The organism is Pseudovibrio sp. JE062 (genome assembly GCF_000156235.1).
In the GTDB taxonomy this organism is placed as follows: domain Bacteria; phylum Pseudomonadota; class Alphaproteobacteria; order Rhizobiales; family Stappiaceae; genus Pseudovibrio.
In genome coordinates this window covers 17,635-75,305 of sequence record NZ_DS996813.1, presented here as the reverse complement: position 1 = coordinate 75,305, position 57,671 = coordinate 17,635, and the positions used below count along the sequence as shown (strand labels likewise).

51 protein-coding genes and 1 pseudogene are annotated in these 57,671 nt (G+C 52.1%); 27 read left to right on the top strand and 25 right to left on the bottom strand.

What is annotated here, in order from left to right:
- Positions 1-29 precede the first annotated feature (29 nt).
- A complete protein-coding gene (gene der / locus PJE062_RS20895; protein ID WP_008551808.1) occupies positions 30-1,436 on the top strand; it encodes a ribosome biogenesis GTPase Der in 1,407 nt (468 codons plus the stop codon).
- Positions 1,437-2,225: 789 nt separating this feature from the next.
- Entirely contained in the window at positions 2,226-3,008 is a 783-nt protein-coding gene (locus PJE062_RS20890; protein WP_008552032.1) for an inositol monophosphatase family protein, read from the top strand.
- A gap of 186 nt (positions 3,009-3,194) precedes the next feature.
- On the opposite strand, the gene PJE062_RS20885 is transcribed toward PJE062_RS20890, so the two are convergent.
- The 9 genes from PJE062_RS20885 to rpsF form a co-directional block, all read right to left on the bottom strand.
- Positions 3,195-3,941, bottom strand: coding sequence for an SDR family NAD(P)-dependent oxidoreductase (locus PJE062_RS20885; RefSeq protein WP_008551929.1), 747 nt, complete (start codon positions 3,939-3,941; stop codon positions 3,195-3,197).
- Between the two features lie 5 nt (positions 3,942-3,946).
- The gene (gene purF / locus PJE062_RS20880; protein ID WP_008552038.1) at positions 3,947-5,440 is read right to left on the bottom strand and encodes an amidophosphoribosyltransferase; all 1,494 of its coding nucleotides are present in this window, start codon (positions 5,438-5,440) and stop codon (positions 3,947-3,949) included.
- A 47-nt stretch (positions 5,441-5,487) separates the two neighbouring features.
- Positions 5,488-6,114, bottom strand: a complete 627-nt coding sequence (locus PJE062_RS20875; protein ID WP_037037874.1) for a CvpA family protein — start codon at positions 6,112-6,114, stop codon at positions 5,488-5,490.
- Between the two features lie 81 nt (positions 6,115-6,195).
- The gene (gene radA, locus PJE062_RS20870; protein WP_008551956.1) at positions 6,196-7,599 is read right to left on the bottom strand and encodes a DNA repair protein RadA; all 1,404 of its coding nucleotides are present in this window, start codon (positions 7,597-7,599) and stop codon (positions 6,196-6,198) included.
- 32 nt (positions 7,600-7,631) lie between these two features.
- Positions 7,632-8,783 (bottom strand): alanine racemase, encoded by a 1,152-nt coding sequence (alr, locus tag PJE062_RS20865; protein ID WP_008552009.1) that lies wholly within the window; start codon positions 8,781-8,783, stop codon positions 7,632-7,634.
- Between the two features lie 135 nt (positions 8,784-8,918).
- Complete coding sequence (locus PJE062_RS20860) at positions 8,919-10,406, bottom strand: replicative DNA helicase (RefSeq protein WP_014285321.1); 1,488 nt, start codon at positions 10,404-10,406, stop codon at positions 8,919-8,921.
- Between the two features lie 336 nt (positions 10,407-10,742).
- On the bottom strand, positions 10,743-11,348 hold the full coding sequence (rplI, locus tag PJE062_RS20855; protein WP_008551838.1) for a 50S ribosomal protein L9: 606 nt from the start codon (positions 11,346-11,348) through the stop codon (positions 10,743-10,745).
- A 150-nt stretch (positions 11,349-11,498) separates the two neighbouring features.
- Positions 11,499-11,744, bottom strand: coding sequence for a 30S ribosomal protein S18 (rpsR, locus tag PJE062_RS20850; protein ID WP_008552033.1), 246 nt, complete (start codon positions 11,742-11,744; stop codon positions 11,499-11,501).
- Positions 11,745-11,750: 6 nt separating this feature from the next.
- The gene (gene rpsF / locus PJE062_RS20845; RefSeq protein WP_008551844.1) at positions 11,751-12,173 is read right to left on the bottom strand and encodes a 30S ribosomal protein S6; all 423 of its coding nucleotides are present in this window, start codon (positions 12,171-12,173) and stop codon (positions 11,751-11,753) included.
- Between the two features lie 514 nt (positions 12,174-12,687).
- Here rpsF and fabD point away from each other — a divergent pair.
- From fabD to PJE062_RS20805, 8 genes are all read left to right on the top strand, one after another.
- Positions 12,688-13,641 (top strand): ACP S-malonyltransferase, encoded by a 954-nt coding sequence (gene fabD / locus PJE062_RS20840; protein ID WP_008551946.1) that lies wholly within the window; start codon positions 12,688-12,690, stop codon positions 13,639-13,641.
- A 115-nt stretch (positions 13,642-13,756) separates the two neighbouring features.
- A complete protein-coding gene (fabG, locus tag PJE062_RS20835) occupies positions 13,757-14,494 on the top strand; it encodes a 3-oxoacyl-[acyl-carrier-protein] reductase (RefSeq protein ID WP_008551880.1) in 738 nt (245 codons plus the stop codon).
- A 274-nt stretch (positions 14,495-14,768) separates the two neighbouring features.
- On the top strand, positions 14,769-15,005 hold the full coding sequence (locus PJE062_RS20830; protein ID WP_008551920.1) for an acyl carrier protein: 237 nt from the start codon (positions 14,769-14,771) through the stop codon (positions 15,003-15,005).
- A gap of 153 nt (positions 15,006-15,158) precedes the next feature.
- Positions 15,159-16,424, top strand: a complete 1,266-nt coding sequence (gene fabF, locus PJE062_RS20825; RefSeq protein WP_037037870.1) for a beta-ketoacyl-ACP synthase II — start codon at positions 15,159-15,161, stop codon at positions 16,422-16,424.
- Between the two features lie 192 nt (positions 16,425-16,616).
- Positions 16,617-17,792 (top strand): endolytic transglycosylase MltG, encoded by a 1,176-nt coding sequence (mltG, locus tag PJE062_RS20820; RefSeq protein WP_008551878.1) that lies wholly within the window; start codon positions 16,617-16,619, stop codon positions 17,790-17,792.
- Positions 17,793-18,012: 220 nt separating this feature from the next.
- The gene (locus PJE062_RS20815) at positions 18,013-18,903 is read left to right on the top strand and encodes a YicC/YloC family endoribonuclease (protein WP_008551935.1); all 891 of its coding nucleotides are present in this window, start codon (positions 18,013-18,015) and stop codon (positions 18,901-18,903) included.
- A gap of 47 nt (positions 18,904-18,950) precedes the next feature.
- On the top strand, positions 18,951-19,643 hold the full coding sequence (gmk, locus tag PJE062_RS20810; protein ID WP_008551826.1) for a guanylate kinase: 693 nt from the start codon (positions 18,951-18,953) through the stop codon (positions 19,641-19,643).
- 206 nt (positions 19,644-19,849) lie between these two features.
- On the top strand, positions 19,850-21,229 hold the full coding sequence (locus PJE062_RS20805) for a multicopper oxidase family protein (protein ID WP_008551939.1): 1,380 nt from the start codon (positions 19,850-19,852) through the stop codon (positions 21,227-21,229).
- Positions 21,230-21,303: 74 nt separating this feature from the next.
- Here the strand turns inward: PJE062_RS20805 and PJE062_RS20800 are convergent, their stop codons facing one another.
- The 7 genes and pseudogenes from PJE062_RS20800 to lptF form a co-directional block, all read right to left on the bottom strand.
- Positions 21,304-23,691, bottom strand: a complete 2,388-nt coding sequence (locus tag PJE062_RS20800; RefSeq protein WP_008551775.1) for a S8 family peptidase — start codon at positions 23,689-23,691, stop codon at positions 21,304-21,306.
- A gap of 564 nt (positions 23,692-24,255) precedes the next feature.
- A complete protein-coding gene (gene rsmA, locus PJE062_RS20795; protein WP_008551965.1) occupies positions 24,256-25,095 on the bottom strand; it encodes a 16S rRNA (adenine(1518)-N(6)/adenine(1519)-N(6))-dimethyltransferase RsmA in 840 nt (279 codons plus the stop codon).
- A pseudogene (gene pdxA / locus PJE062_RS20790) lies at positions 25,095-26,110 on the bottom strand (4-hydroxythreonine-4-phosphate dehydrogenase PdxA). The gene rsmA and the pseudogene pdxA overlap by 1 nt, the downstream one beginning before the upstream one ends.
- A gap of 34 nt (positions 26,111-26,144) precedes the next feature.
- Positions 26,145-27,086: a SurA N-terminal domain-containing protein gene (locus PJE062_RS20785; protein WP_008551993.1), complete on the bottom strand. Its 942-nt coding sequence runs from the start codon at positions 27,084-27,086 to the stop codon at positions 26,145-26,147.
- 208 nt (positions 27,087-27,294) lie between these two features.
- Positions 27,295-29,697 (bottom strand): LPS-assembly protein LptD, encoded by a 2,403-nt coding sequence (locus PJE062_RS20780; RefSeq protein WP_008551856.1) that lies wholly within the window; start codon positions 29,695-29,697, stop codon positions 27,295-27,297.
- Positions 29,697-30,788 (bottom strand): LPS export ABC transporter permease LptG, encoded by a 1,092-nt coding sequence (gene lptG, locus PJE062_RS20775; protein ID WP_008551755.1) that lies wholly within the window; start codon positions 30,786-30,788, stop codon positions 29,697-29,699. The genes PJE062_RS20780 and lptG overlap by 1 nt, the downstream gene beginning before the upstream one ends.
- The gene (gene lptF / locus PJE062_RS20770; RefSeq protein WP_037037937.1) at positions 30,788-31,981 is read right to left on the bottom strand and encodes an LPS export ABC transporter permease LptF; all 1,194 of its coding nucleotides are present in this window, start codon (positions 31,979-31,981) and stop codon (positions 30,788-30,790) included. The genes lptG and lptF overlap by 1 nt, the downstream gene beginning before the upstream one ends.
- Positions 31,982-32,265: 284 nt before the next feature.
- Between lptF and PJE062_RS20765 the strand changes: the two genes are divergently transcribed.
- The 4 genes from PJE062_RS20765 (at position 32,266) to PJE062_RS20750 (ending at position 36,631) form a co-directional block, all read left to right on the top strand.
- On the top strand, positions 32,266-33,756 hold the full coding sequence (locus PJE062_RS20765) for a leucyl aminopeptidase (RefSeq protein WP_008552014.1): 1,491 nt from the start codon (positions 32,266-32,268) through the stop codon (positions 33,754-33,756).
- A 720-nt stretch (positions 33,757-34,476) separates the two neighbouring features.
- Positions 34,477-34,926 carry a DNA polymerase III subunit chi gene (locus tag PJE062_RS20760; protein WP_008551831.1) on the top strand — a complete coding sequence of 150 codons (450 nt, stop codon included), beginning with the start codon at positions 34,477-34,479 and terminating at the stop codon, positions 34,924-34,926.
- Positions 34,923-35,615: a bifunctional 2-polyprenyl-6-hydroxyphenol methylase/3-demethylubiquinol 3-O-methyltransferase UbiG gene (locus PJE062_RS20755; protein WP_008551983.1), complete on the top strand. Its 693-nt coding sequence runs from the start codon at positions 34,923-34,925 to the stop codon at positions 35,613-35,615. Before PJE062_RS20760 ends, PJE062_RS20755 begins: the two co-directional genes overlap by 4 nt.
- 290 nt (positions 35,616-35,905) lie before the next feature.
- Entirely contained in the window at positions 35,906-36,631 is a 726-nt protein-coding gene (locus PJE062_RS20750; RefSeq protein ID WP_008552050.1) for a hypothetical protein, read from the top strand.
- A gap of 28 nt (positions 36,632-36,659) precedes the next feature.
- Here PJE062_RS20750 and PJE062_RS20745 read toward each other — a convergent pair whose 3' ends face one another.
- The 5 genes from PJE062_RS20745 to PJE062_RS20725 form a co-directional block, all read right to left on the bottom strand.
- Positions 36,660-37,022, bottom strand: a complete 363-nt coding sequence (locus PJE062_RS20745) for a hypothetical protein (protein ID WP_008551899.1) — start codon at positions 37,020-37,022, stop codon at positions 36,660-36,662.
- A 91-nt stretch (positions 37,023-37,113) separates the two neighbouring features.
- Positions 37,114-39,006 (bottom strand): ABC-F family ATP-binding cassette domain-containing protein, encoded by a 1,893-nt coding sequence (locus PJE062_RS20740; RefSeq protein WP_037037932.1) that lies wholly within the window; start codon positions 39,004-39,006, stop codon positions 37,114-37,116.
- Between the two features lie 132 nt (positions 39,007-39,138).
- A complete protein-coding gene (locus PJE062_RS20735) occupies positions 39,139-40,029 on the bottom strand; it encodes a DMT family transporter (protein ID WP_008551944.1) in 891 nt (296 codons plus the stop codon).
- A gap of 172 nt (positions 40,030-40,201) precedes the next feature.
- Positions 40,202-41,236, bottom strand: coding sequence for a GTP pyrophosphokinase family protein (locus PJE062_RS20730; protein ID WP_008551804.1), 1,035 nt, complete (start codon positions 41,234-41,236; stop codon positions 40,202-40,204).
- Between the two features lie 49 nt (positions 41,237-41,285).
- Entirely contained in the window at positions 41,286-41,720 is a 435-nt protein-coding gene (locus PJE062_RS20725; RefSeq protein WP_008551823.1) for a DUF1801 domain-containing protein, read from the bottom strand.
- A 146-nt stretch (positions 41,721-41,866) separates the two neighbouring features.
- Between PJE062_RS20725 and PJE062_RS20720 the strand changes: the two genes are divergently transcribed.
- A complete protein-coding gene (locus PJE062_RS20720; RefSeq protein WP_008552044.1) occupies positions 41,867-43,270 on the top strand; it encodes a YfcC family protein in 1,404 nt (467 codons plus the stop codon).
- 108 nt (positions 43,271-43,378) lie between these two features.
- Here the strand turns inward: PJE062_RS20720 and PJE062_RS20715 are convergent, their stop codons facing one another.
- Positions 43,379-43,912 (bottom strand): DinB family protein, encoded by a 534-nt coding sequence (locus PJE062_RS20715; RefSeq protein ID WP_008551799.1) that lies wholly within the window; start codon positions 43,910-43,912, stop codon positions 43,379-43,381.
- Between the two features lie 513 nt (positions 43,913-44,425).
- Between PJE062_RS20715 and ndk the strand changes: the two genes are divergently transcribed.
- Both ndk and PJE062_RS20705 read left to right on the top strand, forming a co-directional pair.
- The gene (gene ndk, locus PJE062_RS20710; RefSeq protein WP_008551976.1) at positions 44,426-44,848 is read left to right on the top strand and encodes a nucleoside-diphosphate kinase; all 423 of its coding nucleotides are present in this window, start codon (positions 44,426-44,428) and stop codon (positions 44,846-44,848) included.
- 222 nt (positions 44,849-45,070) lie between these two features.
- Positions 45,071-45,544, top strand: coding sequence for a heme-binding protein (locus PJE062_RS20705; RefSeq protein WP_008551922.1), 474 nt, complete (start codon positions 45,071-45,073; stop codon positions 45,542-45,544).
- 76 nt (positions 45,545-45,620) lie between these two features.
- On the opposite strand, the gene PJE062_RS20700 is transcribed toward PJE062_RS20705, so the two are convergent.
- Entirely contained in the window at positions 45,621-46,058 is a 438-nt protein-coding gene (locus tag PJE062_RS20700) for a hypothetical protein (protein WP_008551978.1), read from the bottom strand.
- A 161-nt stretch (positions 46,059-46,219) separates the two neighbouring features.
- Here PJE062_RS20700 and PJE062_RS20695 point away from each other — a divergent pair, with 161 nt between their 5' ends.
- The 8 genes from PJE062_RS20695 to PJE062_RS20660 all read left to right on the top strand — a co-directional run bounded on the left by PJE062_RS20695 (position 46,220) and on the right by PJE062_RS20660 (position 54,643).
- A complete protein-coding gene (locus PJE062_RS20695) occupies positions 46,220-48,217 on the top strand; it encodes an inositol phosphate phosphatase SopB (RefSeq protein ID WP_008552020.1) in 1,998 nt (665 codons plus the stop codon).
- 380 nt (positions 48,218-48,597) lie between these two features.
- Complete coding sequence (locus PJE062_RS20690) at positions 48,598-49,170, top strand: TetR/AcrR family transcriptional regulator (RefSeq protein ID WP_008551788.1); 573 nt, start codon at positions 48,598-48,600, stop codon at positions 49,168-49,170.
- Positions 49,171-49,408: 238 nt separating this feature from the next.
- On the top strand, positions 49,409-50,017 hold the full coding sequence (locus PJE062_RS20685) for a TetR/AcrR family transcriptional regulator (RefSeq protein WP_008551914.1): 609 nt from the start codon (positions 49,409-49,411) through the stop codon (positions 50,015-50,017).
- Positions 50,018-50,524: 507 nt separating this feature from the next.
- On the top strand, positions 50,525-51,139 hold the full coding sequence (locus tag PJE062_RS20680) for a TetR/AcrR family transcriptional regulator (RefSeq protein WP_008551754.1): 615 nt from the start codon (positions 50,525-50,527) through the stop codon (positions 51,137-51,139).
- A 216-nt stretch (positions 51,140-51,355) separates the two neighbouring features.
- Complete coding sequence (locus tag PJE062_RS20675; protein ID WP_050773967.1) at positions 51,356-51,961, top strand: TetR/AcrR family transcriptional regulator; 606 nt, start codon at positions 51,356-51,358, stop codon at positions 51,959-51,961.
- 499 nt (positions 51,962-52,460) lie between these two features.
- Positions 52,461-53,093: a TetR/AcrR family transcriptional regulator gene (locus PJE062_RS20670; protein ID WP_008551892.1), complete on the top strand. Its 633-nt coding sequence runs from the start codon at positions 52,461-52,463 to the stop codon at positions 53,091-53,093.
- A 117-nt stretch (positions 53,094-53,210) separates the two neighbouring features.
- Positions 53,211-53,843: a TetR/AcrR family transcriptional regulator gene (locus tag PJE062_RS20665; RefSeq protein ID WP_008551876.1), complete on the top strand. Its 633-nt coding sequence runs from the start codon at positions 53,211-53,213 to the stop codon at positions 53,841-53,843.
- 209 nt (positions 53,844-54,052) lie between these two features.
- Positions 54,053-54,643 carry a TetR/AcrR family transcriptional regulator gene (locus tag PJE062_RS20660; RefSeq protein ID WP_037037926.1) on the top strand — a complete coding sequence of 197 codons (591 nt, stop codon included), beginning with the start codon at positions 54,053-54,055 and terminating at the stop codon, positions 54,641-54,643.
- A 53-nt stretch (positions 54,644-54,696) separates the two neighbouring features.
- Here PJE062_RS20660 and PJE062_RS20655 read toward each other — a convergent pair whose 3' ends face one another.
- Entirely contained in the window at positions 54,697-55,095 is a 399-nt protein-coding gene (locus PJE062_RS20655) for a nuclear transport factor 2 family protein (RefSeq protein ID WP_008551937.1), read from the bottom strand.
- A 78-nt stretch (positions 55,096-55,173) separates the two neighbouring features.
- Here PJE062_RS20655 and PJE062_RS20650 point away from each other — a divergent pair, with 78 nt between their 5' ends.
- On the top strand, positions 55,174-55,737 hold the full coding sequence (locus PJE062_RS20650) for a TetR/AcrR family transcriptional regulator (RefSeq protein WP_008551902.1): 564 nt from the start codon (positions 55,174-55,176) through the stop codon (positions 55,735-55,737).
- 9 nt (positions 55,738-55,746) lie between these two features.
- Here PJE062_RS20650 and PJE062_RS20645 read toward each other — a convergent pair whose 3' ends face one another.
- Positions 55,747-56,364 carry an HAD family hydrolase gene (locus PJE062_RS20645; RefSeq protein ID WP_008551997.1) on the bottom strand — a complete coding sequence of 206 codons (618 nt, stop codon included), beginning with the start codon at positions 56,362-56,364 and terminating at the stop codon, positions 55,747-55,749.
- Positions 56,365-56,588: 224 nt separating this feature from the next.
- Here PJE062_RS20645 and PJE062_RS20640 point away from each other — a divergent pair.
- The coding region (locus PJE062_RS20640) for a molybdopterin-dependent oxidoreductase (RefSeq protein WP_037037863.1) at positions 56,589-57,671 on the top strand (1,083 nt) is incomplete at its 3' end.

Here is a 57,671-nt window from a genome sequence, read left to right as displayed (position 1 = left end):
GTGCTGTAGACCAGACGAGGAGTATTCGCGTGACTGCGACAGTCGCCATTATTGGCAGACCTAATGTTGGCAAGTCGACGCTCTTCAATCGCCTTGTGGGCAAGCGCCTCGCGCTTGTCGATGATACCCCAGGTGTGACCCGTGACCGTCGGTCCGGTGATGCGCGCTTGGGCGATCTGCGATTCAGGATCGTTGATACTGCCGGCTTGGAAGAAGCAGAGGCATCTAGCCTCGAAGGGCGTATGCGCGCTCAAACAGAAGAAGCAATCCGGGAAGCGGATGCATGCTTGTTCCTTATTGATGCACGCGCAGGCTTGATGCCGCTCGATGAACATTTTGCAAACCTGCTGCGCCGCAATAGCACCCCTGTGATCCTTTGTGCCAACAAGGCAGAAGGCAAGGCCGGTGATGTTGGGCTCTATGACGCGTTCACACTCGGCTTTGGCGATCCGATCGCGCTGTCGGCTGAACACGGTGAAGGTCTCTCTGAGCTCTATGACATGCTGCGTCCAATCGTGGATGAAGCTGACGAGCTGGAAGCTTCTCAGGAGTTTACCGAAGCGCGCACAGACGTTGACGTAGAAGACGAAGAGATCGACGAGCCAGTCGGTACGCGTGAGCGTCCGCTGCGCATGGCGATTGTTGGTCGTCCAAATGCAGGTAAATCCACTCTCATCAATCAGATGCTGGGTGAAGAGCGCCTGCTGACCGGCCCTGAGGCTGGCATCACCCGCGACAGTATCTCTGTCGAGTGGGAATGGCAGGACCATCACGTCAAAGTCTTCGACACGGCAGGTATCCGTAAAAAAGCACGCGTTCAGGAGAAGCTTGAAAAGCTCTCCGTTGCAGATGCTCTGCGCGCTGTGAAGTTTGCGGAAGTTGTTGTTGTCACACTTGATGCGACCATCTCCTTTGAAAAACAGGATCTGCAGATCATTGATCTGTGTGCCCGCGAAGGCCGCGCGATCGTAATCGCGGTCAACAAGTGGGATCTGATCGAAGATCGTGAAGATGCCTGGGGCCACATCAAGGATTCTCAGGAACGTTATCTGAACCAGCTGCGCGGTGTTGAGATTGTCACCATGTCCGGTATCAACGGGCAGGGCCTTGATAAGCTTATGCAGGCCGTGTTCCGCGCCTATGAGATGTGGAACAAGCGCATTGGCACCTCCAGCCTCAACCGCTGGCTGGAAGGCGTTCTGATCCACCATCCGCCGCCAGCGGTGTCTGGTCGCCGTGTTCGTCTGCGTTTCATGACGCAGCCTAAAACACGTCCACCGCATTTCGTGGTGTTCAGCTCCAAGCCGGACAATCTGCCGGAGAGCTACACCCGCTACCTTGTGAACGGTATTCGCGAGCGCTTTGATATCAAAGGCACGCCAGTTCGTCTGTCTTACAGAAAAGGCGAAAACCCGTACCACAAGAAGAGAAACTGATTTCAGTTTCCCATCAGTTTGAAAGGGCAGCACCGCGCTGCCCTTTTTTATTTGCCTAAATCGTAGAGAGCCGGAAACTGTGACGGGGCAGGCCACTAGAGATTTTGCAGGCTCAGTTTTACTCACAAACAATCTCTTTCTCATTTAGGAGAAGGAAACACCAAAAGCACCGTATGGCTTTCCATGCAGTGTTGAAGTCAGAAACCCCGATGACCGGGATGAGCAAGGCGAACAGGCAATGCCTGCGCATTTAGTAGGTAGTAATTTCTTCGGCATCAGCTACTCGCCTTGCCCGGGCGTTTTTGCAGGAGGCTAAGGCCAGGGTCCAGAAGACACTTTGAAGACCCAAGGCCGTTGGAAAGCCTCAAGCCTCAAGCCTCAAGTCTCAGTGCTGGTGCCCTCTGGTCTGGCCGGACATCCGCTATCCCTCAACACTGTTGGTGAAAGGGGAACCTCCACGGACCTGCTGCGAAATACGTTACCTTCCGCAGTAGCCCCGCCCAGTTCACACCAGTCTGAGGGACGTTCCCCCAAACCACTCGTTTGCATGAACATGAAACCTAGTATGAGACGGCTTTCGGGGAGGGGGATAAGTTTTGCACCACCATCACATGCTATGATCGTCTCTCGCACAAGCAAAGCGCTCTGTAGAAACAATAGCCCCACCTGTCACCCACTTGAAATTTTCTCTAGAAATATCAGCGAGTGCCGCTAAGAAGTTGCAATTCGTCCTGAATCTGCTTTTAATCGCGCTCGTTTCCAGCACTCCGTACTTTAAATAGGAATCTCATGTCACAAGACCGTTTTACGTTTGCCAACGCACTGGTTAAGCGCGCTGGCGCTTTTGCGCACGAATACTATACGCGTTTGGAAACTCTCAACATCGAGAGCAAAGGTCATCAGGACATGGTTTCTGAGGCTGATCGCGATACTGAAATACTGGTTAGAAATGCAATTGCTAAAAGCTTTCCAGATGACACCATTGTGGGGGAAGAGGGCGATCCAAAGCAGGGCACCTCTGAATACACATGGATCATTGACCCAATCGATGGCACTGCAAACTTTGTCTCCAGCATCCCGCAGTGGTGCGTGGTCATCGCATGCGTGAAGAACGGCGAGAAGTACATTGGTGTAACCTACGACCCATGTGCAGACGAACTGTTTGCTGCTGAAAAGGGCAAAGGCGCAACATTGAATGGTGAGCCAATCAGCGTGTCCAAAAGCGCATCCCTGTCCAACGGTTCTCTTGGCCTTGGCTTCAGCGCACGTGGCCGCAATCAGGCTGTAAAAGACACCGTGAACACACTGCTTGATGAAGGTGGCATTTTCTTCCGCAATGGATCTGGTGGTCTGATGCTGGCCTATGCCGCTTCTGGTCGTCTCATCGGTTACATCGAAGAGCACATGAACTCATGGGACTGCATGGCTGGACTGCTGCTCGTGGAAGAAGCGGGCGGCATCTGTCAGGAGATCAACGTTCAGGATGCTGTCATGAACGGCTGTAAGGTCGTGACAGCAGGTCCGGACGTGTTCAATCAGGTCAAGGCCCTCACAGACAAATGCTTCATCTGATAGGCGTTTAGAGCGCGTTCCGTTTGATTGGATTCAATCAAACGACAAGAATTCGCTCAAAGTAAAGATGTTCGAGCGTGAGGCGTGAATGTGAATGAGCGCAACATGCTCTAAAGCTCATATCAAGACGCAATAAAAAAGCCCCGGCAATGACCGGGGCTTTTCGTTTCCTGAAACAGGAATGGATTAGCTTGTCAGCTGCACAAAGTCGCGCAGTTCCTTGCTAGGGAAATCATAGAGGCGACCGTTCTCTTCGTTTTCTGGCAGGCAGAAACGAACGATGTCCTCTGAGATCTCAGAAGGATGCGGCAGCGTCTTTGGATCTTCGCCCGGCATAGCCTTCGCACGCATACCAGTGCGCATTGGGCCTGGGTTGATCAGCATGGACTTCACGTTGGTCTTGCGTGTCTCGTTCACATACGTGCGTACAAGAGCCTCCAGAGCCGCTTTAGACATGGAGTATGGTCCCCAATAGGCACGGCACTTGTGTGGCGCTCCTGAGGTCAGGAAGACCGTACGGCCCGCATCAGACTGACGCAGAAGCGGATCGAGAGAGCGGATCAGACGCCAGTTGGCAGTCACGTTGATCTGCATAACCTCATCGAACTTCTTTGGAGCCACGTGACCCAGCGGAGACGTTGGGCCAAGAATACCTGCGTTGCCGACCAGAATGTCGAGCTTTTTCCAGCGTTCAAAGATCGCAGCGCCCAGACGGTCAATCGCATCAAAGTCTGTCAGGTCAAGCGGAACAAGGGTAGCAGAGCTGCCCAACTGCTGGATTTCATCATCCAGTTCTTCAAGGCCACCAACGGTGCGGGCAACAGCAATAATGTGCGCACCTTCTTCAGCAAGCTTTTTTGCAGCAAAATAGCCAATGCCACGGGATGCACCCGTGACAACAGCAACACGACCTTCAAGTCTTTTCGAACTCATTGAACTTAACCAGTTTCTACAAGGCGAGGAGCCTGACGTGTGTCTACATCGTCAGACAGATCTGTAAGCGGGGTTGGATAGTCCCCGGTAAAGCAGTGATCAGTGAACTGCGGGTTCTCGTTGTCGCGGCCATTTTCATGGCCCATCGCACGGTAGACGCCATCAATGCTCAGGAAGGCCAGAGTGTCTGCGCCGATGTAGTTGCGCATACCTTCCAGATCATATTTGGCAGCCAGCAGTTTTTCACGCACTGGCGTATCGATACCGTAGTAATCGGAGAACTTGATTGGAGGTGAGGCCAGACGGAAGTGAACTTCCTTCGCGCCAGCATCTCTGATCATCTGCACGATTTTCAGGCTGGTTGTTCCGCGCACAAGGCTGTCATCCACCAGTACCACGCGCTTGCCTTCAATCTGCGCTCTGTTGGCAGAGTGCTTCAGCTTCACACCAAGCGTACGGATTTGCTGTGTCGGCTCAATAAAGGTACGGCCAACATAGTGGTTGCGGATAATGCCCAGCTCAAACGGAACACCGCTCTCAGCAGCAAAGCCAAGCGCAGCCGGAACACCGGAATCAGGCACCGGAACAATCACGTCCGCTTCAACAGCGCTTTCCTGTGCCAGCACACGGCCAAAACGCTTGCGAACGTCATAAACGGAATGACCATTCAGAACACTGTCTGGACGGGAGAAGTAGATGTACTCAAAGATGTCCGGACGGGCAGGGCGCTTGCCAAACGGGAAGTAGCTCTCGATACCACCCGGAGTACAAACAACAACCTCACCGTTCTCAACTTCACGAATGAACTTCGCGCCAATGATGTCCAGCGCGCAAGTTTCACTCGCAAAGATCGGAGCACCGTTCAGATCACCCAGAACCAGAGGACGAATGCCATAAGGATCACGCGCGCCAATCAGCTTTTTGCGGGTCAGCGCCACCAGAGAGTAAGCACCTTCCATCTGGCTGATCGCCTCGATGAAGCGGTCCACGATCTTCTTCTCGCGCGAACGGGCAACCAGCTGCAGAACCACCTCACTGTCAGACGTGGACTGACAGATCGCACCATCCCTGATCAGCTGACGGCGCAAAGTCAGCGCGTTAGTGAAGTTGCCGTTGTGACAGATCGCAATTCCACCACCGTCAAGCTCAGCAAACAATGGCTGAACGTTCCGCAGCGCTGCTTCACCAGTGGTGGAGTAGCGTACGTGACCGATCGCGTAAGGACCCTTCAGATTGTCAATGGTCTCTTGCTGGGTGAAATGATCTCCCACAAGGCCCATATGGCGTTCTGAGCGGAACTGATCGCCATCAAATGTCACAATGCCCGCTGCTTCCTGTCCGCGGTGCTGAAGCGCATGAAGCCCCAGAGCGGTCAGTGCTGCTGCATCGTCATGTCCAAGAATGCCAAAAACACCGCATTCTTCGTGCAGGGTATCGCCGTCAAAATCTGCTCTCAACTCTCTCAAGTCGGCAGAATTGTTTGATACACCACTGCTCATGGCATCACTCCTTGGTTCTTCCTTAGGCCAATTCTCAAAATATCAGCTTAGTTCCGGCCATCGCCAGAGGCCGTCAGCTGGTCCAGTCCGCGCCGCTCACTTGGGGAGTAGCGGGCTTCTTCATCACTGGACGCTCCGTTCGTAGAGCCGGTTGAACCGCCCTGTTTACGGATCTGATCCATAATAGCACGCTCAGGATCTTCCGGCAGCGCCGCCACAAGGCTCTGGCCGCTGGTCACCAGCAGGTGACGGGATTTTGCATCCATGATCCAGTTTGGCTGGCGTGGTTCTGGTACAAACCAGTTAAAGAACAGCAGCGCAACAACAACAAGCAGGAAGCCGCGGGCAGCGCCAAATACAAAACCGAGTGTACGGTCGAGCGCGCCAATCCGGCTGTCCAGCACGAAGTCTGAAATGCGCATGGTGATGTAGCTCACCACAATCAATGTCACGAGGAAAACAGCACCTGCTGCGATCGCAGTTGCAAGTGTGTCATTGGCGACGTGTTGCAGCACAAATGGTTTCAGACTTCCGTAGAATAAATAGGCGGCGACTGCTGCTGCGACCCAGGATGCTATGGAGAGCACCTCACGAACGAACCCGCGAATCATCGCAAGAACGCCAGAGATCAGCATGATAACCAGTAGAATTCCGTCTAAGAGTGTGATCGGCATCTGTCGACACATGTCCCTTGTTTGACTGGCAGGCAAACCAACAAAAATGCCTGCCGGTTAAAATCAGCCTAGGTTAAACCCTTAAGCGTTTTCCATTTTCTGCGCACTGGCGGCAATATTTGCTACCAGATCTCCAAGCTCCTCAAGTCCTTTGACATGACCGAGAGCGTTGGAGCCTTCCTTCATATTCCCGTCAGGGATTACCGCCTGACCAAATCCAAGCTTCTGCGCCTCCTTCAATCGGGAAGCAGCCTGGGCCACTGGTCGAACTGCACCAGACAGACTGATTTCGCCGAAATAGACGCATTCGAGGGGAAGAGCAACCCCACTAAGCGATGAGATTAAAGCTGCCGCAACGGCGAGGTCAGCTCCTGGCTCATTAATTCTTAGGCCACCAGCAACGTTCAGATAAACGTCATGCTGAGCGAACTTAACACCGCAGCGCGCTTCAAGCACGGCCAAAATCATGGAGAGGCGCGCGCTGTCCCACCCGATCACCGCCCGGCGCGGTGTGCCAAGCGGCGAAGGGGCCACAAGCGCTTGCATTTCCACCAGCAATGGCCGCGTACCTTCTATACCGGCAAACACGGCTGAACCTGGAGCAGTTGCGCTACGTTCACTCAGGAACATAGCACTGGGATTCTTTACTTCCCGTAGCCCCATATCCGACATCTCAAAGACGCCGATTTCATCCGTAGGACCAAAGCGGTTCTTCACCGCACGCAAAATGCGGTACTGGTGAGCATTATCGCCCTCAAAGTAGAGCACCGCATCAACCATATGCTCCACCACGCGCGGACCGGCAATCTGACCATCCTTGGTCACATGGCCGACAATCACAACGGTAGTCCCGGTCTTCTTGGCAAAGCGCACAAGCGCCTGAGCAGAAGCGCGAACCTGTGTCACTGTTCCCGGAGGAGAATCGGCCATCTCGGTCCAGAGGGTTTGGATACTGTCGATGATCACAAGGTGAGGGCGCTCGTCCCCCTTCTTGTCTTCCAGTGTTGTCAGAATATCTTCAACGCTGGTCTCTGCTGCCAGCTGAACCGGCGCATCGCGAAGTCCGAGCCGTTCAGCACGTAGCCGCACCTGATCCACCGCTTCCTCGCCAGAGATGTAAACGATGTTGTGTCCCTGAAACGCCAGATGCGCACTGGCTTGAGTGAGAAGGGTGGATTTACCGATTCCAGGATCACCGCCAACCAGCAGTGCAGAGCCCTTAACGAAGCCGCCACCGGTCACGCGATCCAGCTCGGCCACACCGGTGATGATACGGGGAGCTTCTTTGGTCTCTCCAGACAATCCAACCAGCGGCACGACCCGGCCTTTAGCTCTTGAAGCCGTTTTAGGGCCAGCACCAATGCCACCGGCCTGCTGTTCTTCCTGAATTGTGTTCCATTCGCCGCAAGATTCGCAGCGGCCTGCCCATTTTAGTGTGGTTGCCCCACAGGACTGACAGACAAATGAAAGGGAGCGTTTCGCCATATCGAATTCAGGTTCCTGCCAGTGTTCTCTCGCTAGCGTTTATAGTGGCGTGTATAGCGTGCTCCAAGGCTACACAGCAATTCATATGGGATGGTTTGCGCAAATTCTGCCAGTTCATCCACGTTTACATGCGCCCCCATAATCTCAACAGGGGCACCGCGTGACAGATGCTCCTCAGGGATGTCCGTCACATCAACTGCAATCATGTCCATGGAGACGCGGCCAAAGATTGGCGCAAAGTGCCCACCAATGTAAACCCGCGCACCATTGGGCTGGTCATCAGAGCTTCCAACCAGCCGGTGCAGACCATCCGCATATCCGGCATTTATGGTTGCAATTCGGCTTTTTCGCGGTGTTACGCGGGAAGCCCCATAACCCACAGGATCACCATGTGGAACCTCGCGCAAACTGATGATCTCTGCCTGCACATGCGCCACCGGAAGCATCGGGTTGGTCTCGTCTGGTACCGGATTACCTCCATAAAGCGCAATGCCTGGGCGAACCATGTCGAAATGATAATCATCACCTAGGAAGATACCGGCTGAGTTGCTCAAAGACTTTCGCGCCTCAGGGAACAGTTCGCACACGCGCTGGAAACGATTGAGCTGCTTCTCATTGAGCCCATGATCCGGCGTATCCGCACAGGCCAGATGGCTCATGACCAGATCAATCCGGATGCTTTTTAGAAGATGAGCCGACTCACCAATCTGTAGGGCGTCACCGATGGACATGCCCAGCCGGTGCATCCCGGTGTCAAAGTGAAGCGCAGCTGGCAACTCCTCTTGCAGGCTTTGTGCAAAAGAGGACCATTCAGCAACTTCTTCAAGGCTGTTGAGCACGGGCTTTAGATCAAAATCGTAATAGAACTTTTCGCGATGACGGAACAAACCGTTGAGCACGTAGATTTCGGCGTGCGGCAGTTCTTTGCGCAGCTCAATACCTTCTTCCGGAAGAGCAACGAAAAAGACGCGGGCACCGGCGTGATAAAGTGTTTTGCCAACTTCCGCTGCACCTGTTCCGTAGCCATTGGCTTTCAGAACCACTGCGCAGGTACAACCGTCTCCAACCTTGCCGTTCAAATAGCACCAGTTGGAGCGTAGAGCAGTAAGGTCAATGGTTAGTTTTGCAGCGCCGCCAGCAGAAACTGCAGGGCGGTCAGATGTAGGAGCGGCAGAATGTGTCACGCGAATGCCTTCAGATTCTTTGAATGCCCAGTAACCTACAAAAAATCAGAGCAATAAAAAAGCAAGACCCGGAGCACTGCACAACTGATGCGCGTAACTCCGGGTCAATCGCTAATTCAGTAGGATGATCCTGCCTTACTCCATAATTCTGTCAGGAATATGGGCGTCATCTGCCAGATCAGAGAAGCGGGTGAACTCACCCTGGAACTGCAGGTCCACAATACCGGTCGGACCGTGACGCTGCTTGGCGATGATCACTTCCGCCTTGCCGCGCAGCTGTTCCATCTTGGCGTTCCACTCTTCGTACTCAGGCGTACCTTCAGGCGGTTCTTTTTTGCCCATATAGTACTCTTCGCGATACACGAACATGATCACGTCCGCATCCTGCTCGATCGAACCGGATTCACGAAGGTCAGACATCTGAGGACGTTTGTCATCACGGTTTTCAACCTGACGGGAGAGCTGGGAGAGGGCGATAATCGGAACATTGAGTTCCTTCGCCAACGCCTTAAGACCCGTGGTGATCTCTGTGATTTCCTGAACGCGGTTGCCCTGGTTCTTGGAAGAACCAGTCAGAAGCTGGATATAGTCCACCACGATCATGTCCAGGCCCTTCTGTCTCTTCAGGCGGCGTGCCTTGGAGACGAGGGAGGCGATGGAGATACCACCGGTCTGGTCCACGTGCAGTGGAACGTGCTGCATGTGCTGAGTCGCAGCCACAAGCTTCTCAAATTCAATCTCGTTGATGTCGCCGCGGCGAATCTTGGAAGAAGAAATTTCGGTCTGCTCGGAGATAATACGAGTCGCCAGCTGTTCGGCGCTCATCTCCAGAGAGAAAAAGCCAACAACGCCGCCATTTACAGTCCGTACAGTGCCGTCAGGCATCTCTTCGGTCTGATAATTCTCGGCAATGTTATAAGCGATGTTTGTAACCAGCGATGTTTTACCCATCGCAGGACGACCAGCCAGTACGATCAAATCTGAAGACTGCAAGCCACCCATGAGCTTGTCCAGATCGCGCAAGCCCGTGGAAACACCGGAAAGCGCACCTTCACGCTGGAATGCAGCTGCCGCCATCTCAATGGTTTCAGTCAGCGCGCTGCCAAAGTCCTGAAAACCGCCGTCAGAACGACCGGTTTCCGCCAGTTCAAACAAACGACGCTCTGCATCATCAATCTGAGAGGAAGGTGGCATATCGATCGGCGCGTCATAAGCGATGTTCACCATGTCTTCGCCAATGGTGATCAGGTTACGGCGAGTCGCCAGATCGTAAATGGTCTTGCCGTAGTCTTCCGCGTTGATCACGGAAGTCGCATCACCTGCAAGACGCAGCAGATACTGAGTTGCAGACAGGTCTGCGATCTTCTCATCTGCCGGGAAAAACGTTTTGAGCGTAATAGGCGAGGCAATCTTGCCAGCCTTAATAAGTGCCCCGCACTTGTCGTAGATATCCTTGTGGGGTGCCAGGAAAAAATGCCGAGCTTCCAGGAACTCCGAGACACGATAATAGGTCTCGTTGTTCACCATGATGGCGCCAAGAAGCTGACGCTCCGCTTCGGCGTTATGTGGGACCACACGCATGGTCTCACTAGCCTTTTCTAATTTTTGGACTGTGCCCTTCATTCCGCCCCTCGTGCCGCTTGGCACCCTGAGTACAGCCATTCGTTGAACAGGAAAAGAGGCTCTGAACACCTTAAGCCCAGTTCTTTAACAAAATTAAATCAGCGGGGAAAATTGCAGGTTGCCAATTGACAGTCGACACTCTCCAAACGCGAGAAAAGCTTAGATTTTTTGTTTAAAATCAGCTGTATTCAGGGATTTTCGCCCCAACTACAATTATTAACAAACTCTTTTTTGAGGAACAGAATCAGAGGAGTTTTTGCCGATTCTGTCAGGTGTAAGGCATCAAAAAAGGCGGAGTCAGAGACCCCGCCTTTTTCATAGAGGAATGAAGAAAAATTATTCTTCAGTTTCTTCTTCTTCGCCTTCACCAGCTTCTTCAGAAGCTGCTTCTTCGCCTTCTTCGAGATCTTCATCTTCATCAAGATCTTCGTCGAATTCAAAAGCGTCGTCGTCCTGTACGGTGAGGTCTTCACCTGCTGCCTGACGTTCAGCTTCGTCTTCAGAACGAGCAACGTTAACAGAGATTTCAACTTCAACTTCAGGGTGAAGAACGATGGATACTTCGTGCAGACCAATGGTCTTGATTGGCGCGCGCAGGGAAACCTGGGAGCGAACAACGGTGAAGCCTGCTTCGGTCAGCTGACCTGCGATGTCGCGGGTAGCAACAGAACCGTAGAGCTGACCGGTTTCGCCAGCAGCGCGGATAACAACGATGCTTTCGCCAGCCAGCTTTGCGCCAACTGCTTCAGCTTCGGTCTTGCGCTCAAGGTTACGAGCTTCCAGCTGGGCGCGTTCGTTTTCGAAACGCTCAAGGTTTGCTTTGTTAGCGCGCAGAGCTTTTGCCTGTGGCAGAAGGTAGTTACGAGCGTAACCGTCTTTAACAGTTACAGTGTCGCCCATCTGGCCAAGTTTAGCCACACGCTCAAGAAGGATAACTTTCATGGAATTTCTCCTTTGCTGTCCTGCGGAAAGAGTGTTCCGCAGTTAGAGAGAGGCGTCGCGATCGCGATCAGTCTCTCAACCGTGATTCCGGCGGGGCCGAAATCATGAAAAAGGTCAGGATGCAAAGCACCCTGACCCAATAATCAAGACTTACTTGATTACGAAAGGCAGCAGGCCGAGGAAACGAGCGCGTTTGATGGCACGAGCCAGCTCACGCTGTTTCTTTGCAGACACTGCGGTAATACGGGAAGGAACGATCTTGCCGCGCTCAGAGATGTAGCGCTGCAGAAGACGGATGTCCTTGTAGTCAATCTTCGGAGCGTTCGCACCGGAGAATGGGCAGGTCTTACGACGACGGAAGAATGGACGACGTCCTGCGGATGAAGATTCAGCCATTTTCAATTACTCCGCTGCAGGTGCTTCAGGGCGACGATCTGGGCGAGGACCACGATCTGGACGTGGGCCACGATCATTACGATCGCCACGACGACGATCATCGCGATCACGCTTCTGCATCATAGCGGACTGTTCTTCGTCCAGCTCTTCTACGCGAATGGTCATGAAGCGAAGGATGTCTTCGTTCAGGCCCTGCTGACGTTCCATCTCAGCAACAGCCGCGTGAGGTGCATCTACGTTCATCAGAATGTAGTGAGCCTTGCGGTTCTTGTTGATGCGGTAGGTCAGGGTGCGCAGACCCCAGGATTCGATCTTGCCGACTTTGCCGCCGTTTTCTTCGAGAACAGTTTTGAACTGCTCAACGAGGGCTTCAACCTGCTGGGTAGAAATGTCCTGGCGTGCCAGGAACACGTGCTCATAGAGCGCCATGTGATTGCCTTTCTGAGTTTAACAATCCCGGTATCGGCGCAAAGCCCCTTCGAATGGCCCTCAGAAAAAGGCCGCAAGAAGATGTTTCACAAGAGCGGAGACACGGGAAGCCGGAAATCCTTCGATTCCTACAGTCCTTATAAGGGCTGCCTTCCTTTAAGCCTCCGGCCAAATACCGGAAACGAGAGGGGCTTTATAGCCAATCCCCTGTAAAAGACAAGTCCTGTCGGGGAAAAATGCCTTTTTTCCAGATGCAGCCTTGACATTGCGCTTGCAAGACGGCTCATGTCGCCCCGATGAATACGCAGGCAACCAAGGTTTCCCCTAGGTTTCTTGAAGGTGCAGGCAGCTGACCTATAGGGCATCTGGACTGCTACTTATTTTGGCGGCGGTCATAATTTGCACGTATTTGCTGAATTTATAGCCGCCCCATCTTGGAATACAAAGTGGGACACCCACATTTGAGGCGATTGGCCCACATTGACGCAATAAAGTGCGACGGAGCTATTTATAAATGACTATTGCATTTACATTTCCCGGACAGGGTAGCCAGACGGTTGGAATGGGTAAGGAACTTGCCGACACGTTCCCGGAAGCGCGCGCTGTATTTGAGGAAGTTGATGCAGCTCTCGGTCAGTCTCTGACCAAGATCATGTGGGAAGGTCCGGCAGACGAGCTGACCCTCACTGCAAACACCCAGCCAGCTCTGATGGCTGTCAGCCTCGCCACCATGCGTGTGCTTGAGGCAAAAGGTGTTGACCTGTCCAAAGCTGCAAGCTTCGTTGCTGGTCACTCTCTTGGTGAATACTCTGCACTGGCAGCAGCTGGCTCCCTGAGCATTGCTGACGCTGCCCGCCTGCTGCGCATCCGCGGCGATGCAATGCAGAAGGCAGTTCCAGTAGGTGAGGGCGCAATGGCAGCTCTCCTTGGTCTGGACTTCGATCAGGCCATGGAAGTGGCGCAGGAAGCTGCGCAAGGCGAGGTCTGTCAGGCAGCTAACGACAACGCGACCGGTCAGGTTGTTGTGTCCGGCCATAAGGCAGCTGTAGAGCGCGCCTGTGAAATCGCAAAGGGCAAAGGCGCACGCCGCGCTGTTCTTCTTCCTGTATCCGCACCATTCCATTGTTCCCTGATGCAGCCTGCAGCAGACGCAATGGCAAAGGCGCTGGCTGAAGTAGAAATCAAAGCACCGGCAGTTCCACTCGTTGCAAACGTTCTGGCTGCTCCAATCACCGATCCGGAAGAAATCCGCACCCGTCTGGTTGAGCAGGTCACAGGTACCGTGCGCTGGCGCGAATCTGTAAGCTGGATGGCAGACAACGGTGTGACCACTCTTGTTGAGATCGGCACCGGCAAAGTGCTGACCGGCATGGTGCGCCGCATCGTGAAGTCTCTGGAAGGTGTTGCAGTCAACACAGCAGAAGACATTGATGCACTCGTTGCGCGTCTTGAAGGCGCTGAGAGCTAATACACAGATTTTGAAGGCTCATAGGCGCCGCATTTTGCCGCGCGTGTAGACGGAACCCATAGTTCCTCCCTATGAGCTTTCTTTAAACGGATTTAAAGCCGAGGAGACCAACGGCATGTTCAATTTAGAAGGTAAAAGCGCACTTGTAACCGGCGCGACCGGTGGCATTGGTGAAGCGATTGCACGCGCACTTCACGCGCAGGGCGCAACCGTGACCCTGTCCGGTACCCGCGAAGCAAAGCTGGAAGCGCTGGCATCTGATCTGGGCGATCGCGTTCACATCAAGGCAGCGAACCTGTCTGATCGTGAGAGCGTAGACGCGCTTGTCCCAGCTGCAGAAGAAATGATGGGCGGCCTCGACATCCTCGTGAACAACGCAGGCATCACCCGCGACAACATCTTCATGCGCATGAAGGACGAAGAGTGGGATCAGGTTCTTGAAGTGAACCTTTCCGCTACTTTCCGCATCTGCCGCGCAGCAATCAAAGGCATGATGAAGCGACGTCAGGGCCGCATTATCGGTATCACTTCTGTTGTTGGCGTCACCGGCAACGCAGGTCAGGTGAACTACTCCGCAGCAAAAGCTGGCATGATCGGCATGTCCAAGTCTTTGGCGCAGGAAGTGGCTTCCCGTAAGATCACCGTAAACACAATTGCTCCAGGTTTCATCTCTACTGCGATGACCGACGAGCTGAACGAAAAGCAGCGCGAATCGATCCTGGGCAACGTTCCAGCGGGTCGTTTGGGCACTGCTGATGAAATCGCAGGTGCAGCTGTTTATCTCGCAAGTGATGAAGCAGCGTACGTTACCGGTCAGACACTGCACGTGAATGGCGGTATGGCGATGATTTAACGAAGAAATACGCAGCCGGTCCGTCCCTTGTACAAATGGGGCAATCACTACTGGCGGCTGGTAAACCAGTGCTAATTGTGCTAGGAACCCGCCGATTAGAAGTGACCTCTTGGAAAGAGGAACGGAAAAGCTGCGGTTTTCTTTGGAAGCGGCTTAACATATAGGCCGTTGCGTCTTTTCAAAAGAACCAGAGTGTGCAACACGGGTGCCGAGTGAAATAAGGCCCCGCGAAGCGGACCGAAACACTACCTTGAAAACCAATTGAGGACTTAAAATGAGCAATGTTGCAGAACAGGTAAAGAAGATCGTTGTCGAGCACCTCGGCGTAGAGGCTGACAAGGTCGTCGAATCTGCAAGCTTCATCGACGATCTGGGCGCAGACAGCCTGGACACTGTTGAACTGGTAATGGCTTTCGAAGAAGCATTCGGTGTTGAAATTCCAGACGATGCTGCTGAAACCATTCAGTCTGTTGGCGATGCTGTAAAGTTCATCGAATCCAAGCAGGGCTAATCCTGTTTAAAAAGCTAGGCACGCGGTGGGTCATTAGCGCTCGCCGCGCCTGTTTTCTTTTAAGCTGCATGCCCGTCGCAGCGAGAGACACTTTGTCCTCCAAAAAGCGACAGATGAGGCTGGCAGCGCCATTCTAATTAAAGTGCAGGAAATATGCGTCGAGTCGTTATCACAGGCATTGGCATGGTCAGCCCGCTTGGCAACGGGGCTGAAGTTTCATGGCAGCGGATTCTTGAAGGCAAAAGCGGTGCAGGTCGCATCGAAAACTTCGAGACCGAAGATCTTCAAACCAAGATTGCTTGTCAGGTCCCGCGCGGTGATGGCACCGATGGCACATTCAATCCAGATGACTACATGGCTCCGAAAGAGCAGCGCAAGGTAGACCCATTCATCGTCTACGCGATTGCAGCTGCCGATCAAGCCATTGAAGATGCAGACTGGAAGCCTGAAACCGAAGAAGACAAGTGCCGCACTGGTACGCTCATCGGTTCTGGTATTGGCGGCCTTCAGGGGATCGCTGACACAGCTCTTATGATGGAACAAAAAGGCCCGCGCCGCGTAAGCCCGTTCTTTATCCCAGGTCGTCTGATCAACCTGGCAAGCGGCTACGTTTCCATCAAACACGGCCTTAAAGGTCCAAACCACTCTGTTGTAACAGCTTGCTCCACCGGTGCTCACGCAATCGGTGATGCTGCACGCCTTGTTGCACTTGGTGACGCGGATGTCATGGTTGCAGGTGGTGCAGAAGGCACTGTTTGCCGCATCGGCATCGCAGGCTTCAACGCCTGTAAAGCTCTGTCCACCGGCTACAACGATGAGCCTGAAAAAGGTTCCCGTCCATACGACAAAGACCGTGACGGCTTTGTGATGGGTGAGGGCGCAGGTATCGTTGTTCTGGAAGAATACGAGCACGCAAAAGCACGTGGTGCGAAAATCTACGCTGAAGTTGTTGGCTACGGTCTGTCCGGCGATGCATACCACATCACCGCACCAGCATCCGATGGTGACGGCGGCTACCGCTGCATGGAAGCTGCACTGAAGCGTGCTGGCATCTCTCTCGGTGATGTTGATTACGTCAACGCACACGGCACCTCCACCCCACTGGGTGATGAGATTGAGCTGGGTGCTGTTGAGCGTCTTGCAGGTGAAGACGCTGGTTCTCTGACCATGTCTTCCACCAAATCTGCAATCGGTCACCTCTTGGGTGCAGCTGGTGCAGTGGAAGCGATCTTCACCGCTTTGGCGATCCGTGATCAGATTGCTCCACCAACCATCAACCTTGATAATCCATCAGTTGAAACTAAGATCGACTTGGTCCCTAATAAAGCCAAGAAGATGGAGATTAACTACGCTCTGTCTAACTCATTTGGCTTTGGCGGCACAAACGCGTCTCTGGTTCTCAAAAAAGTCGAAGCATAAATCGCTTTTTTGATAATGGAAAAAAGGGCCAGACTCCGTACGGCGGAATCTGGCCTTTTATATTGCGGCTCCCGAATGGGTTAGGCTCTGTAATGAGTATTTAAAGTGTATCGCCGAAAACAGGGCATGTTCTCGGTTTTAGGTACGCTAATGATGGAGCGCTTGTTTTGCGCTCCCATATAGAGGGTTAATATGGCTCAATCGCCTGAAGACAACTCAAATGGGCCTCAGGATCAGTCTGATCTTCATATTCAGCCGGGTGGTCCGTCTGCACCGCGCAGTCCAAGTCGCGCCATTCAGCCGGAAGCTGCGCCACCACCTCCACCGCGCTCACGTCACGCGCGCAATCCTATCGTCATCACCATCAACTTCCTGCTCTCCATGGCAGTCCTTGGCATCATCGTTGCCGGTGCTGCGCTGTATTGGGGCAAGGGCGAGTTTGATGCCGCTGGTCCGCTGACAGAAGAAAAACTCTTCATTGTCGCGAGCGGAATGAGCCTGCCGCAGATTGCTGGCAAGCTGGAAGACGAAGGCGTCATCACCAATTCTCTCGTGTTTGAAGCGGGCACACGCCTGTTCAAGAACGAAAACAAGATCAAGGCAGGAGAATACGCATTCCCGGCAGGGATCTCCATGAAGACTGTCATGGAAGACCTTGTTGGTGGCCGTGCTGTGTACCATTCCGTGACTTTCCCGGAAGGCTGGAGCAGCGCTCAGATCATCAATCGCCTGAATGCCAACAAGATCCTGACCGGCGAAATCTCTGCAATCCCTGCAGAAGGCTCTTTGCTGCCGGAAACCTACACCTTCACACGTGGCACCACGAAGGCGCGTATCATCGAGCAGATGGAAAAGTCCATGGATGAGCACATCGCCCGCATCTGGGAGAAGCGCTCTCAGGGTCTGCCAATCGATACACCGGAAGAACTCGTGATCCTCGCGTCCATCGTGGAGAAAGAAACCTCCAAGGTGGATGAGCACCCACGCGTTGCGTCTGTCTTCGTCAACCGTTTGCGCAAAGGCATGCCGCTGCAGTCCGACCCGACAATCCTTTATGGCTTGTTTGGTGGTGACGCATGGACAAAGGACCGCTCTGCGATCACCCGTTCCATGCTGAAGGAAAAGAACCCGTACAACACCTATCAGATCAAGGCACTGCCTCCGGGACCAATTGGTAACCCGAGCGTGGCTGCTCTGGAGGCGGTTGCAAACCCGGCCCGTACGAAGGATCTTTACTTCGTTGCTGACGGAACTGGCGGCCACGCATTCGCTGAAACCTACAAACAACATCAGCGCAATGTCGCCAACTGGCGCAAGGTCGAAAAAGAGATCCGCGCAAAGCAGGCCGCAGAAAAGAAAAACAACTGATCTGCACGCGTTGCAGGACGAAAATAAGAAAAGCCTGCCCAGGAATGACACCGGGCAGGCTTTTTGCTAGAGCGTATCGCTAAGCAATTTATGGATACGCGTTAGGGCAAGCACGACATAGCTCATGGGAATCTTCAGTCTGATGAGTATGCTTTGCTCCGACACAGATTGATTATGAGCATCACCAAAACGGGTCATGCTCGCAAAAGGAGTTTCAGGGATGGCACTGGCTAGCATGACCGGCTTTGCCCGCGTGGAAAGCAGCTATGAAGAGACACGGTGGGTGTGGGAGCTTCGTTCCGTCAACGGCAAAGGGTTTGATGCACGCCTGCGTCTGCCTCAGGGGCTGGATGGCGTTGAAGCAGAAGTTCGCAAACGCCTTGCTGTCAAACTGAAGCGCGGTAACGTCTCTGTAGGCCTGCAAATGCAGCGCTCCCAGTCCGACACCGCTCTGGTCGTCAATGAAGAAGCTTTGGAACAAGTGCTCAAAGCCATCTCCATCCTGCGTGATCGCCTCCCGGATGCACCGGAACCAACCCTCGACGGTATCCTTGGTTACAAGGGCGTTCTGGAGTTTGAAGAGGCGGAAGAAAGCGAAGAAGAGAAAAACGCTCAGATCGCAGCGCTCCTGTCTTCCTTCGATGAGGCTCTGAATGAACTGGTGGATATGCGCCGCAGTGAAGGTAGTGCCATTGCAACGCTGCTGAAGGGCCAGATTGACACCATCGACGCGCTCACCAAGCAAGCTGAAACTCTGCCATCCCGCAGCCCGGAAGCTATCCGCGCCCGCCTTGAGGCGCAGGTTCAGGAACTGATTGAGGCAAGCAGCCAGCTGGACCCGCAGCGGCTCCATCAGGAAGCAGCGATCCTTGCCACGAAGGCAGACATCCGCGAAGAGCTGGACCGCCTCTACGCCCACGTAGAAGCTGTTGGCGAACTGCTCGTTAAGGGTGGTGCAATCGGACGTCGCCTCGACTTCCTGGCACAGGAATTTAACCGCGAAGCAAATACCCTCTGCTCAAAATCCAACAGTGTGGAACTGACCGCAATTGGACTGGAGCTGAAGACCGTGATCGATCAGCTCCGCGAGCAGACACAGAACATCGAATAAGACGCAGACGCTGTAAACGCAGATAAGCAAAAGAAGACAATCTGGAAATGACCTCAGAAAACGCAAGCGGAACAACCGTATCAGCTCAAGACATCGAAGATGTGCGCCGAGGCTTCATGCTGGTGCTGGCAGCACCATCTGGTGCAGGCAAGGGCACCATCGCAAACCGCCTGCTGGCTGATGATGACAAGCTGGCTCTATCCGTGTCTGCAACCACCCGTCAGCGCCGCGCCGCTGAAGAACACGGCGTTCACTACTACTTCCTCGAGACCGACGAGTTCGAGCGCAAGATCAAAGCCAATGAACTGCTTGAGTGGGCCAAGGTGCACGACAACTACTACGGCACCCCACGTGAGCCAGTGGATGCCAGCCTGAATGCGGGCAAGGACATCCTGTTCGATATCGATATCGCAGGCGTTCGCCAGCTGCAGGATCAGGCTGGAGAAGACGTGGTCGCAATCTTCGTGCTGCCGCCATCCATTGCTGAAATGCACGCACGCCTGTCTGGCCGTGGTGATGACGACGATGCTGCCATCAAGCGCCGTATGAAGACCGCTATTGATGAAGTCTCTGGCTGGCAGGAGTTTGATTACATCATCGTCAATGATGATCTGGATAAGGCCGTTGAAACTGTTCAGGCAATCATCACCACAGAACGCCTGAAACGCATTCGCTTGCCAAAACTTTCCGGTAAAATGGAAGGCATGATTGCCGATCTGAAGACTGCCACAGCGGAATAATTAGACAAGGAAACTGCAAAATCCTGTAAATTCAGAGCGTTGACGCAGTTTCGTGATTCAAACTATTAGCGACTTGAATCAATTTGTGAGCCAGATACAAGCAGGGCGTCATTTGCAGGAAGCAGATGCCCTGTAAACAGCAGCCGTCGTGAATAGCCATTGACCAGCCAAGTACAGAGACGGGCTGAACTTGAGGACAAAGAGCAATGATCACACGACGTCAGGCGCTGAAAGGCGCCTTGTTTGGCGGTGCTGCCGTGGCCGGTGGCTTGGCGGGAGCGTCCAGTCTCTGGGCTGTTCCCAAACGCCATGACATGATTGCCCGCAACATCGACCATCAGTTGATGAAGGATGCGCCTGCCACAAAGCGCATGTTCACCTTCGGCGATGCTATGCCGCCAACCCTGCGTGTTAAACAGGGTCAACCGTTCCACAGCCGTCTCATCAATAAGCTGGAAGAACCAACCACCATCCATTGGCACGGCATGCGCCTGCCTAACGATATGGATGGCGTTGCCTTCCTGACCCAACACTACGTCTATACCGACGATCACTTCGATTATCGCTTTACGCCGCATGATGCAGGAACCTTCTGGTATCACCCGCACTGCAACTCTCTGGAACAGCTCTCCTACGGCATGACCGGTCTGATGATCGTGGAAGAAGACGAAGATCTGGGCTTTGATCACGACATCCCGGTGAACCTGCGCGATTTCCGCCTTGGCAGTGACGGCCAGTTCGTCAAACTGTTCCAGCCCCGCAAATCCGCGCGGGCAGGGACATTCGGCACCCTGCGTACCTCCAACTGGCAATCTGCCCCTGTGATGGACGTAAAAGCCGGCTCTCTGGTCCGCCTGCGCCTGTGCGTGACCGACGTGACCCGCATCTACAAGCTGTCCTTCCCAAAAGGCACGGACGCCAAAGTCATCGCCATGGATGGCAACCCCGTAGAACCATTCGCAGTCAACAAGCTTGCACTTGGACCGGGCCAGCGCGCTGACATCGCAATGCGCATTCCTGATGGGGAAGGCGAGCAGATTGAGCTCACCAACTACTCCTCATCCTCACCGTGGTCTGTCCTGTCTCTGCGCGCCATTGGTCAGTCCCTGAACCGCGATCTGCGCGAGATCAAGCCACTGCCAGCCAACCCGATCCCTCAGCCGGATCTGAAGAACGCCGAGTACATCCCGCTGGAATTCTCAGCCACAGCCGAGAAACGCCCCGCCAACCCAATCTGTGGAAGTCTTGGCTTCTCATTCTGGGCCGTGAATAAAAGAGCATGGCAAGGTGCTGAACGTGGGCCGCTGGACCCGGTGGACGTGCTGAAGCGCGATAAGTCCTACGTGTTCGAGTTCATCAACCGCACGCCGCACACGCACCCGATCCACATCCACGGCATGACCTTCCAGCTCCTCAAGAGCAACAAACGCCAACTCGCTCCCTGGTGGACCGACACCGCACTCGTACTCCCCGACGAACGCGTCCAGGTCGCCGTGCGCCCCGACTACGAAGGCGACTGGCTCATGCACTGCCACATCATCGAACACCAGGAAAGCGGCATGACCACCTTCATGCGCGTGGAATAAACCATCGCTGCAGACCCAATCAAAAAAGCCCTGAGACTGTCTGCAGTCTCAGGGCTTTTTTGTTGTTGGGCACTTTAAAACCGATGCTTAAATGCCATGAGTGCAGAAGCGCCAAGCTCACCACGAGTATGTCCGTCATTGACAGAAACTGCGCCACCTAAGCCCAGCACCGTATCTTCCATAAAGTTGATATCGTAACGAAGGCCGAAATCGATCTGTCGTGCACTAGGGACAAGTTCAATTTCGTGTTCAACATATGAGATAGTACCGTCTGCTGCGCGCCCGTAAGGAAGGCGAATAGTCCCGTTTCCTTGTTCTATGCGCAACGGTTGCCGAAGTGAGAAGGTGAGGAGATCTTTGTCGGAGAAGAGCCCTTCAATCTTTATGCCTGCACTGAACGCGCTGTGTAAGGCGGGATCGAGTGACTCGATGTATCCCGCATCTCCTGAGAGCGTCAAACCAAACTCAGCATTTGCAAAGAATGACAGGCCGGGTTGATATGTCCACTCACCTGCAAATGACAAAGCTGAACTGGCTGCTGAAAGGGCTTCATCCCTCTGACTTTCCGCCGTTAAACCCAACGCTGTTCCTGTCTCCCCATTGACGGCAAACCCAAACACTCCGGTTAGATTCGGAAGGACTGTTTTTGCCATAGAGAGGCCAAAGCCAGCAGAGGCGATACCGTCGCTCGTGCGTTCGACATAGGTCAGAGCGCCGACACCACTTCCATCTGTCTTACTCACTGTCGCAAAGGCCATAGTGCCGGGACCGGCCGCAATTATAGAAGAATCACCTGAAAATAGTCCGTCTCCAGATTGAATGAATCCTAGTTCTTTACCAATTTCTGACGTGCTGCCGGAGACGAACTGGAAACCACCAGTATCTGAAGACAGCCCACTTCCCATGAAGGAGTAGGATGGCGTGCTTTGTGCAGAGGTCTTGTTGTTGGACCGGAATGTCTCAAGTCGGATTTCAACATTCTGCGAGCGTGATCCAACAAGTGCACCTGCATCAACGGCAAAGTTTGCGCCAAGGGAATCGTAAATCGCCATCGTTTTTCCCTGGAGCGCTTTTGTTATGGCGTCACCATGGGCAGTACCAGCAGTGATGCTTACCTCTGAAAGGGGAACGACGCCATCATAAGCATTGTCAGAAAGAGGCGCGCCTACATTACCAATGGGCATTAAGGCTGCTCTCAGATCGAGAAAACCATGACCAAATTCCTCGTTGTAGGCGTGGGTCACTCCATTTCCGAAGTCGACACTTCCAGTTGCCGTAAAGAAGCTGTTATCTGCTGATGCGAACAATCTGTTCAACAGGTCTTTGGCAGGTAAAGTCGGGAAGGCTTCTGCAAGTAGAGCAATTGAGCCTGACACTTGCGGTGCAGAAAATGAGGTCCCGGTTGCTTCGCTATAAGAAGAGTCAGAGGATGAGGTGCCTCCGCGAGTAGTTCCGTTCGTTGTCAGGCAGTATTCCGCAGTTTCAAGGCAGCCGGCGGATACGCGATGTACTTTGGAGATGTTTCCATTAGAGTCGTACTCGGGTAGTCCATTGACAGCAACGGCCCATCCTCCTTTCAACTCAGGAAAGATTTCAGGTAATGCGGCAGTTAAAGATGAACTAGTGTCATTTTCATCATTGGATTGAGCGAAAACTACAATGCCTTGGCTGGTGAACTGGCTAAGAGCTGCTCGATAATTCTTCCATGCTAGAGCGCTTTGACCGGAGTTGTTTGCAAGAAGAGTTTCTGGTGCAACGCCAGGATTTTGGTTTGCTATCGAATAATAGTATGAAAGCGTAATCGACGCCCCATTTGCGAACTCGTAACCCCAGGAATTGTTTTGAACAATTGCTCCTTTGTTGAAGGCATCGTTAGTCGTTGCTGCAAGGTGTTGTACGCCAGAACTGGAAGGGCTTCCACCTTCTAAGGTGCTTAGGTGAAGGTCTGCTCCAGCTGCGACCCCCATGACGCCCGATCCATCCTCTTCACCCGCTGCAATGGTCGCCACGAAGGTTCCATGGTCTTGCGCTGTGTTCTTTCCGTAAAGAGTAACGTTTTTATTCTTCAGATCCTTGTGAGAAAGAAGAAAGCCCGTATCAAGAACAGCAATTGTCTCACCCTTGCCAGTCAATCCAACTGAGCGAGCATATTGCAGGTTGATATCTGCAAATGCGTTACTTTTTATCGTGTACCCAAGCCCACTCACAGCAGAGCTGATTGTGATTTTTTGAACCGTAAACTCATTCGTCTTGGAAATGAGGTTAGCTGTCGTCGTATCGAATGAAGTTGTACAAGATGAGGCAAAGGCGTCAGAGTTTCCTGAAGTGCCGTTGCATGATTGTGTCTGGATGACTGGAGCACTTGAACTGCTGTTCTGCCCAGAGCCTCCACCCCCACCATTGCACCCAGACAAGCCAAATAATAGGATCGAAATGCCAGCCCAATATACGGAAACCTTCATCAGAACCCCAACTTGATTAGCTTCAGTTGCTCTCATCTCGCAGGGTTAGGAAGCGTTCCAAAACTGTCAATTAGTGAGTTGGATTGAAGGTGTTTGATGTGTAGTTTGAAATAATGTTTATTTCACTGGCGTTTAGATCCGTCTGTACAATGCAGTAATCAGTACGAACTCTTTTGCTTGATGCAGCAAATTTACTTTTGAGCTACTTTTGCAACTTACATGCCGCGCTACAGCTTCGTTGAGGTGTTTAAGAGTTGAGTGTTGCCTTGTTGCACGTAATATCCTCTCCACATGCATTGGCAAATGTGTGTTCGATGCTCTTGTAAGCTGCAACCTTCGAGACGAACGGGCAATGAGTACAGGTACTCAAACCCGTGCGTCTGATTCCAATAAAATGTGGGTCTCAGATTGCGTATACGTCATCTACATCATCTAACACTTGGGAAGTGGCCTGACCGCCTTCATGCGCGTGGAATAAACCATCGCGGCAGACCTAACAAAAAAGCCCTGAGACCGAATGCAGTCTCAGGGCTTTTCTTTTGTCTCTATGAGCGCGTGAACGATCTAATCTTTATCAAACGCATGAGCCAAAGCAACGAAGCCGGTTACGTCGATTTCCTCGGCACGGGCAGTTGGTTTCAGGCCTGCAGCCTCAATGCGAGCTTCTGCATTCGGTTTAAGGCCTTTTAAGCTGGCTCTGAGCATCTTGCGGCGTTGACCAAAGGCATGGGCGGTCACGCGCTCCAATGCTTTCAGTGGGCAATCCAGAGGCTTTTCGCGTGGGTGCAGCTGCACAACTGCTGAAGTCACTTTCGGCGGAGGCGTAAAGGCTTTCGGGTTTAGATCAAACAAAATATCCGTATGACACCGCCAGTTGGCAAGAACGCCAAGACGTCCGTAAGCTTTGTCTCCGGTCTCAGCTACAATGCGCTGGCCAACTTCCTTTTGGAACATCAGCGTCAAAGAGCTCCAGAATGGAGGCCATTCTTCCGTTGTCAGCCATCCCAGAAGCAGCTGGGTGCCAACATTGTAAGGAAGGTTCGCAATGATCTTGATAGGACCATCCGCAAGCTCTGCTGGATTGTACTTGAGCGCATCACCCTCAATTACTTCCAGTTTGCCGTTATAGTGCTCTGAAATCTGAGCAAGGGCAGGCAGACAGCGAGTATCCTTCTCAATCGCAATAACCTTCTTCGCACCTGCTGCCAGAAGTGCCCGGGTGAGGCCACCAGGGCCAGGGCCAACTTCCACGACGGTACAGTCACTCAGGTCTCCGGCACTGCGGGCAATGCGCGAAGTCAGATTAAGGTCGAGAAGGAAGTTCTGACCAAGAGATTTGCGGGCGTCGAGCCCATGCTCTGCTATCACCTCGCGCAGAGGCGGCAGATCATCAATTTGTGCCATTAAACAAACTCAGGTTGTGCGAGGGCTGCTGCAAGACGCAGAGAAGCCATCAAACTGTTTGGAGAGGCCTTATCAGTGCCTGCAATGGAAAATGCCGTCCCGTGATCTGGTGATGTACGCACATAGGGGAGGCCAAGCGTCACATTCACAGCTTCATCAAAGGCAAGAGTTTTACAGGGATAAGCGCCTGATCATGATACATGGCCACAGCCACATCATAGGTGTCCAGCGCTTCACTATGGAACATAGTATCAGCAGGCAACGGACCGCGTGCATCAATACCTTCGCTGCGCAGCTGGGCTATGGCCGGAGAAATCGTCTCAATCTCTTCCGTACCCATAGAGCCGCCTTCGCCTGCGTGTGGATTTAGACCTGCGATCGCAATACGTGGTGAGGTAATGCCAAATCGTTCAACCATGTCTTTGTTGATGGCGCGGCATCGATCCACGATCAGTTCCTTTGTCACCAGCTTGGGGACTTCAACGAAGGGAACATGAATGGTCAGCGGCACGGCCATTAACTCGGGACCGGCGAGCAGCATGATTGGCTCAACATCCTTGTCCCAATAGGTCTTCGCCAGATCGCCAAGAAACTCTGTGTGTCCAGGATGGTGAAAGCCACCATCATAAAGGATCTTCTTGGAAATCGGGTTTGTGACAACCGCAGATGCGCGTCCTTCTTTCACGTGACGAACTGCAGTTTCAATGGATTCGATCACCAGCGCGGCATTCGTGCCGGAAGGAGCTCCAGGGGTAACTTGAACTGGACCGGAGAGAGGAACCACAGGAAGGGCTTCATCAAAGCAGTCACAAGCAGCTTCTGGCTCAACAACCTTGATCGGAATTTTGAAACCGAGATGCTTCGCGCGGGCTTTCAAAAGCTCAGGATCGCATAAAACGTAAAATGGCTGAACATCTCGTTCAAAGCGCATTTTCCAGGTTTTCAGCGTAATATCAGGGCCAATACCTGCAGGCTCGCCCATTGTCAGGGCGAGCGCCAATTTCACTCTGCGCATGATTTAAAAACATCTCCTGCTGCTGATCAGGTGATCAGCGCTGCTCGATTACAGCATTGGAGCGCAGGTCACGAAGGTAACGGCGAGAAAGCTGTTGCCCTTTTTTATTCCGCAACTCGCCCTCAATTGTGCTTCGCGCAGTCGCATCACTGTTGATTGTCTCTTTACCACAAAGAGCAATCATCTCAAATCCGGAGTCTACTGGGGTAGGCGCTGTGACGCGGCCAATGGAGATTTCGTTGAGCTTCTTTACAAAGGCTGGTGGCAGATCAGTTTCAAGGCGCTTGCCAATTGGACGAACAACAACTTCGTTCAAACCCGATGCCAAGCGTGTACCTTCTTCACATGAAGTAAATCGAGCCCGGAGCTTCTTCATCTCTGAGACACGCTTATTCTTAAATGTCTTGCTAGAGTTTTTGGGAATAACAAAGATGATGCGCTGTAGGTCATACTCGACGCTAGTCGCTCCACTGTCATCTTTATTTTCTCTCCCCTGAAGGGCTGCAATGACATCAGACTCATTGATCCGAACCGTTGCGCGGAAACGCTGCATTACCACTTCAGACCAAGAAATTTCGGCACGCAAACGACTTTTCAAGGTGCGTGGATTAACACCACTCTGAGAGAGTGCCTGTTTGAACTGAGACGGCGACATCTTTACACGCTGAGCAATCGTCGCAAACGCATCATCAACTTTGCTGTCGGAGATGGAAACACCAACACGTTTTGCTTCTGCAAGCTTCAGAGCTTCGTCAATCAGCTCATCTTTGGCTTTTCGTTTTGCGATGCTGGAAGGAGCTCGAGTGGTCAGGGAAATCAGCTTGGAGCGTTGTTGAAGTTCATAGCTCGTAATCGGGCGGCCATTAACAACAGCAACAATTTTACTTGCAGCTTCCGCAGAAGTCAGCATTGGACCAACCGGAGCCAGTATGCTGGCAGCCACAAAAAGCGAAGCACAGAAGCGAGTAAGTTTCATTTTGTTAAGCTCTCCGTCCCAAAGGCATATGCCCTCTCTAGACGCTCCCTAGATAGCACTGATGCATATTTGGCACAGCTTGACTCAAATTAGAAGGGTGCAGCCCGGAAAAATTTATTCAAACTAATAATAGCAAATGAAGGCGACAATCTGTCATTCCTCTGGCTATTTCTTGTGTACAGCCAGAGGTTTAAGCTCAAATACCTACTCAATCATTCGGGGATGAGTCAGAGGTGGAGGTTGAGAGGCTGGTATCGCCAATGGTTCTCAGGCCGAATCGGAAGAAGAATATCCGCTCAACCGGCTCACCATTGTTCCGGCTTCTGTCTTCGCCATAGGAGATGGAGGCAGAGAAGCCTTCATCGTCATAACCAAGACCAACCGTATCCTGAACGATATTCTCGTTGATCATGTCATAACGAATCGATCCGAAAATGCGCCAATTTTCCTCAAGAGTCAGGTTTAACGCCCCAACAAGCTCTGAACGCTGTTGGTCAATACCTGCATCGGGGCGCTCTGCCAGATAGGCATAAGACAGAACCGTGGAGGCTGGACCATAACGACCACTTGCACTCACTTCAGCACGTTCGACGCCAAAATCATGCTCGCTAAAGCGCGCATTACCGCCTAAGCGGAAGCCGGTATTGGTATCGAAATAAAGGCTGGTGACATAGTCAGACCCAACGGTCTGAAGACCAGAGTCACCCGTTGCGTCAAGAATACCTGGCACAGCGTAAGAGTTGCGGCCTGCCAGCTGGAAGGAGCGACCGAATAAACCGCTGATGAACGAGCCTTTGTCGAACTGAAGCTTGTATTGCAGGCCGAGGTTTGCGCGAGTACCACCCTCGTTACGGTCAAAACCTGAGAACTTGTCCCATTCGAACAGAGTCGAAGCATCAAACACAATGGATTGCGCATCTTCGTTCGGAAGTTCACCAATTGCAGCTTCATTCGGGCGGACGATCAACTGTGCAATCGGCTCAATAACCTGATTACCGCCGTTAAACGTCGCAAGGAATGGGTATCGATATTCTAGACCCACTGCTGGCATGCCACGGAAGACAACGGACTCATCCGAAAGAGCTGTCACATTGTCATCAGCATTTGCAAGGAAATACAGATTAGTTTTCGCATAGGCAAATGGTGTGAATACTTGCCCAATTGGATCAATCAGTGTGCGCTGCCAAGTCAGATTTGCACTCACGCGCGTAAAAGTGCCTTCAACACCACGAAAACGATTCTGTCCATTAACTGAAAAAGCGTCTGTGGTCTGACGTGTCAGACTAGTCAGATTACCGTCATAGTTCAGTTGCCCGCCGAAAATGGATTTCTCAAAATAAATTGAGTTATCGATAACAGGATGAACAAACGGTTGTTTCTCCTGAAGATCAGCATTTACCGCAGAGAATGGGGCACTCGGATTTGTCGGCTGAGTTGGACTCGGATTATCTTCCTGCGCAATTTGGAAAGCGTATGCATTTGCGTCGAAAAGATTGCGCTTAGTCTCACCTTTTAAATAGAGCTGTGAAACTTCTTGAGCGCTGCCGAACTTAGCGAAACCATAGTCTTCACGGAAGGCCCGATCTGTTGCATAGGTGACATCCCAACCGGCACCCCAACGCTTACTGAGATCAAAGCTACCATTCGAATTGACAATAAATCGCCCTCTAACGTCACCGCTGGAACCACTGAATGCATTAGGATCTGCTTGAGAAATTCCGCCCAATGATACGTTGTAGGAGCCGGTTTCAAGTTTCTGACGCCAATCCAACTGTCCCAACACACCTTGTTGCGTTAGTGGGGTCAGGGTGACTGTTAAGTCATATGTAGGTGAAAGCGACCAGTAGTAAGGAATAACTGCACCAAACCCAAGTCGGTTCTTCGTCACAAAACGCGGCAGCAAGAAACCTGACTTACGCCCAACAGATGGATCTGCAATTGAGAAGTATGGGATCTTTGCAATCGTATTACCAAACAGCTCAATAGATGCACCTTCAAAATAGATGCGCTGTTTTTGCTGGTTGTGAATGATCGTCGTGGACTTGATCCGCCATAAAGGAGGTTTTGGCGCCTTCTTATAAACGGAGTAGGTGCCGTTTCTTAAGGTGGTGACATTATCGCCTGAGCGTTCAGCGCTCTCGGCCTCAAAATGCGTAAACTGAGGTGTGTCGATCTGAAGGGCGTTCACGAAGCCTTCTGAAAAGTCATCACTCAGCGTCAAATTATCGGCGAGAATAAGGTTCCCGTCCGGCTCAGTCATCTGCACATTGCCATGAGCTGAAAACTTACCATCCTTACGATTGTAAGTCACACGGTCTGCGAGCAATGTGTAGTTATCGAAATAGATCTCAACACTGCCGGATGCGATAATGACGTCGTTGTCAAAATCGTAGCGAAGCTCTTTGGCTTCAAGCAGCATTGGTTGAGAAGTATCAATTGACTGAGTGGCAGTCTGTGAAAGGTCAATCTGCGCAACAGCAGGCGCGCTGAGAACCATAAGGCCAGCGCCGCACAGCAGAGCAAGTGCAGAGACAGTGCGAAGATAGTCTGGCGATACGCAGCCAGCTCCAACTCGCTTGATTTTCTGTGTCAGGATCAAGGTCGAACCCATCAACCGTCCTCCTGATTCAACAGAATTGTAAAACCCATAAGAACCCCAAATACGCCAGGTGCCCATGCCGCAACCGCTGTGGGAACGATTCCGGCACCGCCCAGATCCTTGGAGATTTCGGAAACGGCATAAAGCACGAAACCGGCAATGATGCCCCAAATGATCAAGCGGCCAATCCCCCCAAAACGCGATACACGCAGCGAAACAGCAGCAGCAATGACAATCATTGCCACAAGTAACAGGGGTTTGGCTAGAAGAGTCTGATATTGTAAAGAATACCTATACGCAGGTAGTCCAGCCCTTTGGGATAACTCAATAAAGCGGGGAAGACTCCAAAAGCTAATAGATTCCGGCGAACCTATGCTCTCTTTGACCTCTGTAGGGGTCAAAAATGTGCTGACACTATAGTTATCATAATGTTGTGGATCAGTGTCCAGAGCATAGACGACAGCGTCAGTTAAGCGCCACATGCCCTCTGCAAGCACTGCGCGGCGGGCTTCGATTCTCTCTGAAAACTCGCCCTGACGATCAAAGGAGAAGATCGTCACACCGTTCAAAGTCGCGCCTTGCCCGCCAATATGCCGGGCATGCAGAACCGATTCACCGTCAGTTCCATTCTGGCGTAGCCACACCTCGCCAGAACCTTCCAGCAGGTAAGTTTGCTCTACGCTGAACAGACCTTCAGCCACCTCATCAGATTTCTGTTGCAGATAAACGGCGCCGGGATTGTACCCAATAACCGAAGCAATACCGATGAACAGGCCAGTGAGTAGAGCAGGGGCTGTAAACTGCCAAACGGAAATGCCAGCAGCGCGCGCAACAACCAGCTCGAGGCTTCTGCTTAAGGTCACAAAAGCCCAGATTGAGCCAAACAGCACTGCAAATGGGATCACCTGTTCCAGCAGCAACGGCACGCGCAGTGCGGAAATCGCTGCAATGCGCAGCAGCGAAAAGCCTTCACGATCACCGCCGCGACGCACCAGTTCCAGTACGTCAAAGAGCAGGATTAGCACAGCTGCAAACAGGAACAGGGCCAGAATCGACTTCAGGAACCGTTTGGATATGTAAAGACTAAGCGTTCTTCCGGTCATTACAGTCCTGCTGTCCCTTGGTTTTTACGGCCTACCAGTTTGGAGAACACACGCCCAACTCCATTCACGAGGGTGTATATCCAATCGACCAGACGCTGAACAAACCAAGGTCTTCTGTTCAGGCTAATGGACCACGCAGCAAGCGCAATTGCGATTATTGGGATTGCATAGAGCAACGGGAACATATCTGGAGCCGAACTCACGATGAGCGTTGCGCCGAAACCTGCTGTTCTCAGCAGTGTCGCAACCGCGATTGTTGTAGTTATTGCAAGGCCTTGGTCTTGTCTTGTGGTCTTGGGTGAACCAAGGAAAGCATAGATGATCAGACCAAAGGCAATGGGGTAAAGGGGGACACTCAAACGGTCGTGGAATTCCACAATTAGCTTGTCCCAATGCTTTGCAGCGTAAGAATCATCGGGGCTTGCGCTCAACAAGTCGAAGGTTGGACGCTCACTTGCCTTGAATGTTGGCTCTCGTGCCTCGGGAATCATGGAGGACAGATCGAAGCCATAACTCTCAAAGCTCACGATGGACATATCCTGCCCACCTTTGGGGCGGCGCTGGATCGTTCCATCAAGCATCACAAGCAGCGTTTTGTCTGCCGCTTCAATAATGCGCCCGGTTTCAGCTGTATAAGTAAAGGAGGTTTCCGGATCTCTTGCGTCATCTAGCAAGAGCCCTTCAAGCACACCATCACCACTTCTGTTGCGAATATGGAAGGTTAGGTTCTCTTCAATGGGAATGAACCGCCCCGGCTTGATGATGTTGGCCACAAGGTCAACGCGCACCCGCGTCAGCTCACTGCGCAGTTCTGCTAATCCTGTCGGGGACAGATAGATCGACAGAAAGTACATCAGTGCTGTGACGCAGAGGGAGAACGTCATAATAGGGCGCAGAACCAGCCACTTGGAAGCGCCGGATGCGTTGATGACAATAAGTTCACTGTCACGGGACATGCTGTTCAGCACGATTATAAACGCCAGCATCATTGCGAAAGGGGCAACGATCAGGATGAGGAAAGGCAGGGCCAGAGCGGTGATGTAACCGAACTGAAGCAGAGTCTGACCTTTCGACGTCACCAGATCCAGCTGGCGCAGTGCTTGAGTGGACCAGACAACGCCGGTCATGGCCGCCAATGTTACGATGAAGGCGGTAAAGCTGCGTCTGATGATGTAGCGTTCGATAGTTTTCATTGTGCCGTGCACCAGAACCTTTTCTTGTTCGTTATGGGAGAGGCCAAGCCACAAATTGATTCAAGACCACTCAATAGCACGGAATGCGGCAGAAAGTCGGTTCACTGGATCTTTTAATGAATAAACTCGCAAGTTTCTTCACATAGCCTTGAAACGGGACCATTATCGCGCCATGTTCTGCCATGAATTTTACGAGTAGCTGGACCACGCGTCCGCCTGTGGTCGCTAGCATAATCTGCTAGAAATTGCCTGCCATAGGTCATTCCGAGGAAAGAAACTACATAATGACGCAATTCACATCCATCAAGATCGCGCAGTATTCTGATGCAACCGCAGCCGTTCAGGTCGTCTTTGCAGGTGAAGAACTCAGCTTTGCAGCAGAAGCTGAGGGTGTGATGGGCGCCGCTGGAAAAACTGTTGAGCGCGCTGCAAAAACCGCTGATTTCACCGGTAAGAAATCCGGCATCATGCATCTGCTCGCTCCGGAAGGCATGAATGCGGACCGTCTGATCGTTGCTGGCCTTGGCAAAGCGGATGAGCTGAAAGAACAGGACTGGATCAATCTCGGTGGCGAAGTTGCTGGCAAACTGCTCGCACTCAAGGCAGAAGCTGCTGAGATTACATTCCCTGCAGCAGCGACAGCGCAGCAGGCAGCAGATTTTGCGCAGGGCGCATATCTGCGTGGTTACAAGTTCGACACCTACCGCACTGTTAAAAAAGAAGCAGACGGCGACAAAGCTTGCGAAATTACATTGAAAGTACAGGACGCAGCAGCTGTTGAGCCTCTCTGGGCAGAAGCGGAAGCAGTTGCTGAAGGCACCTTGCTTGCACGTACCCTCGTTGATGAGCCTGCAAACACTCTCGGTCCTGTTGAGTTCGCTGCAAAAGCACAGCAGCTTTCCGATCTTGGCGTTGACGTTGAGATCCTCGACGAAGCGAAAATGCAGGAACTGGGCATGAATGCTCTGCTGGCCGTTGGTCAGGGGTCTGTGCGTCCATCCCGTCTGGCTGTCATGAAATGGAATGGCGGTAAAGAAGGCGAAGCACCAGTTGCATTCGTCGGTAAAGGCGTTGTGTTTGATACCGGTGGTATCTCCCTGAAGCCAGGCGCCGGCATGGAAGACATGAAGGGCGACATGGGCGGCGCAGCTGCTGTGATCGGTCTCATGAAGGCGCTGGCAGGCCGTAAGGCACCAGTCAACGCTATCTGTGTGCTGGGTCTGGTCGAAAACATGCCAGACGGCAATGCAATCCGTCCAGGCGACATTGTGAAAACCATGTCTGGCCAGACCGTCGAAATCCTGAACACCGACGCAGAAGGCCGTCTGGTTCTTGGGGATGCGCTTTGGTACACGCAGGACCGCTTCGCTCCGAAGTTCATGATTGACCTCGCGACCCTGACCGGCGCGTGCATGGTTGCACTTGGCGGTCACCGCGCAGGTGTGTTCTCCGCAGATGATGAACTGGCAGCGCAGATCTGTGATGCAGGTGAAACCACCGCAGAGAAAATGTGGCGCCTGCCACTGGGTGATGAGTACGACAAGATGATCGACACCCCAAATGCAGACATGCGCAACACCGGTGGCGCACGCTGGGGTGGCGCAAGCACCGCAGCTGTTTACCTGCAGCGTCACACCAACGAGACCAAATGGGCACACATCGATATCGCTGGCACCGCAATGGGCTCCAAGAAAAACGCGATCTCTCAGGGCTGGGCATCCGGTTTCGGCGTGCGCGCTCTGAACCGCATGATCAAAGATCATTACGAAGGCTAAGCCTTGTTGAAGGCATAAGAATGCCTGCATTGATCTAATCCAAGAAAGGGCCGGTCACACTAAGTGTGGCTGGCCCTTTTTGTTGCCTTGGCGCAGGCAGGATACGAAGCCCTGAAGCGGCACAAAAAAAGCCCCGCTTCAAACAGAAGCAGGGCTCCAAACTGATGAAAAGAGATTAACGCGTTAAACGCTATTTTCTAAGAAAATTGTTGTTTTTGAAAGAGGTAGCTGGCTACCCAGTCAATCAGCAGGTCTGGTAATGAGCACAGGAACTGGTGGTTGCTGGAAGCATCGCACCCACTGCAGCAGTTACGCCAACAAGACCGGATACAAGAGCAAAGAACAATACAATACGCGCTGCCATTTGGACGTTTCCTAAATATACAATGCCTGCGGACCCACAACACCACAGAGATGAGAGCATTTCACCCTCCATAATTTGGTGTCGGTTTCACTAAGCTTAACACCACACCGAAATTCCCCAGGAATGCGGTGAAGTCCAGCCCTTTAAAGCGTCTGGGCGGGGTTTATCAACGATTCCTATGAATATCCCGATCTAATTGGGATCATTCACGACAATTTTTAGATTAAAATGTGGTCAAGTGAGAAACACTGCGATTTGGGGTTTACATATTCCATGCGCAGCCTGAGGAAGCATGCGTCGCAAGGTGCATCGGGCTGCAGGAAAGTGAGCCTGCCAGATAAACGGGAAACCAGAATATGAGTGAAGTGCTGTTCTACCAGCTCTCTAAATTTCCGCTGGAACGGGCTTTGCCCACTCTTCTTGAAAAGTGCCTGGAAAGAGATTGGGTCGTCACAGTTCAGTTCGGAACAGAAGAACGGTGCGACGCCATTGATTCTTATCTCTGGACTTATTCTGACGATGGCTTCCTGCCACACGGCACCAAAAAGGAAGGGCATCCGGAATTCCAGCCCATCTACCTGACAACAGAAAGCGACAACCCGAACGAGGCAATCGTGCGCTTTCTGGTAGACCGCGCGCCTCTACCGGATCCAGCCCAGTACCAGCGCGTCGTGTACATGTTTGACGGCAACGATCAGGAAGCGCTGCAGGAAGCCCGCCAGCGCTGGCTGGAGGTCAAGAACAGTGACCACGAACTCACTTATTGGGCGCAGACCGACAACGGCGGGTGGGATCGAAAAGCATGAGCACGGACGTACTTGACCATCGCAAGCAGCTCCGCGCCCGTCTGGACACTCTGGAAGGCGCAAATGGGGGCGGCTGGGAAAACCGGAAAAACTGGTTTGAGCAGGTCTACACCACAGCTCAGGGTGACACCAACGAGATCCCGTGGGCTGAGCTGAAGCCAAAAGCACCGCTGGTGGAATGGCTGGAGACCAACAAGGGGGAAGGGCGCACCGCACTGGATGTGGGCTGCGGACTGGGCGACAACGCCAACGCGCTCCATGAAGCTGGCTGGAACGCATCTGCATTTGATGTCGCTCCAACAGCCATCGAATGGGCAAAGAAGCGTTTCCCATCTGGTGAGATTGAGTTCCGCTGTGCTGACCTGTTCAACCCACCAGCAGATTGGGTTGGCAAGTTTGATCTGGTCTACGAATGCTTCACTCTGCAAGCCATTGGCATTGAGATGCGCGACAACGTCGTTGCCCCCCTCAAAAGTCTCGTTGCTCCAGGCGGCACGCTTATCATTCTGGGCCGCTATTACGACGGCAACGGCGAACGCTCTGGCCCACCCTGGCCGCTGACTGATGAAGAGATCGCAGAGTACTACGGCGACGACTTCAAAGAGACCGCCAGAAAAACCTTCGTCCAACACAAAGACGACGGTCGCAAAATCCCCCACATCTGGCTGGAACTAACGCGCGATATTTAAAGCTGGAACTAGGGCAATGGTGACAAATGTTTAATCAAACGACCCGTTTAACTCAGGGGCGGGCATTTTTTGAAGTTAGGTAAGTTGGTACTCAATTCATGCAGTCCGCTTCGAAGTCCTCAGCTGATCTAGGGAGCTAGCCATCGCAATAAGGAGGTATTAGGTCGCTTTTTCAAAATGCATGGCTGCCCCTTTAATGGACAGACATCTCACTTGAATCATTTTATGAAGATTATGAATCTATTTTGTAGAGCTTGAGTTTAACTTATTGATTAAATTGAAAATTAGCTATGCGAATTTTACTTTCTCATCCTATCTGGAAGCGTCTTTACGGTCCTTACGGAGTTACTAATGTTTCAAGTGCTCTTGAACAGTTGTTGCACGAATGGGACGACAATCTTGCAATAAGTCTTTTTTGGGAGGAGCTGCACCATCAAGGTGATTTGTATCCAATCACTTATGCGGCGCTGCCTTGGCTTTGGCATGCAACTCAGGAACTCCCCTCAAGGTCGGTTGAAGCTTTGTTCTTCTTTTCTTGCGTGCTGAAGTGTGCTGCTTATGCCGACGCTTCATTTGAAGGTAAGGAGAACTATTCAGGTGAGCTCCGTGGGCTATCGCTGTGTCAAAAAGATCATGCTCATCCATGGCTTTCTGACGAATTGCGATTAACGGTCGAAGATTTGGAAATTTTGAACGCTCTGAAAGGTTGGTTTGAGCAGACGGCGCCGATTATAGCTGAGGCGTGTCTCGCAAGTTGCGAGGGACGAAAACAAAGTGAAGTTGCAGCACTGATTTCTGGGCCAGTTGTCTGGAAAGGCAGCACGCATCTTGCTGATGCAATACAGCTTTGGGGAGATGGAGAAACATTCGAGGAAGCTGTTGAAGGTGAACCTAGCTCCCAAGATCTTGCCGTTGCCAATCACGTAATGGAGCGGTTCAGCAAAATAGATGCCGAGCTGTGCGTGTTTCTCCAAGAGTATATTGCTTTCAAAGGAGGAGGGAAGGCGGACAAGTAGATTCTTATACGATATTAGGCCGAGAACTTTAGCGAACAAGCTCCACAGAAGCACACCTAATTTTCACTTCACCCCAATCGCCAGCTAAATGGCAAAGTTCTCCTTCCTTGGTAAAAGAGTCTATATTGCCGTAATCGCTTTCGCCTGATGCATCTGAAAATCTGATGAATTGGCGGTCTAACCACTCAACTGATTGGACACCAATAAAGCTCAAAGATGATTTTCTATAGCAGTACTTTTCACCTTTTGATGGCGCCTCATAAAACGGGTGGGTTTCTATAAGAACAACCTCCAGATCAAAGACAATTTTGCTGTCATATTCATGTATTGCTAGCACATAGCTATCTTCGAGGTAGACATCCGACAAACTGGGAATTTGAAAATAGTTCATATCAATCCTCATAAGTCGACGCCAACTAATGCATAAAAACCCGGCACCATCATCAGCACCGGGTTCCAATAATCTCAAAGGTCGAGCCAGCTTAGTCTCCAGACAGCTCTTCCAGTTCGGCTGACATTTCCAGCCAGTTCTCTTCTGTCTCTTCCAGCACTTTCACATAGGCTGCGCGGCGGATGGCGTGTTCTTTGGCCTTATCCGGCGCTTCCGTATAGATCCGAGGGTCAGCCAGCAGAGCATCAAGCTTTTTGATGTACTTCTGGTACTTGGAGATTTCCTTCTCCGCAGCCTCGATGTTCTTCTTCAGTGGGGCCAGCTTGGCGCGGCGTTCGGCAGCTTCCTTGCGGCGAGCCTGCGCATTGCCGCGCTCGCTCTGCGGCTCAGCATCCGCTTCACCCTGAGGCTTGGCATTTAGCTCGCCTTTCAGGATCAGGCGGCGATACTCAGCCATGTCGCCATCAAACGGTTTGACGCCGCCATCGGCCACAAGCCAAAGACGGTCTGCACACGCTTCCACCAGATGCCTGTCGTGGCTGATGAGAATAACCGCGCCATCATAATCGTTGATCGCGTGCACGAGGGCCTCGCGGCTGTCGATATCAAGGTGGTTGGTCGGCTCATCGAGAATAACTAGGTTCGGCCCATGGAACGTCGCCAGACCCAGCAGCAGACGCGCCTTCTCACCACCGGAAAGATCCTTGGCAGGCGTCAGCATGCGGTCAGTCGGCAGACCAAAACGGTCCACACGGGCACGCAGCTTGGATTCTTGCGCATCCGGCATCAAAGGCCGCACGTGCTCAATTGGATTGCTCTCCGGCATCAGGTCATCCAGCTGATGCTGCGCAAAGAACGCCGTGCTCAGCTTGTTGGCACAGGTCATATCACCAGACATGAGCCCCAGACGCCCTGCAATCAGCTTGGCGAAGGTGGACTTACCATTACCGTTGGCCCCCAGAAGGGCGATGCGGTCATCATGGTCAATGTTCAGGTTGATGTTGCGCAGGATGGCCTTGCCGTCATAACCAACGGACGCGCCTTCCAGCTTGATGATCGGCGGAGAAAGCTTGGCTTCAGGCTGCGGAATATGCAGCTCCAGACCGGAGGCTTCATCCAGCACGGAAATTGGCTGCATCTTCTCCAGCATTTTGATGCGGGACTGCGCCTGTTTCGCTTTGGTTGCCTTGGCGCGGAACCGGTCCACGAAGCTCTGAATGTGCTTGCGTGCCTTCTCTTGCTTTTCGGCTGCTTTCTTTTGCAGCAAAATGGTCTCGCGGCGCTGACGGTCAAAGCTGTCATAGCCACCGCGATAGAAGGTCAGCTTGCCCGCATCCATGTGCACGATGCTGTCCACCGCGTTGTTAAGCAGGTCGCGGTCGTGGCTGATCAGAACAACCTGATACGGATAGCGTGCAATGAAGTTCTCCAGCCACATGGTGCCTTCAAGGTCCAGGTAGTTAGTCGGCTCGTCCAGCAGCATCAGGTCCGGCTTGGAAAAGAGCAGGGCGGCCAGAGCCACACGCATCCGCCAGCCGCCAGAAAAGTTGGCGCACGGCTCCTGCTGTTGCTCAGGCGTAAAACCAAGACCGCTCAGGATAGCCGAGGCCCGCGCTTCAGCGCTGTGGCTCTCAATATCCGCAAGGCGGGTATGGATCTCGGCAATGCGGTGCGCATCTTCAGCGGTTTCTGCTTCTTCCAGCAATGCGGTGCGCTCGGTGTCTGCCGCCAGAACCACTTCCAGAAGTGTGTCCTGCGTTCCAGGCGCTTCCTGAGCCACCTGACCCACACGCGCCTTTTGCGGCATATGCACACTGCCGCTCTCAACGGCCAGCTCACCACACAGCAGCTTGAACAGCGTCGACTTGCCAACCCCGTTGCGACCAACGAGACCGGTCTTCGCACCACTTGGAATAGTCACGGAGGCATTGTCGATCAAAAGACGCCCGGCAATGCGGTATGTAAGATTAGAAACCTGAAGCATGCCAAGCTGTTTGCCCGCAAACCTCTTGATGTGCAAGGGGAGAAACACCGCTGCGCGCAAAATTGTGCATGCAATCGGCACCCGCGCAACGCTCCCTCAGATTTGCGGGGCAAACTGAGCTCTGAAACGCCCTCACGTCCGCACCGCTTTCCCTTTAGGCCGGTCTTTCATCGCCACAAAGCTGACGGACGCGATGATGAAGGCGGCGGCCACGTAAAAGTTGCTGCCGGGGATGATGTTGAAGATGAGCAGATCGGCCAACACTGCAAACACAAGAGAGAGGTATTCGAACGGAGCCAGTTTGGAAGCCTCGCTGTACTTGTAGCCAAGCGTCATCAGTATGTGGGCTACACCACCGGCAAACCCGGCTCCGATCAGCAAGGCGTACTCTTCCAGGCTTGGCGTTGCCCAGCCCAGAGGCAGTGTCGCGCCTCCAAACACAGCGCAGGTCAGGGCGAAGTAAAACGCAATGGCTCCGGCATTCTCAGTCTTGGTTAGGCTACGCACTTGTATCATAGCAACCGAAGTCAGCATGGCGGTGAGGAAGCCCAGAGAAACGCCAATCAGATAGTCTTCATTCCCCTGAATGCCCGTCAGCTGAGGCAGGATCAGCGTGAGGATACCGGAAAATCCGAGCGCAACACCAATCCAGCGGGCACTGGTGACCTGTTCACCTAAAATGATGCGCGCCAGTATCATGGTGAAAATCGGTGTCACATACCCAATGATCGTCGCTTCCGCGATGGGCAAATAGCGAATGGTCGCGAACGAACTGAACATAGCCGCTGCCCCAAGCAGACAGCGCCTGATATGCCCAAAGGGCCGCTTGGTGCTGAGCCCGCCGGGGAAATCATCTGTCAGGCGCAAAAACAGCACCAGCGGGATCAGAGCAATCGCACTGCGGAAGAAAACCATCTGTCCAAGAGGGATCGTTCCAGACGTCAACTTCACGCACAAAACCATAAGCGTGAAGAAGAGCGTCGCGCCAATGCGCATGGAAATGCCAATTTGATCGTTCGTCATATCACACCAATCAGCAGACAGCAGAAGTCGCTGCACGCCTGCATTAAAAGTGACTTTGGCGAGCCGGAAACGCATCCGTCAGGGCTACTGGAACACTTGCTGAAATGAAAAGCTTCTCTGTGGGAACAGGAAGCAACTGAAAAAATATAAGGCAGCAACTATATGACGGTAACTAGTTTTCATCAAGAAAACCTGGTGTGAAAAAATCTTGTTCTTTTAAAAATTCAATCTGCTCTTTTTTTAAGAACTTAGAATACAAATTGATATCGTCTAAATCGATCAGCCAGTCGATTTTTACGCTTCGACAGAACCTTTCTGGGTCATGAATAATCATCCAATCTCTAACAACGCCAAATATATAGGAACTTATTGAGCTTGTAACTTTTACGTAACTGGGTGGGATAATGTCTGCTAGTTCGGCTATTGTAGTAACGCCGTATTGTGATAGCTCGGAAATCAGGTTGTTTATATGGTCGGAATTTTCTGAAATATTGACAGTGTAGCTATTAGCTTTAGCCCAAGACTTAAAATATTCTAGTAAACTAGTGTAAGTAATTGGTATTTCGAGTATTCCATGTGAAGTCGCTTCCGATACTTCTTTCTGATAAGCATCTATTTCCCTAGAGAGGCGATCGAAGCCTTTGTCTGCGCTTTCGAGTAATCCAGATAATAAGTAAAGTTCGCGCTCTAAATGTTGAGGAAGTTTGCCTGAAAATTTGTAACTTCTATCATGTGCCATTTCAGCCCAAGCATGTTGTAGAACTGTTCGAACTTGGAACTCAAATTTAAGCTTCTTTAAACCTGAATACTCGGGTAGATCATGTCGTGTTTCTCCGATGTCGCAAACAAAATGGACAGATCTGTATCCCACTTCGTTCGTGGACAGAAGGTCTTGTTTGTTTAAGCTGTTGTCATAGTCAACTGCAAAGTGTTCTTCGACTAACTTACAGACGCGATCAATATCGCTTTCGAAAAACAATACTATTCGAACACCAGAAATATCTGTCATTTCGTTGCGTGGATTTTGGTATGATTTTCTCGCAGCCTTCTCTACACAACTCGCTTTATCTTTTGTTCGCCCAGTTATAGTTAAGTATGGGACCTTATGATTTGCCAATAAGCTTTGAGTGATGCTCACCACTGCGTTTGTAAGATTTTCGTAATGACGTAAATTGTCTTCTAGCCATTCATTAAAAATATCGGACAAAGAAAAACTCCATTAAAACAATAGGTTTTCGGGCTATATGCTAAAAAAGTCAACGCCCATACCTGAACGCCTCAGACACAAAATGCTCAACCGCATCACGTGGGTAAACACCTTTGGCTGGCAACCAAAGGCATCGGTTGCCATCAAACTCCAGCACATCACCATAAAGGGCGCGCATATCTGAGATCACCGTTGTCTGGCAGTGAACGAAGAGCCCTATCTGATCACCAAACTTGGGTTTCCAATGCAGCCGCACCGTGGTTCCGCCGAGCTTGGGCAACGGGCGATAGCACGGCTCACCCCATTTCAGGCTCTCAGTCACAGATGCCGGGCCAAAGAGACGCTGGGCGCAATCAAGGATCAGGCCCCGTAACTCCAGAAGGCGAGCGCGCTTGTCCGCTGGATAGCTTTCAAAGACAGCGGCAACATTGTCAGGTAGAGAAGAACCGTCACCGATCACGGCAATACCTTTTGAACGCTCCAAGCTCGCTTCCCCATAACGCAGCAAGACACAGATCAGTAAAGCGGTTTGCTCGCCCCCTTGAATAAGGGAATGCCAAACCGGAGAAATCGCAGGTTTAATCAGAAGCACCGCAAAGGACGGCCACCACCATCACCCGGGCGCTTCTCATGTCGAAATCCAGATTCCCCACCGCGTTTACAATCCTGTTCACGCTAACCATTCTGGTTGCAATAGCAACCTGGTTCATCCCGGCGGGCAAATACGATCGCACCCTGAATGCGGAGCTCGGCAAGGAAGTGCCGGTCCCAGGCAGTTATCATCAGGTGGAGCGAAACCCACAAGGTCCCATAGACGTGCTGATGGCCCCCATCGCTGGGCTCTATAACCCCAAAACCGGACAGGCCAACGCCATCAATGTCTCTGTTTTTGTGCTGGTCATCGGCGGTTATCTCATGGTGGTCAAACGCACAGGTGCCATCGATGCTGGCATTGCGCATGTGCTCATGGCTCTGAAGGGACGAGAACGACTGATGATCCCCATATTGATGGGGTTGTTTGCACTGGGCGGTACGGTGGATGGCATGGCGGAGGAGACACTGGCCTTTTATGCCCTTGTCATCTCCATGATGATCCGGGCGGGCTATGACTCTCTCACCGGCGTTGCGGTGATCATGTTGGGGGCAGGGATGGGCACGCTGGGTTCAACCATCAACCCCTTCGCCACCGCCATCGCGTCGGACGCTGCAGGCATTCCGTTTACCAAGGGTATAGGTCTGCGACTGGCAATCCTCGGCATCGGCTGGGTCTTCTGCGTGTTCTGGGTCATGCGCTACGCTGCCAAAGTGAAGGCCGATCACTCCAAGTCTCTGATTGCGGATATTCAGAAGGACAACGAAAAGCACTTCCTGCATGGCGTAACCATGGATGACCTGCCGGAGTTCACTCACTCCCACGCCAGAGTGCTGGTCATCTTCGCCGCGTCCTTCGGCATGCTGATCTACGGCGTATCTGCGCTGGGCTGGTGGATGGCGGAAATGTCGACCCTGTTCCTCGGCTCTTCCATCCTGATCGCCGTCATCACCCGCATGGGAGAGCACGACTACATCGACAACTTTCTCGATGGCGCCAAAGAATTGCTGGGCGTAGCCCTGATCATCGGTGTCGCCCGTGGCATCGTGGTCGTCATGAACGCAGGCTCTATAACCGATACGGTGCTCCACTGGTCCGAACAGGTCTTGAGCGGACTGGGTAAAGTCGCTTTCATCAATGTGGTGTTCTGGCTGGAGCTGATGCTCTCGTTCTTTGTCCCATCATCCTCAGGACTGGCCGTTCTCTCCATGCCCATCATGGCGCCGCTTGCAGGGTTTTCAGATGTGGGGGCAGAGTTCGTGGTCACAGCCTTCCAGTCAGCCAGCGGATTGTTGAACCTGTTCAACCCAACCTTTGCCGTTGTTATGGGCGGTCTGGCCATCGGGCGCGTGCCGTATCACACATGGCTGCACTTCTGTATGCCGTTGGTACTCATGCTGTTCGTGCTGATCACACTGGCGCTCTCTTTGAGTGTCTACTGAAGGTCCAACAAAAAAGCAGCTTGCCACTTCAATAGAAAGGCAAGCTGCTTTGCAAAGCTGTTCAGGGAGAGACAAGAGGACCTCCGCTGAACTCGTGTGAGGGATCTATCAGGCCGTGATCATATCCTCTTCTTTTGCCATCCATTGACCGGTCTCACGCTGGAAGTAGATCATGTCCAGCGCTGCAGGAGTACGGCCCAGCTGTGTCAGCATGGCATGCACTTGTCCGCGGTGGTGAGTCTGGTGGTTGAAGAAGTGGAAGAGGGCCGCGCCCAAAGGCTGCTGCATCACCAGTGGCTTGCGCACAGTGCGGTAGATCATGGTGCGCAGGAAGTCCTTTTCCTGCATCTGGTCAACCACCGAGCAAATACGGTCATCCAGCAAACGCCGTTTTTCCTGCAAGGTCGCAAAGTCGCCGGTCAACTGCTCGTCAATGCTGTCGATCGGGTCGCCCTGACCGGTAAAGCGGTAGAGCCAGACCTTATCGGCTACATACTGATGATCCATGGTGCCATGAATGGAGTTGAAGTAGACGCCCAGATCGCGGTGGTACTCTTCCGACGTGATCTGTTCGCATTCCTGAAGCAATAGATCGTTCGCCCACTTGTTATAGGAGGCATACATTACAAATGCTGCTTTCATAGGGGTGTCCTCTTGCTATGTCTGTTGCAAGAACAATGCACGCCTTTGAACGCCTATAAATTGACCCACCTCAAACAAAAGCGACCCCAGGGGGAGACGTGTAGTCGCAACCTGAAATGCATATCTGCCATGCAGACACCCGAACCTGTTGGAACAGCAGTTCTTTTCGCAAAACACTAGGATTTGCGTCATTCTGTCCTTGTGAAAATCACCCCAAAAATCAAAGGGGCCTATACGGAAGGAGCATGGACAGCGCGCGCCAGCACCTCTCCGGTTGCCATAAGCAGGTGCCCGCAACAACGCGTTGAACGTCATCAATGGTTCATAATTGCCTGTTTTCTGCTGTTTCTGCGCAGGACAACGTGGGAATACGGATATACCCTCTTGCTTTTTACGGGAGAGTTTAAGTATATCTCGCGCGAACCTTTGTGGCGGCTTTGAGCTGTTACAGGAAAAAGATTTTTTAAAGAGAGCTGCCTTTTGGAAGCTCGCGACAAACTGCAGGTAATAACGATGGCGATTGAACGCACGTTTTCCATGATCAAGCCGGACGCAACCAAGCGCAACCTGACCGGTGCTATCACCGCTAAGCTCGAAGAAGCTGGCCTCCGCGTTGTTGCATCCAAGCGTGTTTGGATGTCCCTGCGTGAAGCAGAAGGTTTCTACGCAGTTCACAAAGAGCGTCCTTTCTTTGGCGAACTGACTGAATTCATGTCTTCCGGCCCAACCATCGTTCAGGTTCTGGAAGGTGAAAACGCAATCGCGAAAAACCGTGAAGTCATGGGCGCAACCAACCCTGCAGATGCTGCTGAAGGCACCATCCGTAAGGAATTCGCTCTGTCCATCGGCGAGAACTCCGTACACGGTTCTGACGCTCCTGAAACAGCTGCTGAAGAAATCGCTTACTGGTTCTCCGGCACCGAAATCGTTGGCTAATTTAGCTGAATGATTTTGGTTGATCGCTGAAATCAACAAAGGCCCGCTTGATGCTTGATTGCGCCAAGTGGGCTTTTTGTTTGCCAAAATACTCTTCTACTCATTCAAGCTGATCAAAAGTTACTGCATAAACTCATCTTTGCGCTGGGCGTCCCTTGCTTCTGACACAATTTTAAAATTAAGTCCGCGCGCACGTGGGAATTTGGAGCGCGAGATAAATTCATGAATATTAATGCAAAATCTCTTCTCTTGGGCGCATCTCTGGCACTGGTGGCGAGCGCGGCAACCGCTCAGGAAAACACCCGGCCATATTTGAGCCTTGATGCTGCTGGCAAAGGTGTCAGCGCTTGTGTGGCCATGGCTATAGAGAATGGTTGGAACATGTCCATCGTCATCATCGATCGCGGTGAGGATGTGGTGGCATCTGCGCGCATGGATCAGGCCCTGCCTGCCAGCTACAAAGGCGCAACGCTGAAAGCAAACACCTCTCTGTCCTGGGGCATGCCAACAGAGCAGGTCAATGAGGTTTTGGAGAACGCACCGGTCTACAAGCAGTTCCCAGGCATTCTGGGCATCGCAGGTGGTCTGCCGGTCATCAAAGGTGAAAATGCACTCGTCGGCGCAGTCGGCGTGGCAGGCAGCTCAATGGAAAACGATGCAGCCTGCGCAAAAGTAGCTGTAGAGGCCATGCGCTGATTTCAGCCTACCAGATAAGTTTCGCAAAGCCAGTTCCGATCAAACGGAGCTGGCTTTGTTTTTTTTGCTGAAAAGATCAGAGCCACATCTGCGTGTGGTCCTGGCTCGGCAGTTCAGTGGCCGCACCGCCTTTGATCTCAGCATACCATTCAGAAACCTGCAGGAAGACAGGGAACAACTGCTTTAAGTGGCCAACCTCAATGTCTTCATCCGGAATGCGCACCTCGCCATAAGCCGTGGACTGTCCCACATCAATGCCGAAGGACAGATTGTAACCTGCCACATCCAGCGTATTGCTGTTCTGCAAAAGCTCGCTCAGCACATGTACATCTGTTGGCAAGTCATTGAACAGGATGCGCAGCACACACGTTTCGCTCACCTGATCAAATCCAAACACCAGAGAAAAGTTCTGGTTGATCTCAAGAACAAGCTCACCGTCCAGATCGTCTTCCAGCATTGGGCTCAGATCAATGCTCTCCAAAAACTCATTGGCAGCTGATTGAAAGTTCGACACGGGCGCTCCTTTAAGCGTGATGTTTTATTTGAACCCTGTCTAACAGAGACAATCAACCCACAGGCGTGCCAAAGGGCACATCATGCCTTTCTGCTTTCCATATGCTTGGTCCCAACAAAGCGCTTCAAGCGCCACAAAACAATGAGTTTAAGGGACGAGACATGGGAATCACGGCAGGAGCTTCACCAACAATTTCACCGGCAACCACTCAAGCTATTGATATCAATGCTGTAAATCAAAGCACGGCGGCGGCTGTCGAAAACACCTCCACAAGCACGTCAGAAGTGCGCGGTGGGAATGGCACCCTCTACAAAATTGTGGCTTTTGTCAGAGAAAAAGTCTCTAGCTCCTCCCACAACAGCCTGGCCGCACGCGTGAATACACCGTCGGAAGGCCGTGAGACCCAGAGTGTCCTGACCCGCATCAAAGCGTTCTTCACCGGCAGCGCACGTACCTCTCAGACTGAGGCCACACCGGCTCAAACGGGCGCCACGAAGTCTCTAGTCAACGAAAAGGTTGCGCAGTTCAAAACAAGCAACAACGGACTGGACACCACTGTCGAGAACATCAAGGCACGCGCTGAAACCCACGTAAGAACAGCTGCAAATGATGCTATTGGGGAATTGAGTGGAGCAGGGTTGAGCACCCATAAGGTCATGTTTAAAGCCGCAGCGCGCGGTGGTGTCGAGCAGGCGTTCGATCGACTGCAAGCCAAGATTGATGACAATCCAGAGGACATCAAAGGTATCGCCAAGGCGTCTAAGGCGCTGAACAAAGATATTCAGAAAGGAGTTGTCGAAGCTTACAAGCTGGCAGCAACTACAGAAGGAACAACAGTCTCCAAAAGTGATATTAAGGCGGTGAAGAAAGAGTTTCAGCAGCTTTTATCAGCCCACATCACCCAGTCTTTGAACAAGGCTGAGGCCAACTGGCAGACCACGACTGAGACGGTGAAGCTTGATGCAGCAACGCAAAAGGAGCTGGGCGCATCTGGCACAGGCGACCTGCCGGAACTGTCCTTCAAAGCCACCTCCACACCTGCTGCAAAGCTGGAAGTGCTGAAAGAGGGCTACCAGACCAGCGATGTAAACGGCATCAGCTCCACCGCGACTTCAGAGACTGATCACGCCGTCAACCTCTGGGTCAGCGAGCTGAAAGGCGATACCACCAATTATGCAGCCGTTCGTCACGGCGTGAACTTCCCGTTCGGTGTCAAAAACAATCCGGAGCTGGCAGCTAAAGGCGCGGATAACCGCACTCACGAAGTCATCACCGCTGCGGCCTCCACCAAGGCCTCTGATATCGCAGCATGGCGGGAGCAACATCCGGGAGAGCCGTTCCCGCTGAAGATCGTCTCCACCTCCTTACTCACAGCGGCGTCCAAAGCAAAGACTTACGAGACGGGCCAGCAGGAAGCATGGGGCCGCGCACAGGGCGAGCAGACCATCACTGTTGACCTGCCGGGTGAGGGGCCGACCGAAGTCTATGTAGATGTAGAAGTCCTGCCATTCAGCATGGGCGTGAACGGCTTTGCAAAGCTGGGCATGTTCTCCGGCACCATCGGCAAGCATCTGGGAGATCGTCTCACCGGCTGGAAATGGGCGGACAACCACAACCAGCCGCTCATCGGAAAACTGGATGAAATGGTCGATCAGGCGAAAGCTAATGCTCAAGCGGCAGGCGATAATGGTAAAGTGGCCCGCCTTGAGAACTACAGCACACAGCTGCATGACGCGATCAACGATGGCAAACAGCGTCGCTCCGCAGGCAATGCCTACGGTGTCGCGGTCCTGGTGAACTTGATTGCCAACGAAACCGGCGCCGTGCCAGCGATCAACTGCATGTCCGGTAAAGACCGCACCGGTTATCTGGATGCTGCTGTCAAAGGCCGCCTCATGGAAGTGGAGAGCCTGAACGCAGGTCTCCCGGAAAACGAAAAGTCACAGGTGCCACAGATCTACGGTCAGCGCACGGAAGCCCAAAACGCCATGCTGAGCTTGTCTTCCGAAGTCATGGGCGGCAAGACCGTACAAAAAGCATGTACCGGTGTGGCTGGCTATAAAGTTGGTGAAGGCGGAATGTTCAAAGTTCAGGCCAACCTGGACAACGTGCTGGACTCCAAAAGCCTGCTGGGTCTCTCCGCAGCGGTCAAAGCCTGATCAATCAAACAAGGCAAAACCGAAATACCACCAAGAGCGGCCAATGCGCCGCTCTTTTTATTTGGCACGGCAGAACCTCATTCAGGAAGAAGGAGAGCGTGTCATTTGCGCATGGAACACCAAAACCTCACCGCAAGGCCCTGCGACAATCTGTCATTATACCTTAGCGGTATGGACACTCGGCGATTTCACTAAAACATCCCTACGGGTTTTTGCATAACACTTTGATATGCATCAGTAATACGTGGGTGGGGAGGGTGATATAATGCAGGAAACCCTAGGAAGACCCTTGGTAAAACTATGATTGATTAAAATTTCAATCAATATATATAGTGATCGCTATGGAAATGGAAAAAGCCCCCCGCGGCAGACCCCGTCGGTTGGATAAAGAAAAAATACTGGAGATCGCGAGCAACCTGTTTTGGCAACAGGGCTATGAGGCGACTTCGATAAATGAGCTAGTCACTGCAATGGGTATCACACCACCAAGTCTGTATGCAGCCTATTCCTCCAAGGAGGAACTGTATCTGGCTGCCATCGACAGATATTCCGCCAGCTATGGTCGGCAAATGCTGTCTGGCCTTGCGCTTCATTCCTGCGTTTACGAGGCACTTCGCACCGTTCTTTATGAATGCGTGGAGGTTTTTGTCGGCGGAGACCATCCTTCTGGTTGTATGATTTCTACCGGATTGGTCGAAAGTTCTAATGCTCAAGGCGCATTGGCGCGCAAATTGGCAGATCTGCGCCAGCAGACCATCCAAATCATCGCAGACAAGTTCAAGTCCTGCGAAACCCAGTTTGTTGAAGGAACTGACCTTCAGGCCCTTGCCAGCTTCTTTGGCGCCACAATTCAGGGCATGGCTGTTCAGGCAAGAGACGTTAACTGCCCGACAGAACTGCATAAAATCGCAGATCACAGTTTGAGTGTCCTGCAGGCCTGCCGTCGTTTCTGACCATAATTCGGGCTCTAAAATTACGTTTTAAGGCGTGGTTTCGTAATTAAATTACGTGATCACGTCTTTTTTATTTTGCAATATTACGCAAACTAAAGAATGTGATTTACATAATATCTCCGAGTATCGCGAATGATTGTGTTAAGGGTGTTTCCCATGCACTCGTGAGTTTGTTGTTCTTAGCCCTTGGTCTCTTATTCTTTTGGTTAGGTTATCCACCGCCAAAGGGAGGCAGACGATGGAAGCAGAGACCATTACCTTCAACGAGACTTTCCCGCATTCTATGCAAGAAGCCCTCAGAGCGTCCCTTAAAGTTTTCTGGCGCTTGGGAGTGCACCGTACATCTATAGATGACGTCTGCCGGGAATCCGGCGTGTCCTATAACTTCCTGCGTGAGAACTTTGAGAGCAAAGAGCATCTCTATCGCACAGCAGTGATGTGGTACCTGGACCAGTACGGACGCCAGCTGCTCTCAGAGTTCGCGTTGCATTCCAACCCGACAGAGGCTTTGCGTGGTGCGCTTTATGAATGTATCGGCCTGTTCTGCAACAAGCAGTGTGAGCACGCCAAGCTGCTGTCCTACGCACTGGCAGCAGTGAACAACAGCGACAGGATCCTCATCTCGGAGCTACTGGCGCTGAGGCGTAAGGTATATGCCACCATTCTGTGCAAACTGAATGGCAGCAAACGCCACCTGAAGGACACTGCGGACATCCCCGTGTTGGCACGCTTTTATATTACCACGCTCAGAGGCCTCGCCAGTCAGGCAGCTGATGGTATCCCAAGCGATGAACTGTATCGTGTGGCAGATCTTAGTCTTGAAATTCTGGAGGCCTATCGAAAATGAGTATCGATAGCCAATCCCGATCATAGGGCCTGATGGAAAATGAACTTCTGTCAGGCCCTTTTCTTTGCCCATTTGAACGCCTTAAATTCGGAACGTGCCTTTCAACTTTTCACCTCCCACAGGTTGCAGTTTTCAAAACGCCGTTTTTAAGGGCAGGGCGGGCAAAGCCAATCTGGGCGGTATTGATAACACCGCTTTATTCTGGTCACGCAAAAGCCCAGATTTCAGTTGTAACAAACCGGAAAATCACTGCGACAAAACTTCGAAATCTCGCCACAATTGATAGCAGCAGACGCTAGGTCATACTCCTTTAGCAGAATAAAGAATCGATAAAATCGATCGTAATATTATAACATCACAACACTTGATTACATCAATTTTCTCCAAATCTGAAAGGCCCTGCATCCCTTTGTTAAGCATGCGTTTCGTTCGCTTGAGGGTAAGTTGCCGCCTACGTAAAAGGGCCTATCATTGAATACTCGTTCAATAAAGAACGGGAGATTTACAATGCAAACCGAGACAGTTGATCCTGATCGACCGGTACCGATTAGCCTCACGAAAACCTTTGAAGCATCCATCCATGAATTCTCAAATTTTGGGGTGGAAGCCACGTCGCTGGAGCAAATCAGCACCGCGACAGGCGTGCCAACAGAGCGTTTATCCAAGACCTTTCATGACACAGCCAATCTGTTCTCAAATGTGGTCAAATGGTACTTGACCAGATATGAGCACCAGATCCTCTCTGGCTTTGCCATGCATTCCAATCCTATCGAAGCCATTCGCATAGTACTGTATGAATGCATTGAGTTGTTCTGCGAAGATGACTGCCCACATGGAAGCCTCCTTTCCGTAGAACTGATGGAGATCACGGATACCGATGGTGTGATTGCCAAAGAGATGGCACATCTTCGGGATCAGGTTCACACACGTATTTTCCAAAAGCTGGAGAGTTGCAAAAGGCGCTTTTCTTCCCGCTTTAATCCAGAAGAACTGGCAAGTTTCTATACGGAAGTTATGTCCATTATCATCAAGCAGGCCTGTGATGGCGTTGACCATACAGCCCTTTACAATCTTGCAGATGCCAGCCTGGAAAGACTGGAGAACCAACCTGTCATTCACTGAAACTCTCACAATCCGAAAATGTAAAAGGTGGACTGAACGTGCCTCAGGAACAGCCCACCTTAAAATCGGCCCAAAGCCATCCACATCCCCAGCAACCGTCAGATCGTAATTTTTTCAATTTATCCGGAATTCTTGCAGAGCGCCTTAAGCGTAAATTTCCTAGCATTAATAATCGGTTGTTCTTTGTCTTATGCAGGGTACTATGTAGATATGCTTATGAAGGATAACTTGCACGTGGAAAAAATATCTCCGGACATTGAGGCAATGCTCGAAGCCTCGGTCAAAATGTTTTGGAAGCGCGGCTACGAGTCCACTTCCTTAGATGATGTGGTAGACGCCATGGGCGTTCCCAAAGAATTTGTAGAAGGGGCCTTTTCCAACAAGGAAGAACTCTACACCGCAGCCACCAGATGGTATCTGCACAATTACGGTCGCCGTCTGCTATCCGGCTTCGCCATGCACTCCAACTGCGTTGATGCCATCCGCGTTGCACTTTATGAATGTGTGGATGTGCTCTGTGATAAAGACGAGTCTGATGGGTGTTTGTTGTCCTCCGGCCTGTTAGAAATTTCTACCCAGAACAGCATACTCTCGAGAGAAATTACAGAGCTGCGCACCACTATGGTAGGTGCAATCACACATAAGCTCACCAACTGCAAAGACAGCCTGAGACCAGACACTGACATCGAAACGCTCGCTCGGTTCTACGCCGCCACTCTGCAAGGCCTTGCCAGCCAATGTAAGGACGGCGCCACCAAAGAACAGCTCTACCGCGTCGTCGATATGAGCATGAAGGTGCTGGACTGCTACCGCATAAACTAAAACAGAGTGCTTATGTTCTCACTGTAAGTGATATTGAGAGCAAAATAAGAACATGTCGCTGTTTGCTGGCTGGAGGACGCTTGGTAGAGCCTCTACGCCCCGCTACAAGTACGCGTGAACCTGCGTAGCCTGAAAACCTCATCGCCGAGGTCAAACGACTGTTTGTGAACGCCTGCTGCAAAGCCACGAAACAAGACTAAGCACAAAGTTTAATAGGCTAGCCAAGCCTTATCGCTGGGCTGAGAAGAACCACATCAAATCACATAATCTATTGTTTTGAATATTGAAAATAGAAGGTGGGTACTTCGGAAAACCTTGCCTTACATCCAACGTCAATCACTGGCGTTTAGCGGAAGGTTTTATTCCTTTACAGAACATGAAAAGGATTGGTGCAGTAAGCGCGATGTCTTTGCAATGTTGTTTTCCATGTGATTAGAACAGCGTTGAGGAGCACCTCTGACACCATATACTCGGCGCCATGAAATCGTGCGATAAGATAGTGGACGGTAAGGTAACCCCCGAAATTGAAAACCTGTTCGATCAATGTGTGAAGGTCTTTCTGCTTAAGGGGTACGAAACAAGCACCTTGGAAGAAATTGCCGAGGCCGGCGGCTGCACGCCTGAATGCATCAAAGAACATTTCTCCACCAAAGAAGAGCTGACCGCAGCGGCTATGCGCTGGTACTACATCAAGTACAGCCGTCAAATGCGCGCCGAAATGGCCATGCATCAGGACATTTACTCCGCCATGGAGGCTGTCCTGTTCGCCTTTATCGAAATCAGCTGCGATCAGGTCCACGCCAACAAAGGCCTCTTTGTGCGCACCTTCATTGATATTGCTTATGTCGATGATGTGGTGAAGAAGTCCTTTGAAGATCTGCAGGATGATTGGGAAGTGCAGGTCCTTGATAAGTTCAATCAATGTAAGGACGAACTCAAAGATCCGTCTGAAGTTGAGGCGCTCGCCCATTACTTTCTGACGGTCATTGAAGGTCTATATGAGTTGATCAAATACGGCACGCCATGTGAGCTCATGTACAAAGTCGCGATCATGAGCCTTGATACGCTGGAAGTGCGCATGAAACACGGTCAGCCAAAGAAAAAGAAGGGCTCCAAAAAGAAGGCTAAGTAAGCCCGCAGGCCAGTAGTGCTAGTCTGTAACGGATAATGAGGATGACCCTGAGTGTGGTTGGGAGGCCTTGGAATTTAAAGAAAGTACAATGTACTTAGTGTGAGAGCGCGCCGAAATATGGATGCCGAAAAACTATCGCCGGAAGTCGAGAACATCTTTGATACCTGTGTTCGGGTTTTTCTGCTGAAAGGCTATGAAACGTCGACCATGGAAGACATTGCCGAGGCGTGCTCTATTTCTCCGGAGGCCCTCAAGGGCTACTACGCGACCAAACATGATTTAACATTTGCTGCTTTACGCTGGTACTACCTGAAGTTCAGTCGCCATGTCCGTGATGAAATGGCCATGCATTCTGATTTGTATGCAGCCATGGAGGCAGTCCTTTTTGCGTTTATTGAAATCTGCAGCGATCAGATACATGCAAACAAGGGCCTGTTCCTCAGAACATTCGTCGATATCTCCTATGTCGATGACGAGGTGAAAAAAGAGTTTGAGGTTCTTGAAGCCGACTGGCAGGGCCAGATGCTCAACAAGTTCAGGCAGTGCCAATCAGAGCTCAAAAATCCGGCGGACGTTGAAATCCTTGCGTACTATGTTCGTACAGTGATTGAGGGGTTCTACGAGATGGTGAAGTTTAACACCCCAGACGAAGTCATGTACCAACTCGCTCGCGTAAGTCTTGAAGTGGTTGAATCACGCATGAAAACTGCACCGCCTCCAGAGCAAAAAAGGATCTTCGACAGACCCTGAATGGCAACAGGATGTATCCGTCCCTCCTTAGGTCGTGCCAGCATCGCTGAAAGACGAAGCACTGGTTTCTAGAAGATGAACTAAATCCACCAAGACGCGAACCCGGTCTTCTTCACTCGTTTCCCATAGTGGGAGATCGACATTGCTGGCCTTCACCCAAACCGTATACTGGCCTCATGTCCTCTTTAGATCCCATACACGATGGTGAATTGTCACCTGAACTCGAAACTGCACTGGATTCCTGCGTAAAGGTCTTCATGTTGCAGGGCTTCCAGCACGCGACGCTGGAAGATCTCGCCATCGCAAGCGGGACGTCACGAGACTTCATTGAAGGCCACTTCGCCACCAAGGAGCAGTTCTGCGCTGCGGCCCTGCGCTGGTACTTCGCCAAGTTCTACCGCCAGCTCAGATCAGTTCTGGCGCTTCATTCTGAGATCTACCCGGCAGTGGAGGCGGTGCTCTACGAGTTCATCGAGCTCTCCCGAGAACAATACGTCGCTGGCACAGCCATGCGCTTCCATACACTCATGGATATCGCTGGGCTCGATCCCGACCTTTCCGAAGAGCTGCGCAAGATGAAGCTCGAAGGTCTGGAGCACTTCATCTACAAGTTCTCTGAGTGTGAGAAAGAGCTGATCAATCCTGGTGAGGCGAAGGCGCTTGCCCAGTATTTCGCCACCATCTTTGAAGGCATCTCCATCATGGTGCAGCATGGCATGTCCCATGATGATCTCTATAAGATGGCCAACTTCAGCATGGAAGTGCTCGCCAATCACCTCAAGAAGGGCAGCAACTACTAAACAGCGTATTCCCGAAAAGTGGTTCCGGTTTTTGGATAAGAATACGCCAAGCTCTAAAAAGCCTCAAAGCAATCATAGTTGCGCTGGCGATGGATCAGACCATCCTTAAAGTCCATGCAAACCGTAGAGTGAGAGCGCATTGTATCGCCCGGTGACAGCGACCCGATGGAGACCGCAAGCTCTCCCTCCCAGATGAACTCCAGCATAACGCGGTCATCTGAGGCCAGTTCATTGGAAACCCGATAACTTTGCTTGCGTAAGATGCCTGTAGAGCGGGAGAAGTCGGCGACCAGTTGATCCACTGTCCGGTGATCGCCAGTAGGCTTCAGTTGATTGGGCAGCTCGGTCTGTTCCGCATCTTCTGTGTAGAAGCCTTTCAGAGTATCAAAATCAAATTCTTCCAGTGCCTTTAAAAATCTCTTCGCGCTAATCAGGTTCTCGTTTGCAGACATATCGCGGATCTCCTATATTAGAACATCGTTCTAGCAGGTGATAGAACGATGTTCTAGTCAAAATAGAATGGTGTTCTAGTGGCCAGCGAAAACAATCGATATCAATCCATTCTGGATGCGGCCTTGGAGCTGTTTCTCAAGCAGGGCTATGCAAACACGTCTATTGCGCAAATCCGCAGTAAAAGCGGCGCCACGACAGGCAGCATCTACCACTTCTTCAAAGGCAAGCCGGATATAGCGGTGGCCCTGTGGGATCAGGCGGTAGCTGGCTGGACCAGAGAGACGCGCAACACCCCGCAAAGCCCAAGTGCAGAGGACACCATCAAAGCCTCCGTCAACGGCCTGCTGCGCTGGGGAAGCGCCAATCCAGATCTATTCCGCCTGTTTGAGGAGCTCAAGGTCAAAGCCCAGTCAGAAGAAGACTTCGCCCCCATCAAGCAGCAGATGGAAAAGGTCCACATGCAGGGAGAGGCCCTCTATGCCACATGGCAGGTACTCGGTGCCGTAAAGCCAATCTCATGGTCCGTCGCCTCTGCGCTTATTGTAGGTCCAGCCTATACGCTGCTCAGCACAGAGCGTGTTGTTTCCGATAAGGACAGAGAGTTCCTCGTCAACATGGCGTGGGAAGCGGTGAAGAAGTAAGGGTAGCGACTAGAACGAACCCAGCACCTTGATGATCTGTTCACGGGTGTTGGGCGTAAAGTGCAGCGCCCGCCACCCCATATCCAGCGCGGACATGATGTTCTCTTCCCGGTCATCAATCAGCAGCATTCGGTGCGCCGGAACATCCAGCTCCCCCGTAATATGCATGAAAAACTCTGCGCTGGGCTTGGCCACACCCATACGCCCGGAGGAGAACACCGTCTCCACCCGGTCCCTGTACCCCATATCCTCTTCAATATAGCGGGTCCGCCGCGCACCATTGTTGGTGGCAATCACCTGCCGCACATGTGTTTTGGAGAGCTTGCGCATCAAGGCTAGCAGATCGAAGTCCGGATGGGCGTCCTTCTCAAACCAGTAAAGCAGAAACGCATCCAGATCGCCCGTGTACGCCGCTTTCTCTGCCCAACGGCCCAGCAAGTCGCGCAGGTCCAGACGCCCCACCAGAACCTCATCAAAGTCCTCGGTAAACATCTCCTTGGCAAAGGCGTTCCACGAGATGCCCATGTCCTCCTCGAACTGCTGCATCCAGATAAAGCGGTCATTGACTATATTGCGGTTAAGCACCCCGTCAAAATCCCAGGCGATGACATCGATATCCTGCAACATGGATGGCCCTCAAGCTTAAAACCGTATGCTATGAAACCCCAGAACCTGCATCCGTTGCAAGCCGAAGCACTCAGGTGGATGCAGCAAAACCCACGGCGCGTTTCAAGAAATCGTCAACTCACGAATTTTTTGCGCATGCTTTCTTGACAATTTGAGCGTTACCCGTGATCTGTCTGTGCAAAGAGAACAAGTCTAGAACGCCAGAGTTATTGAGTACGCCAAGCATGTCTAAGCCAGAAAAACCACAAAGGTTTGCCTCCGCATGTCCTCACGATTGCCCATCCACGTGCGCAGTCGAGGTCGAAGTACATGCAGACGGACGCATTGGCCGTATTCATGGCACGCGCGACAACGACTACACCGCTGGCGTCATCTGCGCCAAGGTCGCCCGATACTCCGAGCGCTTGCACCATCCGGACCGCCTGACCAAGCCTTTACGCCGCACAGGCCCTAAAGGCTCTGGACAGTTTGAAGAAGTCAGTTGGGAAGAAGCGCTCCAGGACATCTCAGAAAAGTTCCTGGAAGCGGAAAAGAAGCACGGCCCGCAAACTGTCTGGCCTTACTTCTTCGCCGGCACCATGGGTCTTGTTCAGCGCGACAGCATCAACCGCCTGCGCAACGCCAAAAGCTACTCTGGCATGTACCAAACCTTCTGCACCAACATGGCGTGGACAGGCTACATCGCAGGCACCGGCAAGCTCGCTGGGCCGGACCCGCGCGAAATGGCACTTGCCGACGCTGTGGTGATCTGGGGAACAAACCCGGTGGCGACGCAGGTCAACGTCATGACACACGCCATCAAGGCCCGCAAAACCCGCAAGGCCAAGATCGTTGTCATCGACGTCTATAAGACCGAGACCATGAAACAGGCAGACGTCGGCCTTGTCTTGAAACCGGGCTCCGACGCTGCGCTCGCCTGCGCCGTCATGCATGTCCTGTTCCGTGATGGCTATGCCGACCGCGCCTACATGGAAAAATACGCCGACGCACCTGCAGAGCTGGAAGAGCACTTGAAGACCCGCAGCCCTGAATGGGCCAGCGAGATCACAGGACTCACCGTGGAGCAGATCGAAGAATTTGCCAAACTGGTCGGTGAAACCAAAAAGACTTACTTCCGCCTCGGCTACGGCTTCACCCGCCAGCGCAACGGCGTTGTCTCCATGCACGCGGCCAGCTGTATCGCTGTCGTGGGCGGGCACTACCAGTACGAAGGCGGCGGAGCGTTTCATAACAACGGCGCTATCTTTGGCCTCAACATGGCGATGGTCGAAGCTCACTCGCTGCACGACAGCTCCATCCGCAAGCTC

What these genes read in the sequence shown, in the direction of transcription:
- PJE062_RS20875 (WP_037037874.1), bottom strand. Translation starts at nt 6,114, where the DNA reads ATGCCGATCACACTCTTAGACGGAATTCTACTGGTTATCATGCTGATC.
- PJE062_RS20750 (WP_008552050.1), top strand. Translation starts at nt 35,906, where the DNA reads ATGCGAATTTTACTTTCTCATCCTATCTGGAAGCGTCTTTACGGTCCT.
- radA (WP_008551956.1), bottom strand. Translation starts at nt 7,599, where the DNA reads ATGGCGAAACGCTCCCTTTCATTTGTCTGTCAGTCCTGTGGGGCAACC.
- rplI (WP_008551838.1), bottom strand. Translation starts at nt 11,348, where the DNA reads ATGAAAGTTATCCTTCTTGAGCGTGTGGCTAAACTTGGCCAGATGGGC.
- PJE062_RS20805 (WP_008551939.1), top strand. Translation starts at nt 19,850, where the DNA reads ATGATCACACGACGTCAGGCGCTGAAAGGCGCCTTGTTTGGCGGTGCT.
- ndk (WP_008551976.1), top strand. Translation starts at nt 44,426, where the DNA reads ATGGCGATTGAACGCACGTTTTCCATGATCAAGCCGGACGCAACCAAG.
- PJE062_RS20715 (WP_008551799.1), bottom strand. Translation starts at nt 43,912, where the DNA reads ATGAAAGCAGCATTTGTAATGTATGCCTCCTATAACAAGTGGGCGAAC.
- PJE062_RS20765 (WP_008552014.1), top strand. Translation starts at nt 32,266, where the DNA reads ATGACGCAATTCACATCCATCAAGATCGCGCAGTATTCTGATGCAACC.
- PJE062_RS20785 (WP_008551993.1), bottom strand. Translation starts at nt 27,086, where the DNA reads ATGAAACTTACTCGCTTCTGTGCTTCGCTTTTTGTGGCTGCCAGCATA.
- PJE062_RS20755 (WP_008551983.1), top strand. Translation starts at nt 34,923, where the DNA reads ATGAGCACGGACGTACTTGACCATCGCAAGCAGCTCCGCGCCCGTCTG.
- fabG (WP_008551880.1), top strand. Translation starts at nt 13,757, where the DNA reads ATGTTCAATTTAGAAGGTAAAAGCGCACTTGTAACCGGCGCGACCGGT.
- PJE062_RS20885 (WP_008551929.1), bottom strand. Translation starts at nt 3,941, where the DNA reads ATGAGTTCGAAAAGACTTGAAGGTCGTGTTGCTGTTGTCACGGGTGCA.
- PJE062_RS20890 (WP_008552032.1), top strand. Translation starts at nt 2,226, where the DNA reads ATGTCACAAGACCGTTTTACGTTTGCCAACGCACTGGTTAAGCGCGCT.
- lptF (WP_037037937.1), bottom strand. Translation starts at nt 31,981, where the DNA reads ATGAAAACTATCGAACGCTACATCATCAGACGCAGCTTTACCGCCTTC.
- rpsF (WP_008551844.1), bottom strand. Translation starts at nt 12,173, where the DNA reads ATGGCGCTCTATGAGCACGTGTTCCTGGCACGCCAGGACATTTCTACC.
- PJE062_RS20685 (WP_008551914.1), top strand. Translation starts at nt 49,409, where the DNA reads ATGGAAGCAGAGACCATTACCTTCAACGAGACTTTCCCGCATTCTATG.
- PJE062_RS20720 (WP_008552044.1), top strand. Translation starts at nt 41,867, where the DNA reads ATGTCGAAATCCAGATTCCCCACCGCGTTTACAATCCTGTTCACGCTA.
- PJE062_RS20665 (WP_008551876.1), top strand. Translation starts at nt 53,211, where the DNA reads ATGGATGCCGAAAAACTATCGCCGGAAGTCGAGAACATCTTTGATACC.
- PJE062_RS20780 (WP_008551856.1), bottom strand. Translation starts at nt 29,697, where the DNA reads ATGGGTTCGACCTTGATCCTGACACAGAAAATCAAGCGAGTTGGAGCT.
- purF (WP_008552038.1), bottom strand. Translation starts at nt 5,440, where the DNA reads ATGAGCAGTGGTGTATCAAACAATTCTGCCGACTTGAGAGAGTTGAGA.
- PJE062_RS20695 (WP_008552020.1), top strand. Translation starts at nt 46,220, where the DNA reads ATGGGAATCACGGCAGGAGCTTCACCAACAATTTCACCGGCAACCACT.
- PJE062_RS20705 (WP_008551922.1), top strand. Translation starts at nt 45,071, where the DNA reads ATGAATATTAATGCAAAATCTCTTCTCTTGGGCGCATCTCTGGCACTG.
- PJE062_RS20680 (WP_008551754.1), top strand. Translation starts at nt 50,525, where the DNA reads ATGCAAACCGAGACAGTTGATCCTGATCGACCGGTACCGATTAGCCTC.
- PJE062_RS20745 (WP_008551899.1), bottom strand. Translation starts at nt 37,022, where the DNA reads ATGAACTATTTTCAAATTCCCAGTTTGTCGGATGTCTACCTCGAAGAT.
- gmk (WP_008551826.1), top strand. Translation starts at nt 18,951, where the DNA reads ATGACCTCAGAAAACGCAAGCGGAACAACCGTATCAGCTCAAGACATC.
- PJE062_RS20815 (WP_008551935.1), top strand. Translation starts at nt 18,013, where the DNA reads ATGGCACTGGCTAGCATGACCGGCTTTGCCCGCGTGGAAAGCAGCTAT.
- fabD (WP_008551946.1), top strand. Translation starts at nt 12,688, where the DNA reads ATGACTATTGCATTTACATTTCCCGGACAGGGTAGCCAGACGGTTGGA.
- PJE062_RS20645 (WP_008551997.1), bottom strand. Translation starts at nt 56,364, where the DNA reads ATGTTGCAGGATATCGATGTCATCGCCTGGGATTTTGACGGGGTGCTT.
- PJE062_RS20760 (WP_008551831.1), top strand. Translation starts at nt 34,477, where the DNA reads ATGAGTGAAGTGCTGTTCTACCAGCTCTCTAAATTTCCGCTGGAACGG.
- PJE062_RS20740 (WP_037037932.1), bottom strand. Translation starts at nt 39,006, where the DNA reads ATGCTTCAGGTTTCTAATCTTACATACCGCATTGCCGGGCGTCTTTTG.
- rpsR (WP_008552033.1), bottom strand. Translation starts at nt 11,744, where the DNA reads ATGGCTGAATCTTCATCCGCAGGACGTCGTCCATTCTTCCGTCGTCGT.
- mltG (WP_008551878.1), top strand. Translation starts at nt 16,617, where the DNA reads ATGGCTCAATCGCCTGAAGACAACTCAAATGGGCCTCAGGATCAGTCT.
- rsmA (WP_008551965.1), bottom strand. Translation starts at nt 25,095, where the DNA reads ATGGCACAAATTGATGATCTGCCGCCTCTGCGCGAGGTGATAGCAGAG.
- PJE062_RS20735 (WP_008551944.1), bottom strand. Translation starts at nt 40,029, where the DNA reads ATGACGAACGATCAAATTGGCATTTCCATGCGCATTGGCGCGACGCTC.
- PJE062_RS20800 (WP_008551775.1), bottom strand. Translation starts at nt 23,691, where the DNA reads ATGAAGGTTTCCGTATATTGGGCTGGCATTTCGATCCTATTATTTGGC.
- lptG (WP_008551755.1), bottom strand. Translation starts at nt 30,788, where the DNA reads ATGACCGGAAGAACGCTTAGTCTTTACATATCCAAACGGTTCCTGAAG.
- PJE062_RS20830 (WP_008551920.1), top strand. Translation starts at nt 14,769, where the DNA reads ATGAGCAATGTTGCAGAACAGGTAAAGAAGATCGTTGTCGAGCACCTC.
- fabF (WP_037037870.1), top strand. Translation starts at nt 15,159, where the DNA reads ATGCGTCGAGTCGTTATCACAGGCATTGGCATGGTCAGCCCGCTTGGC.
- PJE062_RS20675 (WP_050773967.1), top strand. Translation starts at nt 51,356, where the DNA reads ATGAAGGATAACTTGCACGTGGAAAAAATATCTCCGGACATTGAGGCA.
- PJE062_RS20655 (WP_008551937.1), bottom strand. Translation starts at nt 55,095, where the DNA reads ATGTCTGCAAACGAGAACCTGATTAGCGCGAAGAGATTTTTAAAGGCA.
- PJE062_RS20860 (WP_014285321.1), bottom strand. Translation starts at nt 10,406, where the DNA reads ATGAAGGGCACAGTCCAAAAATTAGAAAAGGCTAGTGAGACCATGCGT.